Genomic DNA, 57,671 nt, shown 5'->3' with positions numbered 1-57,671 from the left:
AATCACAAAAGGTACAACAGCAGATGTATATTTTACAAAAAATCATCCAGAAATTGATGTATTAAGTTTTGATCATAATTCAGAATCATTTGCTGCTTTAAAAGATGGTAGAGGTGTTGCACTTACTCACGATAATACTTTACTTTTTGCATGGGCAAAGCAAAATGAAGGATTTACAGTAGGAATTGATGCTTTAGGACCACAAGATACTATTGCACCAGCAGTAAAAAAAGGAAATACAATTTTACTAAATTGGATTAATGAAACTTTAGCAAAACTTGGTGAAGAAAAATTTATTGAAAAAGCATATAATGAAACTTTAAAACCTATATATGGTGATTCTGTAAATATTGAATCAGTTATAATCGAAGGTGGAAAAAAATAAGCTAATATGGATATAAATTTTATTATAGAGGTTTCACCTCTATTCCAAAAAGCTTTATTAGTTACTATAAAACTTGCATTTATAGGTATATTCTTTTCCTTAATCATAGGATTAGTCTGTAACTTGATATTGGCTAAAGAGAATGTTTTCTTAAACTCTTTAGTCAATGCTTATATTGAATTATCAAGAAATACCCCTTTACTTATTCAACTATTCTTCTTATATTATGGTTTACCAAAATTTGGAATTAAGCTTGATGAACAAGTTTGTGCAATTATTGGTTTGAGTTTTCTTGGTGGAAGTTATATGAGTGAGGCTTTAAGAGCAGGAATAGAGGCTGTACATAAAAATCAAATAGAATCAGGTTTGAGTTTAGGAATGAACAATGTTCAACTTTTTAGGTTTGTTATATTACCACAAGCACTCAGTGTATCTATCCCTTTAATTGCTGCAAATGCTATTTTCTTAGTAAAAGAAACTTCTGTTGTTGGAATAATAGCTGTAAAAGAGTTAGTGAGTTTGAGTAAAACATTAATTGGTGTTTATTATATGACTTATGAGATTATGTTTATGTTAGTAGTATTTTATTTGATAATTCTTCTACCACTTTCAATAGTTTTATCTTATATAGAAAGGAAGATGCGATATGCAGAGCACGGGAATTGATCTGATATTTGAAGGCAATAATCTACTAAGAATCTTAGAAGGTACTTTAAATACTATTCAAATTGCATTTATTTCTATATTATTAAGTTTAATATTTGGAGTTATTTTTGGAATAATATATACTTCAAGAAACAAGATAGTAAGATTTTTTTGTAGATTTTATTTAGAAGTTTTCAGAATTATTCCTATTTTAGTATTATTATTTGTATTTTATTTTGTAGTTCCCAGCTTATTTGATATTGATATAAGTGGAGAATTTGTAGCTATTTATGTATTTGTTTTATGGGGAATAGCTGAAATTGGTGATATAACAAGAGGGGCTATGGAATCAATTCCTAAACATAATAGTGATGTAGCTTTAGCATTGGGATTTAATAAATTGCAAGTTTATATTTATATTTTAATTCCACTATCATTTAAAAGAGTTATACCTGGAGTTATAAATCTAACAACAAGAATGATAAAAACAACTTCTTTGGTTATAATGATAGGTGTTGTTGATGTTATAAAAGTAGGACAACAAATAATAGAAAGTAATGTTTTAAGAGTACCAGATGCAGCATTTTGGATATATGGATTTATATTTGTTATATATTTTATCATTTGTTATCCAATGTCAAAATTTGCAAAAGTTTTAGAAAATAGATGGAATAAATAGGAAAAGTATGGATAATTTAATTGATATAAAGAACCTTATAAAAAAATATGGCGATAAAACAGTTATAAATGGAATTGATTTATCTATAAAGAAAGGTGAAGTTGTCGTACTTTTAGGACCTTCTGGCTGTGGTAAGAGTACCCTTTTAAGAACAATAAATGGACTTGAAAATATACAAGGTGGAGAAATAATCTTTCAAGGTAAGAATATACATGATAAAAATTCTGATTGGATGAAGATAAGACAAAAAATAGGTATGGTGTTCCAAAATTATGAACTATTTCCACACTTAAATGTAATTGATAATATTTTATTAGCACCTTTAAAAGTTCAAAAAAGAGTTAAAGAAGAAGTGATGCTTCAAGCAGAAGAACTTTTAAAAAAAGTTGGACTAGAAGATAGAAAATTTGCATATCCAAGAGAGTTATCAGGTGGGCAAAAACAAAGAATTGCAATTGTTAGAGCTTTATGTATGAACCCTGAAGTTATGCTTTTTGATGAAGTTACAGCTTCTTTAGACCCTGAAATGGTAAGAGAAGTTTTAGATGTAATTTTGAATTTAGCAAAATCAGGTATGACTATGTTTATAGTTACTCATGAAATGGGATTTGCAAAATCAGTTGCAAATAGAATAGTATTTTTAGATGGTGGAAAAATTTGTGAAGAATCTCACCCAAAAGATTTTTTTACAAATCCAAAAACACAAAGAGCAAAAGAGTTTTTAAATATTTTTCAATTTGAAGATTAAAATTCTTTTTAAAATAAGAGTTGAAGCTCTTGTTTTAAAGAAATTATAGAAATATAGTAAAAAATATTTTACAAACTATTGACAAAAAGTATTTTTAGTAGTATTATTTCACCAATTTAATAGATGATAGATATAAAACTATTTATTCATCTTAGTAGAAAGGATAAAAAATGATGTGCGATATGTGTAGATATTTTAAAAAAGTAAAAATATTTTAATGAGTTATTGGTGAGATTTTAAAAGGATCTTTAATTATCATACATTTAGTGTATATTATTTATAAGAGGAAAAATTTATGAAAAGAATATTTAGAAGTTTTATAACAATAGTTTCAATTATCCCTATATTGGGTTTTGGAGCATCAAAAACTGAACAATTACGAATAGGATATCAAAAATCAGATCCAGGCTTTGTCCTAATAAAAGATTCTGGAAAATTAGAGAAAAGATTAGAAAAAATTGGTGTAAAAGTAACTTGGATAGAATTTCCAGCAGGTCCCCAATTACTCGAAGGATTAAATGTCGGAAGTATAGATTTAGGAACAGTTGGGGAAACTCCTCCAATATTTGCACAAGCTGCAAATGCAAAAATAAAGTATATAGCTTATAAGACAGCTTTCCCAAAATCTGAAGCTATTATAGTACAAGAAAGTTCACCTATTAAAACAGTAGCAGATTTAAAAGGTAAAAAAGTTGCATTAAATAAGGGTTCAAATGTCCACTATTTATTAGTAAAAGCTTTAGAAGAAGCGGGTTTAAAATATAGTGACATAATACCAACATTTTTACCTCCAGCAGATGCAAGAGCAGCTTTTGAAAAAGGTAGTGTTGATGCTTGGGTAATTTGGGATCCATTTTATGCTGCTGCAGAGTTAAAAATTGGCGCTAAAAAGTTAAGAGATGGTGAGGGATTAGTAAACAACTACCAATTTTATTTAGTTGAAGAAAGTTACACTAAGAATAAAGAAGTATTAGATATTGTTTTTGATGAAATAAAAACAGTTGATGATTATTTAACTAAAGAACCTCTTAAAACAGCTGAAATTCTTTCTAAAGTAAATGGATTAGAAGTTGAGGCATTAGAACTATCACATAAAAGAGCAGTATTTCAAACACAATATTTAACACCAAAAGTTATTAATGATCAACAAGATATAGCAGATACTTTTTATGATTTAAAACTTATTCCAAAAAAATTAGATATCAAAAGTGTTGTTTGGATACCTGAGAACAATAAATAAGGAGAAAGAACAATGGCTTTAAATATATTTTGGTTTATACCTACATTTGGAGATAGTCAATATATCGGTGGTAAAACTGGTGCAAGAGCAATAGATTTTAATTACTCAAAACAAATAGCAGTTGCAGCTGATAATTTAGGATTTGATGGAGTTTTAATTCCAACAGGAAGGCTATGTGAAGATCCTTGGGTTATTGCTTCAAGTCTAATAGGTGCTACACAAAATTTGAAATTTTTAGTAGCACTTAGACCTGGACTTTTACAACCAGCTTTAGCAGCAAGAATGACAGCAACTCTTGATAGATTTTCAAATGGAAGAGTAGCTTTAAATCTTGTTGCTGGTGGTGATAAAACAGAACTTGAAGGAGATGGTTTATATCAAAAACCAGAAGAACGATATCAAGCTGCAGCTGAATTTGTTGATTTATGGAGAGATATTTTAAAATCAAGTTATGAAAAGAAAGTTGTTAATTTTAATGGAAAATTTTATAAAACAACAAATGCAAAACTTTTATATCCTCCTGTTCAAAACCCAACTCCACCTTTATTTTTTGGAGGCTCATCAGAAGAAGCAAGAGAATTAGCTGCACAAAAGGTTGATTTATATATAACTTGGGGTGAAAAACCACAAGATGTTAAAGAAAAAATTGAAGACCTTAAAAGAAGAGCTTCAAAGTATGGAAGAACTTTGAGATTTGGCGTAAGGCTTCATGTAATTGTACGAGAAACAGAAGAAGAAGCATGGAGTGTAGCTGATAAATTGATAAGTAAACTTGATGATGAAACAATAGAACAACATCACAAAGTATTAGAGAAAAGAGAGTCTATTGGGCAAAAGAGAATGACTATTTTAACAAATGGTGGAAAATCAAGAACTAGAGAAGAACTTGAAATTAGTCCAAATTTATGGGCTGGGATTGGGCTTGCTAGAGAAGGTTGTGCAACAGCACTTGTTGGAAGTCCTGAAATTATAGTTGAAAGAATAACTGAATATGCAAATATGGGAGTTGATACTTTTGTATTCTCTGGCTATCCTCATCTTGAAGAAGCATATAAATTTGCAGAACTTGTATTTCCATTATTACCAAGTAAAACAAGAGAAAAATTAGTAGGACTTGCAAAGGCTGAAACCTTTGGAGGAGTTTTAAATTATGAAACTCATAAATAGAATAAAAAAAGGTTTGATTGATAATTTTATAGTTTGGTTAATTCCAGTTTTAATTTTAGTTATTTGGCAAATAGTAGTTCAAAGTGGATTACTTTCTTCAAGAGTTATGCCAGCTCCTCTTGATGTTATAAAAGCAGGAGTTGTTCTTACAGCAAATGGTGAGTTAATTCACCATTTTTTAGTTAGTTTACAAAGAGCATTATTAGGATTATTGATTGGTGGAAGTATTGGATTTCTTTTAGGGTTTATTACTGGATTATCAAGATTAGCAGAAGATTTACTTGATTCAACTATTCAAATGATTAGAACTATACCTCTTTTGGCTTTAGTTCCTTTAGTTATTTTATGGTTTGGAATTGGAGAATTTAGTAAGATATTTTTACTAGCATTAGCAGTCTTTTTTCCAATATATTTAAATACTTTTCACGGCTTAAGAAGTGTAGATAAAGATTTAATAGAAATGGGAAGAGTTTATGGATTAACTCCTTATGGATTGTTTAAAAATGTTATATTACCAGGAGCAATGCCATCTATTTTAGTTGGGCTTAGAATGTCGTTAGGTTTTATGTGGCTTTATTTGATTGTAGCAGAAACAATAGCTTCAAATGCTGGAATAGGTTATATGACAATGAATGCAAGAGAATTTTTACAAACAGATGTAATGGTTTTAGGGATTTTATTATATGCATTCTTAGGAAAGATTTCTGATGTTTTAGCTTCTATATTAGAGAAAAAATATTTAAAATGGCATAAAGGATATCAAAAATGAGTGAATTAAGTGGTATAGAAATAAAAACTACTAGATTAACAAAAAGTTTTGGTAATAGAGTAGTTTTGAGTGATTTTGATTTACATATAAATAAAGGTGAATTTATATGTATTGTTGGAAAAAGTGGTTGTGGGAAAAGTACATTTTTAAGATTAGTTGGTGGACTTGAAAAATTAAGTTCAGGAAAGCTTCTTTTAGATGGAGTTGAATCTTTAGGTATAAATTCAAATACAAGAATAATGTTTCAAGATTCAAGATTGTTACCTTGGAAAACAGTTATAGAAAATGTAGCTTTAGGACTGCCAAAAGAGTCTTATCAGCTAGCGCTTGATGCTTTAGATGAGGTTGGGCTTCATGCAAGAGCAAATGATTGGCCAGCAAATTTATCAGGTGGACAAAAACAAAGAGTTGCTTTAGCACGTGCATTGGTACATAAACCAAAGTTATTACTTCTTGATGAGCCTTTGGGAGCTTTAGATGCACTAACAAGAATTGAGATGCAAGCATTAATAGAAAGAATTTGGCAAGAACATGAGTTTACAGTACTACTTGTAACTCATGATGTGAGTGAAGCTGTTATTTTAGGTGATAGAGTTGTTTTAATTGAAGATGGAAAAATTACACTTGATTTAAAAATAGATTTACCAAGACAGCGAGAGCGAGGAACACAAGAATTTGCTAGATTAGAAGCAGATATCTTATCACGAGTTCTTGGTACTATGTACTATATTTAAAAAAGGAAAAAAATGAGTTATAGTGGAGAAATTATAGATTTTAGGAGTAGACCTGCACTTTTAGGTGAATTTTATGGTTCAACACCAAATACAAAAGGTTATGAAACTGCCAAGTGGTTAAATAGAAGAGTTGGTTCAAAAGATGATGAGCATTTTGTAAAATCTTTTACTTTAGATGGTTATATAAAAGAGATTAGAGATAGTGGAATATCAAAAGCAGTAGTAATTGGAAGAGATACTCCTGATTTATCTATATCAAATGATGTTATAAAAGATATAACGGCTCCATACAAAGAACTTATTGGAATTGCATCTGTTGATCCACAAACAAAAGGTATAGCACAAACTTTTGAAGAGATTTATAGAGCAACAAATATATTAGGCTTAAAAGGTATAAATGTTGAACCCACATTTGGTAAACCAGCAGTTTATTTTGATGATAAAGATTTTTTACCAGTATATGATTTGTGTCAAAGTTTGAATATACCTTTATTTATTATGTCAGGACCAACTACTCCAAATCTCGAACATACAAATCCAGCAGCAATTGGAAGAGTTGCAAGAGAGTTTCCAAATTTGAAAATAGTTGTTTGTCATGGTTGTTACCCTTATGTAAATGAGATGATAGGTGTTGCATTTAGATATGAGAATGTTTTTGTAGTACCTGACATGTATTTATTTCAAGCAGGGAGTAAACTTTTTGTAGAAGCAGCAAATGGGTTCTTTAAAGACCAATTATTATTTGGTACTTCATATCCATTTAGACCTATGAAGCAAACAATAGAGGATTTTTTAGAATTAGGTTTTAAAGATGAAATTTTGGATAATTTATTTCATAAAAATGCCAAAAGAGTTTTAAGTTTTTAATATTCATACATTTAGTGTATATTTTATTTTAAGGAGAAGAAATGAAAAATTTAGTTAAAAAAGTTTTAGTGTTATTGGTAATTATCCCTATTTTAGGGTTTAGTTTAGATAAAAAAGAAGATATTTTAAGAATTGGTTTTCAAAAATATGGAACTTTGATTTTATTAAAAGCAAGTGGCAATTTAGAAAAAAGATTAGAACCACTTGGTGTAAAAGTAACTTGGAATGAGTTTGTAGCAGGTCCTCAATTACTTGAGGGATTAAATGTTGGAAGTATTGATTTTGGAACAGTTGGAGAAACACCACCTATTTTTGCACAAGCAGCAAATGCTAAAATTAAATATATAGGATATGAACCTCCTGCTCCAAAAGGTGAAGCTATTATTGTGCCAAAAAATTCAGCTATCAATACAGTTGCAGATTTAAAGGGTAAAAAAGTTGTTTTAAATAAAGGCTCAAATGTACATTATTTATTAGTTAGAGCCTTAGAAAATGCAGGATTAAAATATAGTGATATAGAAACAGTATTTTTAGCTCCTGCAGATGCAAGAGCAGCTTTTGAAAAAGGAAGTGTTGACGCTTGGGTAATTTGGGATCCATTTTATGCAGCAGCTCAAACAACTTTAGATGCAAAACTTGTACAAGATGGAACAAATACAGTAAATAATCATCAATTTTATCTAGCAGAAGAAAGTTATGCAGCAAGAAGACCAGATGTTGTTGCAATTATTTTTGATGAATTAAAAAAAGTAAATGATTGGGCTATTTCAAAACCAAGTGAAGTAGCAGCTGCTTTATCTCCACTTACTGGATTAGATTTACTTACTTTAGAAAAAGCAATAGTAAGAGCTAGTTATGGAATAAATTACTTAAATGATGAGGTTATAAAAGAGCAACAAAAAATTGCAGATACATTTTATGATTTAAAATTAATCCCAAAAAAACTAGATATAAAAAGTGTTGTTTGGATTCCTGAAACTAAAAAAGGAAACTAAAATGGCACTAAATATATTTTGGTTTATACCAACATTTGGAGATAACAGATACTTAGGTTCAAAAGACCAATCAAGAGTATCTGACTTTGATTATGTAAAACAAGTTGCAGTTGCAGCTGATACTTTGGGATATGATGGAGTTTTAATTCCTACAGGAAGGTCTTGTGAAGACCCTTTTGTAGTAGCTTCAAGTTTGATAAGTGTTACACAAAATTTAAAGTTTTTAGTAGCACTTAGACCAGGACTTTTACAACCAGCTTTAGCTGCAAGAATAGCTTCGACATTAGATAGATTTTCAAATGGAAGAGTTGCTTTCAATCTTGTTGCTGGTGGTGATAAAGATGAACTTGAAGGTGATGGATTATTTCAAGATTCAGATGAGAGATACGAAACAGCATCTGAATTTGTAGATTTATGGAAAGAGATTTTAAAAGCAAGTTATGAAAAAGGATTTGTGAATTTTAATGGGAAACATTATAAAACAAAAAATTCAAAACTTTTATATCCACCAGTTCAAAGACCACATCCTCCACTATTTTTTGGTGGAAGTTCACAAAAAGCTCATGAGTTAGCTGCTCAAAAAGTTGATTTATATATAACTTGGGGTGAAACTCTAAAAGCAGTTAAAGCAAAAATTGAAGATGTAAGAGATAAAGCTTCAAAGTATGGAAGAAGTATAAAATTTGGAATTAGACTTCATGTAATAGTAAGAGATACAGAAGAAGAAGCTTGGAATGATGCTGAAAAACTAATAAGTAAACTTGATGATGAACAAATCAATGCTTCCCAAAATGCTTTACAAAAACTAGATTCTGAAGGGCAAAGATTGATGACAGCTTTAACTAATGGTGGAAAAGCAAGAACAAGAGAAGAACTTGAAATTAGCCCAAATTTATGGGCTGGAATTGGTCTAGTTCGTGGTGGTTGTGCAACTGCACTTGTTGGAAGTGCTGAAATTGTAGCTCAAAGAATACAAGAATATGTAGATTTAGGAATAGATACTTTTGTATTTTCTGGTTATCCCCATCTTGAAGAGTCTTTTAGATTTTCTGAACTTGTATTTCCACTATTACCAAATAAAACAAAAGAAAAATTATCTGGACTTGTACAATCTGGACCATTTGGTGGTATAACAAGTGAAGATACACATAAAATAAAAGAAAAATAGTTATTAAAAAGGAAAGAAGAAATGAAAAGAATTAGTAAATTAACATCAATTTTGTTACTTTTGGCTTCAAGTGCATTCGCAGAAGTAAAAGAGGTTGTTATAAGTAAACAATATGGAATATCATATTTACCTTTAATAATTTTAGAAGAACAAAAATTAATTGAAAAACATGCAAAAAAACAAGGTTTAGGTGATGTAAAAGTTAATTGGGCTACTTTTGGAGGAGGATCAGTTGCAAATGATGCTTTATTATCAGGAAATGCTCATTTAGTTGCTGGAGGAAATGGTCCATTTTTAAGACTTTGGGATAAAACAAATGGTAAAGTTAAAGCTCTTTCAGCAATAAATGAATCACCAATAGTATTTGTATCAAATAATCCTGATGTAAAAACTGTAAAAGATTTAACATCAAAAGATAAAATAGCAGTTCCTTCAGTTAAAGTATCTGTACAATCGTTAGTATTACAAATGGCAGTTGCAAAAGAGTTTGGTATAAAAGAGTATGATAAATTTGATAATTTAACAGTTTCATTAAAACATCCAGATGCTTATTTAGCTGTAACTACTGGAAGTACAGAAGTAAATGGGCATATTGGATTAGAGCCTTTTAGTACATTAGAGTTAGAAAATTCAAATGTACACCAAGTTTTTAATTCATTTGATGTTTTAGGTGGAGCTCATACTACAAACTTAATTTGGACAAGTGAAGATTTCTATAAAAACAATCCAAAATTATCAAAAATAATAGTTGAAGCATTAAATGAAGCAAATAAATTTATTAAAGAAAATGAAGATGAGGTTATCAAATTATATTTATCAACAACTAAGTCAAATGAGTCACCAGAGATAATCGCTAAAGTATTAAAAAATACAACAGTTTATGATACAAAACCAAAGGCAAATATTACTCAATTCTCAGATTTTCTTTATGATATAGGTGCAATTAAACAAAAACCAAAAGATTGGAAGGAGTTGTTTTTTGACGCAGTTAAATAAAGAAGACACCTTTTTATCACTAAAAGACGTATCAATCTCTTATGAGATTGATGAGAAAAAGAGTTATAAGGCTATTGAAAATGTTGATTTTGAGATAAAACAGTTTGAAAGATTAGTTCTTTTAGGACCATCTGGTTGTGGAAAGTCTTCTTTATTAAAAGCAATTGGTGGATTTATAAAACCAAGTTATGGAAGTATAAAGTTAGGACAAAAAATTATTTCAAAACCAGGATTAGATAGAGCTTTTGTATTTCAAGAGTTTGATCAGCTTTTGGCTTGGAAAACAGTATTAGAAAATGTTTTATTCGCTTTAAGTGCTACAAAAAAGATAGATAAAAAAGATGCAACTATAAAAGCAAAAGAGTTTTTAAAAAAAGTAAATTTAAGTTCATTTGAAAATAACTATCCTCATCAGCTTTCTGGTGGAATGAAGATGAGAGTTGCTATTGCTAGATGTTTAGCTTTAGGTTCTGAAGTTATTTTGATGGATGAACCTTTTGCTTCTTTAGATGCAATTACTAGAAAAAAAATGCAAGATGATTTACTTGAACTTTGGGAAGATACAAATTTTACAATGCTTTTTGTAACACATTCTATTGATGAAGCTATAAAACTTGGCTCTAAAATTATCATTTTTGGTACAAATCCTAGTCAAATACTAAAACAAATAGATGTAAATGCGTTTACATCAAAAGATGAAATCTCAAGCATAATGCATAAAAATCAAACAGAGTATTTTATTTAAGGAAAGAAGATGAAAATAAGTAAAAAAAGTAAATCAATAATTATTAAAAGTTTTCTTTTCGCAAGTTTAATACTACTTTGGGAAATTTATGCAATAAGACTTGATAATCCTTTAATGTTTCCAACATTTAGTGAAACAATAAAAGGTTTTTTTGAAGTTATTCAAAATGGTGAGTTGGTAAGTAGAATTTTATCATCATTAAAAGTTCAAGTTATGGGGTATGTTATAGGTGGTTTTTTAGCGCTTATTTTAACTATATTTGCAATATCAACTAGATTTGGAGCATATTTATTAGAGTTATTAACTGCAGTTTTTAATCCTTTACCTCCTATTGCTTTATTACCTTTAGCCTTATTATGGTTTGGACTTGGTTATGGAAGTATAGTTTTTGTAATTGTTCATGCTGTTCTTTGGCCAATTGCAATAAATATATATAGTGGATTCCAAGGTGTTAGTAATACTTTAAAAATGGTATCAAAAAACTATGAGTTATCAACTTTTGAATATATCTTTAAAATTGCAATTCCAGCAGCTTTTCCAAGTATATTAACAGGGCTTAGAGTTGGTTGGGCATTTTCTTGGCGTACACTTATTGCTTCAGAGTTAGTTTTTGGTGTAAGTTCAGGAAATGGTGGAATTGGTTGGTTTATTTATGAGAAAAAAAATCAACTAGATATAAATTTAGTTTTTGCAGGTTTATTAACAATTATTCTAATAGGAATTATTACAGATGTAATTTTTGAATATATTGAAAAAAGAACTATAGTTAAATGGGGAATGAAAACAAAATAAAAAGGATATAGTATGTATGTTAGTCACTTAGAATGCCCAAAATGTAATAAAGAATTTAATCATAAAGAGTTAAATCAATTATGCACTTCTTGCAAATCTCCACTTTTAGTGATATATGATTTAAAAGCAGTAAAAGAGAATTTTAAAAAAGAGAGTTTAGCTTCAAGAAATTTTAATTTATGGAGATATAAAGAACTTTTACCAATAGAAGATGAAAAAAATATTATCTCTTTAGGTGAAGTTATAACACCTTTGATAAAATTAGAAAAATTAGAAAAAAAATTAGGTTTAAAAAACTTATATTTAAAAGATGAAGGTTTTAACCCTGGTGGGAGCTTCAAATCAAGAGGTGCAGCAGTTGGGATTTCAAAAGCAAAAGAGCTAAATGTAAAGTCTTTTGCTATGCCTACAAATGGAAATGCTGGTGCAGCTTGGTCTATTTATGCAGCACGTGCAGATATAAAAGCTTATATTGTAATGCCAATAAATGCACCAACTATAACAAGAAATGAATGTATTGTTTCTGGAGCAAATCTATTTTTAGTTGATGGCTTGATTAGTGATGCAGGAAAAATTGTAGCAAAATCAATAGATAAATATAAGTTTATGGATGCTTCAACTCTAAAAGAACCTTATAGAATTGAAGGTAAAAAAACTATGGCTTTTGAAATAGCTGAACAATTTGATTGGGAATTACCTGATATTATTTTATATCCAACTGGTGGTGGAGTAGGATTAATAGGAATTTTTAAAGCATTAAAAGAGTTACAAGAAATAGGTTTTGTAAAAGGGAAACTACCAAGGTTAGTAGCTGTTCAAGCTTCAAATTGTGCACCAATTGTAAAAGCTTATGAGAGAAAGCAACAAGAGTCTATTTTTTGGAAAAATTCAAATACAGTAGCATTTGGAATTAATGTACCAAAAGCAATAGGAGATTTTTTAGTACTTGAAGCTATTTATAAAACAGGTGGTTGCGCAATTGCTATTAAAGATGAAGATATTTTAAAATATCAAGAATTAATAGCGAAAGAAGAGGGATTATTTATTTGTCCAGAAGGTGCATCAACTCTAGCTGCAATAGAAGAATTATACAAAAAAGGTTGGATAAAAGAAGATGAAAAAGTAGTATTATTAAATACTGGAAGTGGATTAAAATATCCAAATACAATAATATCAAATCCAACAATATTAAATCCAAATGATGAGATAAGTATTGAAACTTTTTTTTAGAAAAATATTTTTTAGTAAAGTTAAAATATCTAGAAATAGGAGAAAAAAAGATAAAAAAGTAACCTTTTTTTCTTTACCTATTGATAAAAAGTATGCTTCTATCTATGTTTGAAGAAATTTTTTAAATTTTTTCAAAAAAACTCTTGACAAATAAAAATTTTATTACTATAATTTCACCAGTTTAGTAGGTGATAGATAAAGAGAGATTTAAAATCACCTTAATATGAAGGATTTAAAATGATGTGCGACATGTGTAAGAAAAAATATGGAAAGAGAAAATAGGTGAGATTTTTTTAAATCTCTAAATTATCACACATTTAGTGTGTATTAGATAAAGAGAGAATAAAATGAGAAGAATAAAAGAAAATTTAAGAAATATAGCTTTAGCAACATTGCTAATTTCAACAACAAGTTTTGCAGATGATTATAATTATGAAGCAGAGAAGGCAAAAAAATCTTTAGAGATTTTAAATGTATCGTATGATCCAACAAGAGAGTTTTATGAAGAGTACAATAAGAATTTTGTAAATTATTGGAAAGAAACAACAGGACAAACTGTAAAAATAAAACAATCACATGGTGGAAGTGGTAAACAAGCAAGAGGTGTAATTGATGGATTAAAAGCAGATGTTGTAACTTTAGCATTAGCTTATGATATAGATGCAATTAGTGAAAAAGCAAAATTATTTCCAAAAGATTGGCAAAAAAAACTAGAGTTTAACTCATCTCCTTATACTTCAACTATTGTATTTTTAGTTAGAAAAGGTAATCCAAAAGGTATTAAAGATTGGGATGATTTAGTAAAAGATGGTGTTGAAGTGATAACTCCAAATCCAAAAACATCAGGTGGAGCTAGATGGAACTATCTTGCAGCTTATGCTTATGGTCTAAAACAAGAGTTAGGGAATTTAGAAAAAATAGATTTTAATTCAGATAAATATAAAAAAGCAGAAGAAAAAGCAAAAGAGTATGTTTCAAAACTTTTAAAACATGTTCCTGTTCTTGACTCAGGTGCTAGAGGAGCAACTAATACATTTGTACAAAGAAAGATAGGAGATGTTTTACTTGCATGGGAAAATGAAGCATTTTTAGCAATAAATGAACTTGGAAAAGATGAATTTGAAATAGTTGTACCTTCGGTTTCAATTTTAGCTGAACCACCTGTAACTGTAGTTGAACAAAATGCTAAACAACTAGGAACATTAAATGTTTCAACACAATATTTAAAATATTTATATTCAAAAGAAGGTCAAACATTAGCAGCTAAACATTACTATAGACCAAGTATTCCAGAGCTAGTTGATGCAAAATATTTAGAAACTTTTCCAAAATTAGAGTTATTTAAAATTGATGATGTTTTTGGAAGTTGGGCAATTGCACAAAAAACACATTTTGATGATGGTGGAACATTTGATTTAATTTATAGTAAATAAATTAAAGGTATAGAAAAGTGGCAAATAATACTATTTTAGATCTAGTTGGAAATACGCCACTAATAAAACTAAATTCTTTAACAAAAGATTTAGATGGCATAAGCATTTATGCAAAAGCTGAATATTTAAACCCTAGTGGCTCTGTAAAAGATAGAGCTGCAAAGGGGATTATTTTAGAAGCAATAAATAGTGGAAAACTCACACAAGAAAAAATTATACTAGATAGTACGAGTGGAAATACAGGAATTGCTTATGCAATGCTTGGTGCACATTTGGGTTATAAAGTTAGTGTAACTTTACCTAAAAATGCAAATTTTGAGAGAAAAAGAATTTTAAAAGCTTTTGGTGCAACTATAATTGAAACAGATCCTCTTTTAAGTTCAGATGGAGCTTTAATCAAAGCAAAAGAGTTGGCAAAAGAGTATCCAGAACTTTATTACTATACAAATCAGTATAACAATGAAGAGAACTGGAAAGCTCATTATAATTCAACTGCTTTAGAAATTTGGAAACAAAGTGAAAATAAGGTTACACATTTCGTAGCAGGAATGGGAACTTCTGGAACTTTTGTAGGAACATCAAGAAGATTAAAAGAGTTAAATAAAGAGATTAAAACTATTGCTATGCAACCATCTTCACCATTTCATGGACTTGAAGGTATGAAACATATGGCAACAACAATAGTTCCTGAAATTTATGATAGTTCATTGATTGATGAAACTATTGAAATTGATACAGAGGATGCTAGAAAAATGACATTAGAACTAATTAGAAAAGAGGGACTTTTTGTAGGAATTTCTTCAGGTGCTAATGTATATGCTAGTTTAGAATTAGCAAAAACACTACCAAAAGGAAGTGTTATAGTAACCATTTTATGTGATAGTGGTTTTAAATATTTAAGTGATAGCTTATGGGAAGAAGATTTATGATAGAAATTAGTAAAAATCTTATGGAAAAAATAAATGAACATGCCCAAAATGATTATCCATACGAGTGTTGTGGAATACTTTTAGGTAAGTTTAATGAGGGTAAGAAAACTGTTAGTGAAGTGATAGAAATATCAAATGAAAGAGAAGATGAGAATAAGCATAATAGGTATTTAATACCATCAAAAAAGGTATTAGAAACAGAACTTTATGCTATAAAAAATGGTTTGGATATAGTTGGATTTTACCACTCACATCCAAATCATAGTGCAACACCATCTCAATTTGATATAGACCATGCACTTCCTGTTTATACATATTTGATAGTTTCTGTTTATGATAAAAAAGCGGTTGATTATACCGTTTCAGTACTTTCAAATGATAGATTAAATTTTGAAAAAGAAGAGATAAAAGGAGTTTAAAATGGCAAAAGTTTATATACCAACAGCTTTAAGACTATTTACAAACGGAGAGTTTGAAATAGCTTTAGAAGGTGAAAATATAAAAGATATTGTAGGAAATTTAGTAAATACACATCAAGATTTAAAAAATCATCTATTTTCTACAGATGGAAAATTGAGAAGTTTTGTAAATATATATCTAAATGAAGAAGATATTAGAGGTTTAGATAACTTAGATACAAAAGTTTATGATGATGACAAGATTATTTTAGTTCCATCTATTGCAGGTGGATTATAAAATGGGAAAAGATGATAAGAGTGATAAGCAGGAAAAACTATCTTCAGAGGAAATAAGTAGATATAGTAGACACTTGATTTTACCTGAAGTTGGTCTTGAAGGACAATTAAAAATAAAAAATGCAAAAGTTTTAGTTGTAGGAACTGGTGGGCTTGGAGCTCCTGTTATTTTATATCTTGCAGCTGCTGGAGTTGGTACTATTGGGCTTATAGATTTTGATACAGTTGATGAATCAAATTTGCAAAGGCAAATTATTCATACAACAAAAGATATAGGTAGACCGAAAATATCTTCAGCAACTGATAGAATAAAAGGGATAAATCCAAATGTTAAAGTTATCTCATATAATGATAAATTAACAAGTAAAAACTCTTTAGATATTATTAAGAATTTTGATATTGTTGTAGATGGAACAGATAACTTTCAGACAAGATATTTGATAAATGACTCTAGCGTACTTTTAAATAAACCATTTGTTTATGGTTCTATTTTTAGATTTGAAGGTCAAGTAAGTGTTTTTAATGAAAATAATAAAGCTTGTTATAGATGTCTATATCCAGAACCACCTCCAGTTGGACTAGTTCCTTCTTGTGCTGAAGGTGGAGTTATAGGAGTTTTACCAGGAGTTATTGGAACAATTCAAGCAAATGAGACAATAAAATTAATCTTAGGAATAGGTGAAGTTTTAAGTGGAAGACTTTTGATTTTTGATGCACTAAAAATGCAATTTAAAGAATTAAAAGTGAGAAAAGATAACAATTGCCCAGTTTGTGGGGAAAATCCAACAGTAACAGAACTTATAGATTATGAAGAATTTTGTGGATTAAAAGGTCCTGATGATAGAGTTGAGGTAGAAGAGATCAGTGCAATAGATTTAAAAAATCTAATAAATGAAAAAAGACCTGTTCAACTAATAGATATTAGGCAACCACATGAGTTACAAATAGGAAAGATTGAAGGTTCAAAAGGTATTCCCTTTGGTCAATTAGTTAGAAAAAAAGATGAACTCGATAGTAGTAAAAAAGTAGTAGTAATATGTAAAATAGGGCTTTTAAGTGCTGAAGTGATCAGACAATTAAAAGAAGCTGGATATGAGGGTGAAATCTATAGTCTAAAAGGTGGAATAACTTCTTGGGCAAATGATATAGATTACACAATGGCTAGATATTAATAAAAAAGGGAAATAAAATGGCAGAGGAAAATAAAGTAGTAAGTTTAAGTGCAAAAGCAGCTTATAATTTGGCAGATGTTGTAAAAACAACACCAGTTTTTGATTCATTAACTCCAAGATGGGTTACAAGATTACTTGATTGGAAATCTTTGGATAGTGGTATTTTTAGATTAAATAAAGTAAAAGAGGGAGATACTCCACTTGATACTTTATGTTCACAAAAAATTCATAATAAAATTCCAGAAGGGTTCGTGGATTATGAAGAAAATCCTAGAGAATATCAATTAAACTCAATTCAAACAATTATAAATGTAAATACAAAAGTATCTGATTTATATAGCTCTCCAACACAACAAATTCAAGAGCAACTAAGACTTGCAATTGAGAGTTTAAAAGAGAGACAAGAAAGTGAATTATTTAATAATGATGATTATGGATTATTAAATAATATTGATGATTCTCAAAGAGTTCAAAGCCGAACAGGAAGTCCAACTCCTGATGATTTAGATGAGTTATTAACAAAAGTTTGGAAAGAGCCATCATTTTTTTTAGCACACCCAAAAGCAATAGCTGCATTTGGAAGAGAAGCTACAAGAAGAGGAGTTCCTCCAGCAACTATAAGCTTATTTGGAACATCATTTTTAACTTGGAGAGGAGTTCCTATTATTCCTACAAATAAATTATTTGTTGATGGATTAAAAGAGCCAAAATCAAAAGCTGGAAAAACTAATATTTTATTAGTTAGAACAGGTTATGAAAAACAAGGGGTTGTTGGATTATTCCAAAATAATTTACCAAATGAACAATCACGAGGATTATCTGTAAAATTTAGAGGAATAGATAGTAATGGAGTTGGTTCATACCTTTTATCACTATATTGTTCAGCAGTAATTTTATCAAAAGATGCAATAGCAGTTTTAGAAGATGTAGATGTAGGAAACTACTATGATTACGCACAATAATTTACCAAATTTTGATGAAGAGTTTTATAAAAATCAAATAGAAATTTTGGCAAATCAAGCATTTCCTGAATTTAATAAAAATGGATTTGGCGAAGATTTTGACTATGAAAAAGTGATTCAAACAAATTTTTATGAGAATAAAGATGTGTCAAATTTTGAAACTTTTTCAAATATTCAAATAGTTCCACAAAATAACTCTTATGAGATATTTGATGTAGAAGCTATAAGAAAAGATTTTCCAGTTTTAAATCAAAAAGTAAATGGTGGTTACTCACTAATTTGGTTAGATAATGCTGCAACAACGCAAAAACCAAAAAGTGTAATAGATAGAATTAGTTACTTTTATGAACATGAAAATTCAAATATTCATCGAGGTGCTCACGCATTAGCAGCAAGAGCAACTGACGCTTATGAAGAGGCTAGAAAAAAAGTAGCAAAATTTATAAATGCATCTAGTGAAAATAACATTATTTTTGTAAGAGGTGCAACAGAAGCTATAAATTTGATTGTACATAGTTTTGGTAAATTTAATTTGCAAAAAGATGATGAGATAATAGTTTCAAATTTAGAGCATCATGCAAATATTGTTCCTTGGCAAATATTAAGTCAAGAAGTAGATGCAAAAATCAAGGTAATTCCTGTTGATAATGATGGACAAATTTTACTAAATGAGTTTGAAAGATTAATAACTCCTAGAACAAAAATTGTATCAATTGCTCATGTATCAAATGCTTTAGGAACAATTGTTCCAATAAAACAAGTAGTAGAAATTGCTCACAGATATGGAGTAAAAGTTTTAATAGATGGTGCTCAAGCAATATCACATATAAAAGTTGATGTTCAAGAGCTTGATTGTGATTTTTATATTTTTTCAGGACATAAAGTATTTGCTCCAACAGGAATTGGTGCGATATATGCTAAAAAAGAGCTTTTAGATATTATGCAACCATATCAAAGTGGTGGAAATATGATAGCTGATGTTACTTTTGAAAAGACAGTTTATCAAGCTGCACCAAATAAATTTGAAGCAGGAACTGGAAATATTGCAGATGCTGTAGGATTTGGTGCAGCAATTGATTATGTTAATAAAATTGGAATAGAAAATATTTACAATTATGAACATAAACTTTTAGATTATGCAATAGCTAAAATGAATGAGATTACAGGGCTTAGATTTATAGGAACAGCAAAAGAGAAAACAAGTGTTTTATCATTTGTTATTGATGGATATGATACAACAAAAGTTGGAGAGTATCTTACAAGTAAAGGAATAGCTTTAAGATTTGGACACCATTGTGCACAACCGATTTTAAGAAGATTTGGAGTTGAGACAACTGTTCGTCCATCTATCGCTTTTTACAATACAAAAGAAGAGATAGATTTTTTAGTTAAAACTATTAAAGAGTTTAAAAATAGTTAAGGATTTTTAATGCAAAAGAGTAGAAGTGCAAAATTAAATCTTTTTGATCAAATAAGAGAAGATTTTAATCTTCCAAAAAGTAATGATCCTGCATTACATTCAAAAATAGAAATATTCTTTAATTATCCTGGTGTTTGGGCTATTATTAATTATAGAGTAGCAAATAGATTGTATTTAAAAGGATTTAAAAGATTAGCAAGAGTTTATAGTGGAATTAGCCAATTTTTAACAAATACAGATATTCACCCAGCTGCAACTATTGGGAGAAGGGTATTTATTGACCATGGAATCGGTGTTGTTATTGGTGAAACTACTATTGTTGAAGATGATGTTTTAATTTATCAGGGTGTTACTTTAGGTGGAGTTAGCCTAAACAAAGGTAAAAGACATCCTACTGTTAGAGCTAATAGTGTTATCGGGAGTGGAGCAAAAGTGCTAGGAGATATTACTATTGGTACAAGTAGTAAAATTGGAGCAAATTCAGTTGTAATAAATGATGTTCCAAGTTATTCAACGGCTGTTGGAATACCTGCAAATATCGTAAAAAGGTATGATAAAGAAGGAAAATTTACTCATAGTGATTTACCTGATATAGATAAAGAAGCTTTTAGGTATTTAAATAAAAGAATTGAATTATTGGAAAATATACTTAGAGAAAAAGAGATTTTAAATAATGAGAGTATTCAAGAACTAAATAAAAAATTTGAATTATTGGACGATTATTTAGTTGATGGTGCAGGAATTTAAAATTAAATTAATTAAAAAGGAGAATAGATGAATAGAAGAGATTTACTAAAATTAGGTACTTTAGCAACAGCAGTTACTGCAACATCAGTTTTTGGTTCAAATACTAAAAAAGAAGAGTCAAATATTTCAAAAAATGAAGTAAAAAAGTTAAATAATAGTGATAGAGTAATAATTATTGGTGGTGGATATGCAGGTTTAACAGTCGCAAAAAATATAAGATTATATAACCAAAAAGTAGAAGTTATAGTGATTGAGTCAAAAAATATATTTGCATCTTGCCCTTATAGTAACTTATGGTTTGGTGGAATAAAAGGTGTAGACTATAATGATTTGATTTTTTCTCCATTAAAACCAGCTTCAATTTATGATTATGAAGTGATAAATGACAAAGTTGTATCTATTGATAGAACAAAAAAAGTAGTTAATACTTTAAATGGTAACTATGAATACTCTTTATTAGTTTTAGCAACAGGAATCGAATATGATTATTCAACTTTTGGTTTAGATGAAAAAGATGCAAAAAAAGCTTTTACAAAATTCCCTGCTAGTTATAGTGGAGGTTTTGAACAACTGTCATTAAAAGAAAAAATAGAAAACTTTAAAGGAGGGACTTTTGTTATAACTGTACCAAAAGGTTCTTATAGATGTCCTCCTGCTCCTTATGAAAGAGCTGCTGTAATTGCAGATTATTTTAAATCTAAAAAATTAAATGCAAAAGTTGTGATAATTGACCCAAGAGAAAAACCAACAACAAAAGCTAAAGGATTTTTAAAAGCATTTGATACTTTATATAAAGATTATTTAGAGTATATCCCAAATGCAAATATTAAAAAAATTGATTTAGATAAAAGAACTATATATTTTGAAAAGAATGATTTAAAAGAGATGGAAATTACAAATCAAACTTTAGTTTTTGATGATGCAAATATTATCCCAAGTAATAAAGCTTCAAAACTATTAAAAGATAGTGGATTAGAACTTACAAGTGATGGTTTTGGAAGAGTAAAAACACCAACATTTAGAAGTTACAATGATGATAATATCTATTTAGTTGGAGATGTTGTAGGTGAGTATCCTTTCCCAAAAAGTGCACAAATGGCACACTCTTGTGGAATTATTGTAGGTGAACAAATAGCAAGAAGATTGAATAAAGAAGACCCAAAAGAAGGAAGTGTTTATCCACAAAATGTGTGTTATTCACTTGTAAGTCAAGAGACAGGTATTTATGTAACACATCAAGCATATTTTGATAAAGTGGATGGAAAAGTAAAAGTAAAAACAGAGTTTTTTGAAGATATAGAAAAATCAACTTTTGATGCAACAAAATCTTGGTATGCTGGAATTACTACTAATATCTTTGAATAGAAATTATTAACTGCAATTGTGATATTCTTCTATTCAAATTTGAAATAGGAGCATATGATGTCAAAACAAAATAGACTTTCGCAAGAAGAGATAACTAGATATAGTAGACATCTAATTCTTCCTGAAGTAGGACTTGAAGGACAACTAAAACTAAAAAATGCAAAAGTTTTAGTTGTTGGAACAGGAGCTTTAGGCTCTCCAGTTTTACTATATCTTAGTGCAGCTGGAGTTGGCACAATTGGTTTTATAGACTTTGATACTCTTGATGAATCAAACTTACAAAGACAAATTATCCACTCTACAAAATTTATAGGAAAAAGTAAAGTATCTTCAGCAAATAGTAAAATTGATGAACTAAATCCAAATATAAATGTAATAGCCATAAATGAAAAACTAACTAGTCAAAATGCTTTAGATATCATAAAGGATTTTGATATTGTTGTAGATGGAACAGATAACTTTCAAACAAGATATTTGATAAATGATGCTTGTGTAATACTAGATAAACCTTTTGTTTATGGTGCTATTTTTAGATTTGAAGGACAAACAACAGTATTTAATTCAAATAAAAGTGCTTGTTATAGATGTATATTTCCAACTCCACCAAAAGCTGGACAAGTACCATCTTGTTCAGAAGCTGGAGTTTTAGGAGTATTACCTGGGATTATTGGGACAATTCAAGCAAATGAAACTATAAAGTTAATACTAGGAATTGGAGATAGTTTAAAAAATAGACTTTTATCTTTAAATGCTTTAAAAATGGAATTTAAAGAGTATAAAATACAAAAAGATGAGAATTGTCCTGTTTGTGGGAAAAATCCAACAATAAAAGAACTCATAGATTATGAAGAGTTTTGTGGACTAAAGAATCTTGATGAGAATTTTATTATTGAAGATATAACAATTTTAGATTTAAAAAAATTACTTGATAAAAAGCAAGACATTCAAATAATTGATGTTAGAGAAAAAATCGAAGATGATTTAGCTCTTATTAAAAATGCAAAAAATATACCATTTTCAACTCTAATAGATAGAATTGAAGAACTTGATATTAGTAAAAAAACTGTTATAACTTGTAAGATAGGACTTCTAAGTCTTCAAGCTATTTCAAAACTAAAAAAGGCTGGATATAAAGGTGAACTTTATAGTTTAAAAGGTGGAATCACTTCTTGGGTAAATGATTTGATTTAAGGGGATTTATGGAAGAAAATGAGATTTTATTAGCAAATAGAAAAGAGTTTTTAAAAGATATCGAAAGTAAGATTTTTGATAAGTTAGTTATATTTGATATAAGTGGATTTGGAAATATAAATCACTATTATGGATATAATTTTGGAGAAAAGATTTTAAAACTTATATCTTTAAGATTAGAGGAAAAATTTATATGTAGTAAAATCTATTATTTAGGAGCTGATATTTTTGCAGCAGCTTCTAGTTTTGAATTATCAAAAGATAGATTTATACAATCTATAAAATCAATAATATGGTATTTTGGTTATTCTCCAATAGAATTAGATGAACATAAAGTATATATTCCTCTAAGAGCTGGAGTTGCTATAAATTATGACGAACTTATTTTTAGTGCAGAGTTTGCTTTAAAACAAACAAGAGTTTTAAAACACAATTTAGTAATTTATGATAGTGAACAACATCATATTTGTCATCCAAGATCTTCAATAATAGAACAAGATCTATATTGGGAATCTCAAATTATTCAAGCTGTAAAAAAAGATAAGTTTGAAGTTTTTGCTCAAAGTATAAATAATCAAACAGAAAAAAAATATGAAGTTCTAGTTCGAATGAAAGATGAAAAAGGAAAAATTGTTTCACCATACTTTTTTCTTGATAGATCAAAAAAATTAAATCTATATAGTGAAATTACAAAAAAAATAGTTCAAAAATCTTTCGAATTTTTTGATAATAAAAATATAGAGTTTAGTATTAACTTATCAATTAGTGATATTTTAGAGAAAGATGTGGTAGATTATATTATTCAAAAAATTTATGAATTTGATATAGGACATTTATTGACTATTGAGATAACAGAAAGTGAAGGTATAGATAATCTTGAAGAGGTTGTATCTTTTATAAAAATAGTTAAAAGCTTAGGAGTAAAAATAGCAATAGATGATTTTGGAACAGGTTATTCAAATTTTTCTTATTTAGTTAAACTTCAAGCAGATTTTATTAAATTAGATGGCTCAATAATACAAGATATAAATAAATCACTTAGTGCAAAAGCTGTAGTTGAAGCAATAGTATTTTTTGCACAAAAAGTAGGAATGAAAACTGTTGCAGAATTTGTATCTTCAAAAGAGATTTATGAAAGTTGTAAAGAATTAAATATTGATTATTTTCAAGGGTATTGGTTTGATGAACCAATAAATGTTAAAGATTTAAAATTAAAGTAGCTTAAGCTTTTAATTTTTTCTTGACATAATAAATAGAAAAAGATATAATTCACCAATTTTATAGATGATTAAATTAATCATCTATTTTTTTGTCTATTTTAAACATTCACTAATTTAGTGTATGTTATATGTAAAAGGATTTAAATGAGATTAAATTTTGGAATATTAAAAAGACCAAATTCTCCAATTCCAGGATTTGGTTTGACAATGGGATATACAATATTCTACTTAAGTATCATTGTACTTATCCCACTAATTGCTCTTTTTAGTGAAGCTTTCAGTATGGGATTTGATACTTTTATTAAAGCAACTACAGATTCAAGAGTAATAGCAAGTTATAAATTAACTTTTATAACTTCACTTATTGCTGCATTGGTAAATACAGTTTTTGGACTAATTGTTGCTTGGTGTTTAGTAAGATATACATTTTTTGGAAAAAGAGTTTTTGATGCAATAGTTGATTTGCCTTTTGCTCTTCCAACAGCTGTTTCAGGGATTGCTCTTACAACTTTATATTCAAGCCAAGGATGGTTTGGGCAATATTTAGAGCCTTTAGGTTTAAAAATAGTTTTTACACCAATAGGAATAACTATAGCTTTGATTTTTATAGGTCTTCCTTTTGTAGTAAGAACTGTACAACCAGCACTTGAAGAGATACAAATAGAACAAGAAGAAGCAAGTGCTTCTTTAGGTGCAAGTAGATGGCAAACTTTTTATAAAGTGATACTTCCTACAATATTTCCTGCGCTTTTAACTGGTTTTGCACTTTCATTTGCAAGAGCTTTAGGTGAATATGGTTCTGTTGTTTTTATTGCTGGAAATATGCCATTTAAAACAGAGATTAGTACACTTTTAATTATCACAAAATTAGAGCAGTATGATTATACAGGAGCAACAGCAATAGCAGTAGTTATGCTTTTAATCTCTTTTGTAATGTTACTACTTATTAATATACTTCAAAGATGGAGTTCAAGAAGAAAAGGAATGGAGGCAATATGAAAACTATAAGTAATACAAAAAGTTCACAAAATGAATCAAGATTAGTAAAATATCTTCTGATATTTACTGCACTTGCTTTTTTAATGATAATGCTTGTTGTTCCTTTGATTACAATCTTTGCAGAAGCTTTTAGAAAAGGAGTTGAAGCTTATTTTTTAAGCTTTGAAGATCAATATGTATTAAGTGCTATAAAACTTACATTTATAACTGCAGCTATTGCAGTTCCATTAAATTTAGTTTTTGGTGTTTGTGCTTCATGGGCAATAGCAAAATACTCATTTTTTGGTAAAAGTTTTTTAATAACTTTAATTGACTTACCATTTGCAGTAAGTCCTGTAATTTCGGGATTTGTATATATTTTACTTTTTGGAGCTCAAGGATGGTTTGGTTCTTGGTTAATAGCAAATGATGTACAGATTATTTTTGCAGTTCCTGGAATTGTATTAGCAACAATATTTGTAACTTTTCCATTTGTTGCAAGAGAGTTAATACCTTTAATGCAAGAGATGGGTAATGATGAAGAACAAGCCGCATTACTTTTAGGTGCTAGTGGATTCCAAACATTTTGGAAAGTTACTTTACCAAATATAAAGTGGGGATTACTTTATGGAGTAATTTTATGTAATGCAAGAGCAATGGGTGAATTTGGAGCAGTTTCTGTTGTATCTGGACATATTCAAGGAGTTACAAATACTATGCCATTACAAGTTGAAATTTTATATAACGAATATAACTTTGTTGCAGCTTTTGCTGTTTCAACACTTTTGGCAATTTTAGCACTTTTTACTTTAGTTCTAAAATATCTTTTAGAGTGGAAAGTTCAAAGAAAAATTAAAAAATTAGATAATGAAGAGTAGAAAATGAAAATAGAAGTAAAAAATTTAACAAAATATTTTGGTGATTTTGTTGCCTTAAATAATATAAATCTGGAGATAGTTGAGGGTGAATTACTTGCTCTTTTAGGTCCTTCAGGAAGTGGTAAAACAACTCTTTTAAGAATGATTGCTGGACTTGAAACAGTTGAAAATAGTGATAAAGGAGAGATTCTTTTTAATAATATTGATGTTTCAAAAAAAGATATTGGACAAAGAGATATAGGGTTTGTATTTCAACATTATGCACTTTTTCGTCATATGACAGTTTTTGAAAATATAGCTTTTGGGCTTAGAGTAAAACCTAAAAAAGAGAGACTTTCAAATAAAGATATAAAAGAAAAAGTTACAAAGCTTTTGAAACTTATTCAACTTGATGGTTTTGCTTCAAGATTTCCTTGGCAACTTTCAGGAGGCCAGAGACAAAGAGTTGCGTTAGCAAGAGCTTTAGCTGTTGAGCCAAAAGTGTTACTTTTAGATGAACCTTTTGGAGCTTTGGATGCAAAAGTTAGGTCAGATTTAAGAAGATGGTTAAAAGAACTTCAAGAAGAACTTGGAATTACAACTGTTTTAGTAACTCATGATCAAGAAGAGGCTTTAGAAGTTGCAAATAGAATAGTTGTTATAAATAAAGGTAGAATTGAACAAATTGGTACTCCTGAAGAGGTTTTCCATAATCCTAAAAATGAGTTTGTAATAAACTTTTTAGGAAATGTAAATCTATTCCATGAAAGAAAAGATGATGGAAGTGAAGGTACATTTTTAATTCGTCCTCATGAACTTGAAATAGTTTCAAAAGATGATAATGACTTAATCAAAAAAGCAAAAATAAAATATATACAATTAGCAGGGTCTTTTGTAAAAGTGGAGTTAGCTGATATAAAAGATGAAAAAAGAACAATTTTAGTTGAAATGGCACATTACGATTTTAATGATAAGAAACTAAAAAAAGATGATATTGTAGGTATTCGTGCTAGAAATATGAGAAGTTTTGAAGATGGAGCTGGGATTTAAAAAGGATATAAGTTTAATTTATTATAATCATCAGATTTTTTAAATTTACTTTAGGGGTTATCATAAATGAATTCTGTAATAAAGAAAGTTTCTTTTTTCCAAACTTTGGCTGTTACTATTATATTAATAGTAGCAGTTTTTGCTATAAATGCAATAGTAAAAAACTTTATAACTTTAGATGTTAAGTCAAACTTTCAAGATAGAGCTGTTGATATAAAAGCTACATTTGAAGTTTTAAATGATTCAATAAAAGATTCAGCACTTATTGTCTCAAATGTATTTAAAAGTAATTTTAATAACATAGAAATTGACAATAGTAACAAAATTGAAATTAATGGTGTTCAAACTCCAATATTAAAATCAAATGGTTTAATTTTAAACAATAATAATAGCTTGATTGATGAGTTTACAAAAACAACTGGAGCTGTTGCAACGGTATTTGTAAAACAAAATGATGATTTTTATAGAGTTGCTACATCTTTACAGAAATTAGATGGTTCACGAGCTATAGGAACTTTTTTAACAAAAGATAGTCCAGCTTTTGAAAAAATCATAAATAAAGAGAAATATATTGGAATAGCAAAATTATTTGGTAAAAACTATATGACTGTTTATGAGCCTATTATTGAAAATAAAGAAGTAATAGGTATCTTATTTGTGGCATATAATTTTGATAAGCTTTATAATATTTTGGAGAGTAAATTAGAAAGAATAAAATTTGGAGAACATGGATATCTCTTTGTAATAGATTCAAAAGAAGAAAGTTTAATTTTACATCCTACATTAAAAAATAAAAAAATCAGTGAATTAGATAATAATACAAAAAATGTTTTAAAAAATATGATTAAACAAAAACAAGGAACAGAAATCTATAACTTTATGCAAAATGGTGTAGAACTTAGAAAATTATCAGCTTTTACAACTTTTGAAGATTGGAATATGGTTATTGTTACAAGTGCAAGTTTTGATGAGTTATTAGAACTAAATGATACATTAAGAACGTACTCTATATTTGGTGGAATTCTTCTTTTAATTATTTTATTAGGGATTAGTTATCTAATTATCAAAAAAACTGTAAATGAACCATTATTAGCTATAAATAAAGATTTAGATGAATTTTTTGCTTATTTAAATAGAGAAAAAGAGGATGTTAACTTTGTAAATGTAAATACAAATGATGAATTTGGAAGAATGGCAAAAATATTAAATCAGAATATTGAAAAAACAAGAATAGGTATTGAGGAAGATAGAAGATTAATACAAGAAACAATAACTGTTTTAAGTGAATTTGAAGATGGAGATTTATGTCAAAGAGTAAATATTGAAGTATCAAATCCAGCATTAGTTCAGTTAAAAAATGTTTTAAATAATATGGCAAAAAATTTGGAAGAGAATATTGAAGATGTTCTTGTGGTATTAGAGCAATATACACACTATAATTACTTGAAAAAAGTTCCTACTAAAGATGTAAAAGAGCATTTATTAAGATTGGCAACTGGTGTAAATGAGTTGGGAGAGTCAATTACTAGAATGTTAGTAAGAAATAAAACAAATGGATTAACTTTAGAAAAAAGCTCAAATATCTTATTGAAAAATGTAAATAAATTAAATAGTTCTTCAAACTTAGCAGCAGCTAGTTTAGAAGAAACAGCAGCTGCAATAGAAGAGATTACATCAACAGTTAGAAATACTTCAGAAAATATTACAAAGATGACGATGTTATCAAATAATGTTACCAAATCTGTACAAGAAGGTGAAGAACTAGCAAATCAGACAACACGTGCTATGGAAGAGATAAATGCTCAGGTATTAAATATTAATGAAGCAATAGGAGTTATAGATAATATAGCATTCCAAACAAATATCCTAAGCTTAAATGCAGCAGTAGAAGCAGCAACAGCAGGAGAAGCAGGAAAAGGATTTGCAGTTGTAGCACAAGAAGTAAGAAATCTAGCAGCAAGAAGTGCAGAAGCAGCAAAAGAGATTAAAGAGTTAGTTGAAAAAGCAACATCAAAAGCCAATGAAGGTAAAAATATAGCTACAACAATGATTGATGGTTATAAAGAATTGAATGAAAATGTACATCAAACTATGAATTTAATTGGAGATATTCAGAATTCTTCAAAAGAGCAACTTTTAGGAATAGAACAGATAAATGATGTTGTAAATAATTTGGATAAACAAACACAAGAGAATGCAAATGTTGCTTCACAAACAAATGATATTGCGAAAATTACTGATGAAATAGCAAACCTTGTAGTAAAAGATGCAGATAGTAAAGTTTTTGAAGGTAAAGATAGCGTAAAGGCTAGAGATATAGATTTATAATAGTTGATTCTAATCAATTCAATTTATAAAAAAATAAAATAAAATCTCTTAAAAAAATGGGAGATACAAATGTTATTAAATAAAGATAATTTACCATTAGTTGATATGGATTTTATGAATGAAACACATTTTGAAGATGTAGATTTGTTGAATGAGCTTTTTGCAAAGATTGAAGAATTTGAAAATGATTCTTCAGATAAAAACTTTGAGATATTAAAATTAAAATATAAAGAGTGGGTAAATCATACTGTTAATCACTTTGCAACTGAAGAAGAAGAGATGCAGAAAAAAGGTTTTTTTGCATATCCTTTTCATAAAGGTGAACATGATAATAACTTAGCTGAAATAAGAGCCATTTGGGATAGTTTTGAGCATAGTAAAAATATAGAAGAATTAAAAAACTATATAGAATTTGATGTTATAAATTGGTTGATAAATCATATTCAGTCTATGGATACTGTAACAGCGAGATTTTTCAAAACTGGTATGAGTCCTTGTGCTATGATGTAAATTTTTAGTAAAATTAATACTAAATTAACACTCTTTGAGTATTATTTTAATAAAAAAGGGTGTTTTATGAAAAAAATTATATTTTTACTTTCTCTTGGGACTATGTTTATAAGTGCTTCAGTTATTGATGTAAAAGAACCTTATATAAGAGCAACTTCACCAAATATGAAAAATACAGCAGCTTTTATGACTTTTGAAAATAAAACAGAAAAAGATGTATCTTTAGTAAAAGCTAGTTCAAATGTTGCCAAATTTGTAGAATTGCATACTCACAATATGAAAGATGGTGTTATGACAATGTATGAAGTTGAAAAAATAGATATTCTTGCACATAGTAATACTGTTTTAAAACCATCAGGTTTTCATATTATGTTTATAGACTTGAATAAATCTTTGCAAGAGGGTGAAAAAGTAGATTTGACTTTGGAATTTTCAAATGGTGAAAAACAAAATATACAAGTTGAAGTTAAAAATGTAATGAATGGTATGAAATCTCATCATAATCATCACTAAAAATTAAAAGAGTTAAAATGAATAAAAAGGAAAATAGTCATATAAAAAGTACAATATTATATTTATTGGCTATTTCATTTATTGTTATTGGCTATTTCTCAATAGATTTTAATGCATTTTATCAATCTTTAAAAGGAGAGGTAAAATATATTGTACAAGACGAAATTTGTGATTTAAGAAAAGAGTCTTGTAAAATTGTAATACAAGATGGTACAGAGTTTATTTTAAGTATTGAGCCTAAAGATTTTCCTTTGATGAAGCCTTTAAAATTTTCAATAAAAAGCAATAGAAGTGATTTAGAAAATCTAAGTTTAAATATATACTCAACAACTATGTTTATGGGAGAATTTTATTTAGATATTAAAAATTTAGGTAATGGTAACTATGAAGCAACAGGAACTCTTCCTAGTTGTACAGTTGAAACGATGAAATGGAATGCTGATATAAAAGTAGAGAAAAGCACAGAAACTATTGGTGCAAGATTTTTCTTTGAAACGGAAATATAAATATGAGAAATATTATTGCTATACCGATGGTTCTTGTAATTTCAATAGCTATCATATTTTTCTTAGAGCCTTTAATAGATGATTTAAAAAATGAAAAAAACTATAGTTTTGTTTTAGATACAGCTGATGGAGAAATAACAAAAGATGATTTTAAAGGTAAAGTTATAGCTTTATATTTTGGATATACTTTTTGTCCTGATGTTTGCCCTACATCTTTAAGTTCTTTATCTCAAGCATTAAATAGTTTTGACAATTCTAAAATAGATAATTTTGTAGGTATATTTGTGAGTGTTGACCCACAAAGAGATACTCTTCTTCACTTAAAAGAATATGCAAAATATTTTAATAAAAATTTTATTGGTGCAACTTCAACAAAAGAAAACCTTGATGATATTGTTAAAAGATATGGTTCACACTATGAAATAGTTAATTTAAAAAATTCTGCTATGGACTATTCTGTTGCTCATACTTCATATATTTATATATTTGATCAAAGTGGTAAATTTATAACAAAAATTGATCATTTTTCAAATCCTGAAAAAATAAAAGATATCTTACAAACATTACTTTAGTAGTAATAACTTCTTTTTATCATAATATCTCTTGGTAAGATACCAAAGAATTGGCTAAAAGCAGAACTAAAGTTTTGTTGGTGTTTGTATCCAACAAAATGAGAAATTTCAGAGATAGAAAATTCGCTAGTTTCTAATAAATATTTTGCATAAGTCATTTTTTGTTCTAGTATTAGTTGTCCTATTGTAGTGTTAAACAATTGTTTAAAACCATATTTCAGTTTAAATTCATTTAAAGCCACTTTTCTTGAAAATGTCATCAAATCTGAGAAATCATTTTCTAATAAAATAAAATTTTGCACCTTATGTAGAGCTTCTATATCATCTTGAGTTAATTTAACTGTTTTATATTTTTCATTTTCTTCTTTATTTAACATTTCACTAAATTCATTGTAAATTAGCTCTAAAACTTTACTTTGCAAATATATATTTTGAAGTTCACCTTCAAAAGGTGAATTATACAAATCATTTGCAAGATGAATATTTTTTGAAGTTTGATTTTTTAAAGTTATACTAGGAAGTGAAGCAAAATCTTTTGAGTGAATCTCAAGAAGTTTAGAGAAGTTCTTTTCAAGAAAATCTTTTTTTATCATTATTTCTATTGATTTAGAAGAGTTTTCATTGAAAGTTGAGATTACATTACATTCATCTACATATTTGATATAAGAACTATTTACTCTTACAGTTTCTATCTTTTTTGAATTTTTATTTTGAGATTTTATACTTCCTTGCAATATTACATTTATAAATAAACTATCAAATTTAGAATTGGTTTCAATTGAATATTTTTTATTTAATTTAGAAATAGATTTAAAAAGATAGATATTTTCCGAGATAATATTTTTTTCTGAAAACATATATCCTAAATTATTTGGCAATGAAAATAAGTTTTTTTCAGATGATGAAGAAGATATAAACTCATTCATATTTTCAAATGAAAATCTATTTAGCACTTTTTCCATAAAAACTAATCCTTATATAAGAAACTATTCCTTGAAACAAATAGTGTTTATCATTATAATTCAAACTTATTTAAAATCGAGTGAAAGGAATAAAAATGGAAAGAAAGTTAATACTTGCATCACTATTTGTAAGTTCACTGTTATATGCAAATGAAACTACAAAATTAGATGAGATAACTGTTAGTGCAAATAAAATGGAAGAGAATATTCAAGATATTCCTCAAAGTATCTCTGTAATATCTGAAGAAGATATTGAGCAAAAAGGAATCAATAAAATAGATGATATTATAAAAGAAGTTCCAAATATGATTGTAAATAATCTAAATGGAGACAATGTTAATTTTAGAGGTTTAAATAGCTCATGGTTTAGTAATAATAATCCAGTTGTTGTATATGTAGATGGTGTGCCATACTATGATAGATTTGATTTTAATCCAAGTTTAGCAGATGTTGAGCAAGTTGAAGTTTTAAGAGGACCTCAAGGAACACTATATGGAAAAGATGCAATTGGTGCTGTTATAAATATAGTTACAAAAGCTCCTAAAAATGAGTGGAGTGGAACTCTTGGTGCAGAATATGGAAATGATAATACTTTTAATACAAAATTAAATACAAGTGGAGCTATAGTTGATAATAAACTATTTGCAGGGATAAATGGTTCATTTGATCATAGCGATGGTTGGATAGAAAATAACTATCCTGGTATGGATAAAAATGCTAATAAACACAATGATAGAAAAACTAGTGGATTTTTACTATACAAACCAACAGATGAACTTTCAGCAAAATTGACTGTTACAGATAACTATAAAAAGAAGTATTTTATGGATGTTGTAACAATAACAGACCCAAATATTGATATTTCTAGTATAAAAAGAAAAGATGGGAAAAATGTAAATTTTGATGTTCCAACTTATGAAACAATCAAAGTAAAATCACAAGCTTTAAATCTTTCTTATGAACTTGAAAAAATAAAATTAGAATCAGTAACTACTCATAAAAAAACAAATTTTATTTGAGATTATGATACAGATTATAAAGCCAATAACAATGATGATGGATTAAGACAATATAACTATGCAGACATAGATACTTGGACTCAAGAGTTAAAGCTTTCAAGTAAAAATCAAGATATAAAATGGGTAACTGGATTATATTTTGATAAAGAAGAAAGAGACCAAGGTCCTTATGGTGAAGATAGATTTTATAATTTAAATGATGGAACAGGAACTTATGTACCAGGAATATATCACTCTAATAGCGATTCCCTTACAAATAGTAAAACTTATGCTATCTTTGGACAAACAATGATTCCTTTAGGAGAAAGTTTTGAATTAACTTTAGGTGGAAGATATCAAAAAATAAAAAAAGATATAAGTGCAGATGTAAGACAAACTTTTACAAATACATTACATTATCAATTACCTAATTTTAATTATAGCAATGAAAAAACTTGGAATAGTTTTTTACCAAAAGCTGCACTTTCATATAAAATCAATGACAATCTTACAACTTATGCTTCAATATCAAAATTATATGCCAGGTGGATTTAACTTTTTCCCAAGTTCTACATCAGATGCTGATAATACTTTTGAAGCACAAAAATCAATAAATTATGAAATTGGAGCAAAATATATAGGAGATAATTTTGCAATTAATACTGCAATATTTAGAATGGATATAAAAGATATTCATATTTATAAAATTGACCCTATTACAAATAATTATGCAACAGATAATGCTAAAAAAGCTCACTCGCAAGGTATAGAAATTGATGGAACTTATTTTTTAACTGATAATTGGAGTGTTTCAGGTGCAGTTGGATTAGTACAAGCAAAATATGATGATTATGATGGTGGAGTTAGAAAATATGATGGAGAAAAGGTAGAAAATACTCCAAACTATACTGCTAGTCTAGGAATATCTTATTTAGCTGATAGTGGACTTTATGGAAGAGTTGATTTAAGTGCAAGAGGAACAACATATTATTATGATGCTGTAAAACATGAAATGCTAAAAGATGATGGTGGAATAATATCTAATGCAAAAATTGGCTATAAATTAAAAGATTGGGATATTTATAGTTATATAACAAATATTACAGATGAAGGTTATGTAGCTGGATTTAATGAACCAAGAAGATTTGGTATTGGTGCAATTTATAAATTTTAAAATAAAAAAGGATAAAAAATGAAAAATTTAAAAAAATTAGTGTTTATTAGTACATTATTATCTGTAGGATTAGTAAATCTAAATGCTCATAATTTCTGGGTAAACTCTTTTGAATCATTTTCTCATAAACCAGGTCATATTATAGTTGGTTTGGCTTGGGTCATTCAATGCCGATGGATGATATTTTAAACTCTCCAAATGGTAAAGTGATTGTAGAAGAATTTAAAATAACTTCACCAAATGGTGAAGTTATAAATCTTGATATTCCAAGCAGTGAACATCAAGAAGTAAATAAAAAAGCTAATAATTTTGATATTTTTAATGCAGATATGGGATTGCAAAAAATTGCATTAAAAGAAAATAGTCAAAAAGGTGTTTATAAAATAGAAGCGAAATCACAAGCTACTTTTTATACTCAATATATAGATATCAAAGGTAATACAAGATTAAAATTAACAACTCTAGATAAGATTGATGATATTAAAAAAGTTTTAATGTCTGTTAAATTTGAAGCTTTTGCAAAATCTTATTTGACTATTGATAAATGGGAAGAACAAAAAGCAACAAATAAAGGACTTGAAATCATTCCAAAAACAGATTTATCAAATATCAAAGTTGGTGATTTAGTAGAATTTGAAGTTTTATTTGAAGGAAAACCTTTAAGTATAAGTGCTTCTAGTATAGATTTTATAACTGCTAATAGTAACTCTTTTGGTCAAAATGACGGTTTTTCTTTGATGTCATATATAGAAAATGGAAAAGCACAGTTTAGAGTACAAAGTGCAGGACAATGGAGAGTTTCATGCAACCATAAAGATACTGTAACTAAAGATGGAGTTTTAAAAGATTTGTTTGGCAAAGTAGAGTATCTTTTTAATGGAGCAAGTTTAACTTTTAATGTAAAAGAATAGATATATAATATGAGATTTAAAATCTCATATTAGTTTATGACAATTTTAAAATGGTTATCTCACTACTAGCACCAAGTCGCATTGGTGGTCCCCAAAATCCAGTTCCTTTGTTTACATAAACTTGTGTAAATTCATTGTGTTGATGAAGACCTTTTACATAAGGTTGTTCAAGTTTTACTAGAAAATTAAATGGAAAAATTTGCCCACCGTGAGTATGCCCACAAAGAACTAGATCTATATTTTGAGTAGTTTCTAAATCTTTTAAATATTTTGGTTGATGTGCTAAAAGAATAGTTGGGCTATTTTCGCAATTTTCTAAAGCTTTATTGATATCAGGAATATATGCTTCATATTTAAAACCAAATCTATCGTAAACTCCAGCTAAATAAAATCCTTTACCTTCTTCTCCAATATAAATATTTTCATTTTCTAAAGTTTTAATACCTAAAGAATTTACATAATCAATTATAGGTTTTACTCCATGAAAATATTCATGATTTCCAACTATAAAATAAGTTCCAGATTTTGATTGTAAATTTTTTAGTTCATCTAGAGCAGGGCGTGCAAATTCTAGTTTTGTATCTACTAAATCACCAGTTATTACTATAATATCAGCATTTAAAAGGTTGATTTTTACAACAAGTTGTCTTATAAATTCCTTTGTTATAAGTCCACCAATATGAATGTCACTTATTTGAATTATTGTATAAGGTTTTTTAAGATTCTTTATTTTTACATCTACAACTTCAAGTTCAATATTTCTTGCATTATCCATAGCTTTCAAATTAGTTGCTAAAATCAAAGAAGTTGTTGTAATATCAAGTGATTTTTTAAAGAAATCTCTTCTATTCTTAGTATATTTTGTTTTTTTAATTCCAAAAGAGATGATTTCATGAAATAATGTAATAGTAAATGTTAGAAAAATCATCCCAATTGGTAGGGAAAGGAGAAAATAGAGCCAGTTAGGCACTACGGGAAAGTATCTAGCAAATGGGTACAATAAAGCACCAAAAAATGTTAGATATAATGCAAAGCTAAAATACTTTCTGGTTTTATAATTAAAATCAAGTTTATTTATAAATCTCTTTTTTATAACATAAGTTTGAAAAGAGAAAACTATAAAATAAACAAATAAAAAAATCATAAAACTCATAAAGAAATTATATGAGTTGTTAGTTAATAGTTCCTAAATAAATAATTAATCATTGATATCTATATTATTTCTTATGCTATCAATTAGGTTTTTTATCTCTTCTTTTGTATGTGAATAATGTATAGAAATTCTAAGCCAACCAGGACGATTTGACATATTTACTTTTTTTAAGCCTAGTAAGTCATGTCCATAAGGTCCAGCACAAGAACAACCAGCTCTTGTTTGGAAATTTCCATCTTTTGATATTTGATTACAAAGAGTATATGGGTTTGTACCTTTTATATTAAAAGATATTATACCTATGTTTCTTACCTTTTTATTGCCATAAATAACACAATTTGGGATAGTTTTTAATTCACTTAAAAGATATTCTACAAGTTCATCTTTTTGTTTTTTTATAAAATCAAAACCTATTTCATTTCGTAGTTGATATGATAAACTTGCTCGAATGAGTTGAATAATAGGAGGTGTTCCTGCATCTTCTCTTTCTTTTATCTCTTTTTGATAAATTTGTGTTTCTTTATTTACATATAAAACTGTTCCTCCACCGCTAAATGTAGGTGCAATAGAAGTATCAATTAATGATTTTCGTATAACTAATAATCCACAACTAGCAGGACCTCCCAAAAGTTTATGAGAAGATAAAAACATAACATCAAATAGATTTGATGGGATATTCATATATGGACTGCTTGCTGCTGCATCAAAGCAAATAATTGCATTGTATTTTCTTAAAATTTTAGAGATTTCTTCAAAAGGAGTGATTATCCCTGTAACATTTGAAGCAATACAAAAAGATGCGATAATCTCACTTCTTTTATTTTTTTCTAATATTTTTTTTAGATGTTTTATATCAACTAAACCATCAGATGTAAGTTTTACTCTTTTTATTTTGCATAAAGCTTCTCTAAAAGATACTTCATTTGAATGATGTTCATATGGACCAACAATAACTAAAGGCTTTTTTTTACCTTTGATTGAAAAATCATATCTCTTTTTTGTTGCAGGTGGAATATAAAGCCCCATAAGTTCTTGAAAATGTTTAATTGCAGCAGTTGAACCACAACCACTAGGAAGAACCTCAAAATCATCATTTAATTCTAAATGTTTTTTTAGATTATTTCTAGCTTCTTCATAATAAATTGTTGTAATATCTGCATTTGAAGCCTCTTTAGAGTGAGTATTTGCATAAGTTTCTAGTACATCATGAATTCTATTTTCAATTTGTCTAAAAGCTAGACCAGAAGCTGTATAGTCAAAATACTCTTTTTTGTTTTTTCCTATAGTATTGTATTTGATAAAATTTAATTTATCAACATTATCATTTAAAAATGGTCTGAAAATATCTTTTTGCATAAAACTATCTCTTTAAAATTAGTAAAATTTATATAAGAGATAATTTTATCTTATTGTTGTTTAGTTTCATTTTATAGAGTTAATAAGATTTATCTTATATGAAGTTAATTCTCTTTTTATAATATCATTTATAACTGTTCCTAAAAGTGGTGGAAGCTTTTCTGATACTAAAACACCTTTTAATTTACTTTGTCTTTTGTTTAATAAAGAGTAAAATATTAGTATCCCTGCACCAATTCCTGTTGGATATGATACATAAGTTGAACCAGAATAGTGAGTTTTTATTAAACTTGTGTATTTGTTAAAAGATATTCCTATTGATTCTGTACTTTTTATTTTTTTTGAATTTTGAGGATAAGATATCTCCATTTCTATATCTGCAACAGCTGAAAATTCAGCATATTTAATGATTTTATTTTTTATATACTCTTCTATTGTTTTTGGTGATTTCATTTTTGGAATAACATCTTTGATGATACTATTTATAGAAATTTGTGAATCTTTATATCCATAACAATATTTATTTGATAGAAGATTGAGTTGATATAGATTTTTCATCAATTCTATTTCATTCCCTCCAACAAACATTTTGATATCTGCAATATCACTAAAACTTTGTTTTAAAGAAATTAACTCCTCTTGGAAAACTGGATAAAGTTCTACAAAATTCTTAAAATATGGGAATTTATATGTTTTTGATTTAGAAAAAGGTTCTATCTTCTTTAAACTATTTTTCTTAAAATATAAAGGTGGATATGATATTTCTTCTATTGCAACATTTGGTGACCATGAAAATACTAATTGTTTTGATTGAATTTCTTCTAATAAGTTTATTTCTATTCTTTTTACTTTTGTTTTATATGGTAAATTTGATAAAGAGTATAATCTTTCACCTATTAAAAAGTTTGTAATACCTGGTGAAATCCCCAAATTTATAAGAGCAAAAAGATTGTTTTCTTCAAATTCTTTATTTAAAGTTTGTTGTTCAAATTGTAAAGATGAGATAACCTTATCATTGTAAATATCACTTGCTAAATCAGCATAATTAGCTTTGAATTCTAAAGCTAATTTCATTATAGGAATATTGTATGATGGAATTGAACTATTTATAAAAATTATTGATTTTTTTAGATGTTTTTCATAATTTCTTGAATTTGAAAATATATCTTCAAAATCTTTTAATTCTAAAAAATCTGAATTCTCTAAAAGTTCTTTATTTTTAAAAAAGAAGTCTTTTGCTTTTTCAATATCTCTAACAATAAATAAAAATCTTAAATTTGTATTTGAACTTTTATTATTTAATTCATATATTAACCTTACTATTACACTACAAACTGCACCTACACCAAAAAATACAATTTTCATATGAAACCTCAATAATTATTTAAAATATGATAATATCCTCTATTTTATTTCAAAGGTACTTAATATGCAAAAACAAAAAACTTATTTAGAGAGTTTTCCTGATAATGATGGGTATTTTGGTAAATTTGGTGGTTCTTTTATCCCTCCAGAACTTGAAAAACCATTTTTACAGATAAATGAAGCCTATAATAAACTCTCAAAAGATTTTAATTTTTTAAATGAACTAAAAAGTATAAGAAAACACTATCAAGGAAGACCAACTCCTATATATTTTGCAAAAAATTTATCTTCTAAAATTAATGGAAATATATATCTAAAAAGAGAAGATTTGAATCATACTGGAGCTCATAAACTAAATCATTGTATGGCTGAAGCACTTTTAGCAAAATATTTAGGTAAAAAGAAATTAATAGCTGAAACTGGAGCGGGACAACATGGAGTTGCACTTGCTACTGCAGCTGCATATTTTGGTTTAGAATGTGAAATTCATATGGGAGAAGTTGATATTAAAAAAGAGTATCCAAATGTTACAAGAATGAAAATACTAGGTGCAAAAATAGTTCCTGCAACTCATGGACTAAAAACTTTAAAAGAGGCTGTTGATAGTGCTTTTGAAGCTTATTTAAAAGATACAGAAAATTCATTCTTTGCTATTGGTTCTGTTGTTGGACCACACCCTTTTCCAAAAATGGTTAGAGATTTCCAAAGTGTAATAGGCTTTGAAGCAAAAGAACAGTTTTCTGAAATGACTGGAAAGCTTCCTGATATGGTTACTGCCTGTGTTGGTGGAGGAAGTAATGCTATGGGTATTTTTAGTGCATTTATTGATGAAAGTGTAAAACTATATGCTGTTGAACCAGCAGGAAAAGGGAATAAAATAGGAGAACATAGTGCAAGTTTAACTTATGGAAGAGAAGGAATTATGCATGGATTTAATTCTATTATGTTAAGTGATGAAAATGGTGACCCAGCTCCTGTTCATTCTATTGGTAGTGGAATTGACTATCCATCAGTTGGACCAGAACATGCTTATTTAAACAGCATAGGAAGAACAAAAATTGGACTTTGTAGTGATGATGAAGCTATTTTAGTAAGTTTAAGTGGAAGAGGGGATAAGGATATTGATTTTATGGTAGAAAATTATCCTATAAATTAGAAGATATATAAAGCTTGTTTTCAAGCTTTATATATTTGATTTAAAACCTATCTTTTCTAACTCTTTTGCTAAAATTGAAGCATCTTTTGTAGGAACATCAAGAAAAATAATATTAGATTTATGAGTTATTTTAGCTCTTTTCGCTCCAAAAGTTTCTAAAAGCTTTACTAACTCATCTATAATTTTACTACTTAAGCTTTTATGCTCTATTTTACATCCAATAAATGAAAAATCTTTTATAGTACTCTCATTTATTCCTAATCTTGGTTTTCTTGGATTTGAACTCTTTTCTATTTTATTATTTGATTGTAATTTATAATCACACATTGATTCTAAAATATCACAAAAAGAGTTTAATCCTAAATCTTTTATAAAATATTCAAATGTACTCTTCTTTATATCATCTCTATTTCCATAATCTTTATAGATATTTGCAATTGCCCTTGTTGTGTTTATAATTTGTGAAGAGTTTATAAATCCTATATTTTTACCTAGAATATTTATTGAAAATACTATTTTATCTTTTGAATTTGAAATAGCATTAAAACTTACATCTGGTAAAAAACCTACATCACAGCCTTCTTCATATCCACTTATTGCTATTTGAAGTTTATTTGGTAGATTTGAAAAGTTTCTATTTCCTACAAAAGTTTCATTTAATTTTTTTGCTATATCTTCAACATCAAATATTTGGCTAGGATCAACTCCATTTACAGGACAAGTTAAAACTCTTCTAATTGTATGCCCCGTTTCAAAAAAGCTATTTAATCCTATATCTTTTAATATATTAAAAATATCAGGGAAAGAACTTATTTTTATATTTTTAAACTCTACTTTTTGTTCTTTTGAAAAGTTAAAATTGTCATCACTAAACTTTTTAGATATTAAACTAAGAGCTTTTAATTGTTCAATATTTAATTCTCCTAAAGTAAGAGGAATTCTAAGAGTAAAAAGTTTTTGTTCTTCATCTTGAGCATAAATTCCATACCATTTAAATCGTTCTAAATCTTCAGCTGGAATTAATTCTGAAAAAACAGCATAAAAATAGATATCCCCTAAGATATCTATATTACTTTTCTCTTTTTTTAATTTCTCTAAATTTATATTTGATGACATTTTTTTCCCTTATAAAATCTCTTTACATTCCCAATGAGGAAAATGTTTCCTTACAAGTGCATTGAATTCTATTTCAAAAGCGCTATATTGGCTATCTTTCTTAGTTTGATTAGCTGATTTATTTCTAATCATTCCTGCACCAACAGTATTGTTTGTAACTCTATCAATTATAATAAAGCTACCCATAGTTTTTATTCTATCGTAAGAATCAAAAGCAAGAGTCTGCTCTAAATCAAGTTTCGCTCTTGCTATTTCATTTAGATTTAAAATATTGGCTTCTTGTTTCTCTAAAGTGTTTACATCTGTTTTATAATAAAATTGGCTGATTGTTCCAACCGTTGTTGTTGTAGCTCTTTTTATAAAATATTGTTTTCCTTTTAAAAGTGGTTCTTCATTCATCCATACAATATCAACATCAAAATTATTTGCAATATCTGGTTGCTCATCACTTTTTACAATAATATCACCACGACTAATATCAATTTCATCATTTAAAGTTAAAGTTACAGCTTGATCTGCATAAGCATAATCTAAATTTCCATCATAAGTTACAATTTCTTTTATTGTAGAGCTTTTACCAGAAGGTAAAACAGTTATACTATCACCAACTTTGATGATTCCACTTGCAATAGTTCCACAAAAACCTCTAAAATTAAGATTTGGACGATTTACATATTGAACTGGAAATCTAAAATGAGTTAAATCTCTATCACTATCAATTTGTACAGTTTCTAAGTGCTCCATTAAAGTAATACCTTGATACCAAGGAGATTTAGTGCTTTTTTCTACTACATTATCACCATTTAGTGCAGAAATAGGAATAATTGTTATATTGTTTGTAAGACCTAATTCTTTAGCAAATTTTAGATAATCCGTTTTTATTTTCTCAAATACATCTTCTCTAAAATCCATTAAATCCATTTTATTAACGGCAATTACAATATGGTTTATCCCTAAAAGTTTATTTATAAACGAGTGTCTTCTTGTTTGAGTTTGCACACCATATCTTGCATCAATTAAAATAATTGCTAAATCAGCTGTAGAAGCTCCAGTTGCCATATTTCTTGTATATTGTTCGTGACCTGGAGTATCAGCAATGATAAATTTTCTTTTATCGGTTGTAAAATATCTATATGCAACATCAATAGTTATTCCTTGCTCTCTTTCACTTTGTAGTCCATCAACAAGTAAAGATAAATCAAACTCATTTTCTGTTGTATTTGTTTTTTTACTATCTTTTTTTATAGCGGCTAATTGATCTTCAAAAATCATCTTTGAATCATGTAATAATCTTCCAATTAGAGTTGATTTCCCATCATCTACATTTCCACAAGTTATAAATCTTAATAATTGTTTATTTTCATGCTCTTTTAAATAGCTTTCTATATCTGTTGCAATTTTATTCTCTAAATTTGACATCTTAAAAATACCCTTCTATTTTTTTCTTTTCCATTGATCCTGCACTATCGTTATCTATTACTCTTCCTTGTCTTTCACTTGTTTTTGTTAAAAGCATTTCTTGAATAATTTCAGGTAAAGTTGTAGCTGTTGAATTTACAGCTCCTGTTAATGGATAACAACCTAAAGTTCTAAATCTTACCCATTCTTCTTTTATAACATCATCTTTTTCTATTGGCATTCTTTCATCATCAACCATGATTTTTACACCATCTTTCTCAACAACTGGTCTTTTATTAGCAAAATATAAAGGAACTATTGGAATTTGTTCTAAATATATATATTGCCAAATATCAAGTTCTGTCCAGTTTGAAAGTGGAAAGACTCTAATACTTTCATCTTTATGTACTCTTCCATTGTAGATGTTCCAAAGTTCAGGTCTTTGATTCTTTGGGTCCCATCTATGATTTTTATCTCTAAATGAGTATATTCTCTCTTTTGCTCTTGATTTTTCTTCATCTCTTCTAGCCCCACCAAAAACTGCATCAAATTTATATTTATTTAATGCTTGTTTTAAACCTTGAGTTTTCATAATATCTGTGTGAACTGCACTTCCATGAGTAAAAGGGCTTATATTCATGGCAATACCATCTGGATTTGTATGAACTAATAATTCAAAACCTTCTTCTTTTGCTCTTTTATCTCTAAAAGCTATCATCTCTTTAAATTTCCATAAAGTATCTACATGAAGTAGTGGAAATGGTAATTTTGCAGGAGCAAAAGCTTTTAGTGCTAGATGAAGCATAACTGCTGAATCTTTCCCTACACTGTACATCATAACAGGATTATCGAACTCTGCAACAACTTCTCTTATTATATGAATTGACTCAGCTTCTAGCTGTTTTAAATGTGTTAATTGTTTTGTATCTATTTGCATATTTCTTTCCATCAATTTTTTGACTAATTCAAATTGAAAGTTTGAGTTTGTCTTTAGCTTTTTTGAATTTTATTTTTTATGTAAACCACACTCTTTGTGTTCAGGATTTTCCCACCACCATCGTCCAGCTCTTATATCTTCACCATCCTTAATGGCTCTGGTACAGGGTGCACATCCAATACTTGGAAATCCTTTGTCATGAAGTTTGTTATATGGAACTTTATTTATTTTTATATAGTTCCAAACATCTTCTTCTTTCCAATTTATTAAAGGATTTACTTTTATTACTTTAAAGTTACTATCCCATTCAACTAAAGGCATATCAGCTCTAGTTATACTTTGAGATGATCTAAGTCCAGTTATCCAAACTTCAACACCATCTAAAGCTCTTTTTAAAGGTTCTAATTTTCTTATATTACAGCAATTCTTTCTATTTTCTATACTCTCATAGTGTCCATTTATACCTTGAGTTTGATATAGTTCTTGCACTTTTTCAAACTTTGGGAAAAATACATCAATTTTTATACCATATTTTAGATTTGTAGCATCCATTACATCATATGTTTCAGGGTGCAATCTTCCAGTATCAAGTGTAAAAATAGATACATTTTTATCAATTTTAAGTAAGATATCTGTTAATACTTGGTCTTCTGCTGCTAAGCTTGAACTTAAAGCAGTATTTTTAAAATTTTTTACAAAATATGAAACTATTTCTTCTGTTGACTTATCTTTAATTTCTTTAATAATAGTTCCAACTAAAATTTCTTTACTCATAAATTCACCTAAATTTGGTAATCATTTTCTGTTTGTTTTACTTTTCCAAAAGATAGTTTATTCCAAGCTCTCTCATGAAAATAGTATAAAACCATTTTTGTAATAACTTCAATAGTTCCAATTGAAGCTGCCATTATTAAATTGCCAGTTATAAAATAAGATACGATTATTGTGTCTAACGTACCAACTGTACGCCAAGATATTGCCTTGGCAACTGAACGATAAGGTTTTTCGTGCATTCAAGTTCCTGAAATATGAAAAAGAGTTATTACTCTTCTTCATACTCATATAAACCAGAACTTAAATATCTTTCTCCAGTATCACATAAAATAGTAACTATAGTTTTACCTTTATTCTCTGGTCTTTGAGCAATTTTAGAAGCTGCTAAAGCATTTGCTCCTGATGATACTCCAACTAAAAGTCCTTCTGTTTTTGCTAGTGCTCTAGAGCTTTCTATTGCTTCATCATTTTCAATAGTTATAATCTCATCAAATACTTTTGTATTTAATACATCTGGTACAAATCCTGCTCCAATTCCTTGAATTTTATGTGGTCCAGGGTTTCCTCCACTTAATACAGGAGAAGCTGATGGTTCAACTGCAATAATTTTAATATTTGGATTATGTGCTTTTAATACTTCACCAACACCTGTTAATGTACCACCTGTTCCAACACCAGCTATAAAAATATCAACTTTCCCATCAGTATCTTTTAAAATCTCTTGTGCAGTTGTAATTCTGTGAATTTCAGGGTTTGCACTATTTTGGAATTGTTGTAAAATAATTGAATTTGGAATCTCCGCTTTCAATTCATTTGCTTTTTCAATAGCCCCTTTCATACCTTTTTCTGCTGGAGTAAGAACTAATTTAGCACCTAAAGATTGAAGAAGTCTTCTTCTTTCAATACTCATTGATGCTGGCATTGTAAGAATTAGTTTTATTCCTAAAGCAGCACTAACTGATGCTAAAGCAATTCCTGTATTTCCACTCGTTGGTTCTATAATTGTTGAATCTTTATTGATAAGTCCATCTGCTAAAGCTTTTTTAATCATATTTGTACCAATTCTATCTTTTACAGAGTGGCTTGGGTTCATAAATTCACATTTACCTAAAACTGTTGCTCCACTTGCTTCACTTGCTTTTTGTAATTTTACAAGAGGAGTATTTCCTATTAATTCTGTTATATTATTCGCATATTTCATTGTTTGGTCCTTTTTAATTAAATATTATAATGTAAAAAATCATTATATTTTGATTGATATTCATCTAGTTTAGATAGTTCAATATCAAAGATATTTTTCATACTATTTTTTGATTCCTCAAAAAATAGATTTAAAATCGGGTTTTCAGCTTTTGAATCAACAATCTTTAAATCATCTTCTAAAGCAACTAATATATCTACAACCTTTATATCATCAGGGCTTTTAGCAAGTAAGTAACCACCTCTTGCTCCTCTTATACTTGTAACTAAATTGGCTCTTCTTAATTTACTTAAAAGTTGTTCCAAATAGTTTTGAGGTATAGAAGCGTTTGATGAAATATCCTTTATTTGCATGGGAGTATCATCTTTATGTTTACTTAGCTCATACATTGCAGCCAATCCGTACACCCCCTTTGTTGAAATTAATGGCATTTCTAACTACTTATTTAAAGCTTGTGTTAAATCTTCAATTAAGTCTATTGTATTTTCCAATCCAATAGAAAGCCTTACTGTTGTTGAATTTACTCCAGCTTTTGTTAACTCTTCTTCATTTAATTGAGAGTGAGTTGTTGAAGCTGGATGTGTAATTAAAGATTTACTATCTCCAATATTTACAACAATACTAAATAATTTTACGCTATCTATCACCTTTTTAGCTTCTTCAAAACTACTTACTTCAAATGAAATAAGTCCAGATGCTTTTCCATCTTTGAAATATTTTTGTGCTTTATCGTAATATTTATCACCTTTTAATCCAGGGTAACTTACTTTTTTTACTTTTGGATGTGATTCTAAAAACTTAGCAACTTCCAATGCATTATCAGAGTGTTTATCCACTCTTAAACTTAATGTTTCTAAAGATTGAATAAGTAACCATGAATTATGTGGTGATGGAACAGCTCCTATATCTCTAGCAAGAGATAATCTAACTCTTAAACAAAAGTTTGGAAGAGGAACTTCTGTATATACTAAACCATGATATGAAGCATCAGGAGTAGAAAAATGTGGATATCTATCTTTATTTTGTTTGAAAAACTCTGCTAAATTATCTCTTTCAACGATAACTCCACCTAAAGCTGTACCATTACCACTTGTATATTTACTTGTAGAGTGAACTACAACATCAACTCCAAATTTTATTGGATTAAACAAGCTTGCTGTTGCAACAGTATTGTCACAAATAGTAATAATTCCATATTTTTGTGCAACTTGTACTATTTTCTCTATATTTGGAATTGCAATTTGTGGGTTTGATAATGATTCAAAAAATATAGCTTTTGTTTTATCGTCAACTAAACTTTCTAAATCAGAAGCTTCATCATTATCAAATACTTTTACACTAATACCTAATCTTTTTAATGTGAAATGAAATAGTGTAACACTACCACCATAAAGTTTATCAGCAATTAAGATATTATCTCCTGCTTCAGCTACATTTATAATTGAATAAAATATTGCAGCAGCTCCACTTGAAGTAGCAATTGCAGCAGCTCCATTCTCAAGTTGTGCATATCTTTGTTCAAAAATATCTGTTGTTGGATTATTTAGTCTAGTGTAAATAGCTCCTAACTCTTTTAGTGCAAATAAATTTGCTGCATGAGTACTATCTCTAAAAGCATAAGCTGTTGTTTGCGAAATCGGAACTGCCATTTCCCCATTTGCACTTTTTTTATCATATCCTGTGTGAATTGCAATTGTTTCTTTTTGCATTTTGGAATCCTTTTTAAATTAATCAAGTTTAAATATATTGGAATTATAAACTATTTTTTTTACAATGTCAAGTCTTTTAATCAAATTTATGTAAATATAGAATAAGTAAGGCTTTTGGATAAAGTTGATTTAATTAATCAACTTTATAAAACTTGTTAAGATATATTTTGATAAAATACCAAAAAATCAATATTTAAGAAGATGACTTGATAGAAAAATATAATATTTTTGATGAAATTACAATTAATAAGAATGAAGAACTTTTTTCTGAAATTTTTAAAGATGATAAAATAAAAATAGAAAAAATTGTATCAAATGGACAAAAATCACCTGAAAATTTTTGGTATCAGCAAGAGCAAAATGAGTATATTTTACTTCTTGAAGGTTTTGCAATACTTGAATTTGAAGATTTTGAAGTAAAATTACAAAAAGGGGATTGTCTAAATATAAAATCTATGCAAAAACATAGAGTAAAATTTACAAGCCTTGATGAACCAACTATTTGGTTTGCAGTTTTTTATTAAGGAAAATTTTGAAAATAGCAATAATTGGAGCAGGAGCTTCTGGGATAATGGCTGCAATTACAGCTAAAAGATTGAATAGAAACTTAGAGATTGATGTTTTTGATGCAAATAAAAGTATAGGTAAAAAGATATTAGCTTCTGGAAATGGAAGATGTAATATCTCAAATACTTCAATTTCTAGTAAAAATTATATAGGTGAAAATCCAGAATTTGTAAATTTTGCTTTAAAAGAGTTTGATTTTAGAGCTTTTGAAAAATTTTGTAAAAGCATAGGATTACTTCTTGATATAAAAGAAAATGGCAAAGTTTATCCACTTTCAAATGAAGCAAAATCGGTAACTAATCTTTTATTCTTAGCTTTAGAAGAGTTGGGCATAAATATATTTTGTGAACATTTTGTACAAGATTTGGAAAAAATAGAAGATAAATTTGTAGTAAAAACAGCTGAACTTGAATATAAAAGCTATGATAAAGTTGTTATAACTTCTGGTCTTGGAGCAGCTCCTCAATTAAATTCAAGTGAAATAGGGCTTGATTTTGCTACAAAATTCGGACATTCTATAAATCCGACTTATCCATCTTTAGTAGGACTTCAAACACAAAATAGCTACAAGGGGAAACTTCAAGGTGTAAAAAAAGAGTGTAATGTAAGTTTGTATGTAAATGGTAGTTTTGAACAAGAGATTTTTGGAGATGTTTTATTTACTTCTTATGGTGTTTCTGGTTTTGCTATTTTAGATATTTCTCAAAGAGCAGTTTTATCTCTAAGTCAATTTTTTGATGTAGAGTTACGAATAAATTTTTTTCCAAAAGTTAATGCAAATGATTTAGCAAACCAAATACAAACTCTGTTTAAAAATTTGGAAAATCAAAAAGCAGTAGATATTTTAACTGGTCTTGTATCAAATAAAATAGCACCAGTTTTATTAGATATTTGTAAAATTCCACTTGAAACAAAAGCTTATGATTTAAATACAAAACAGATAAAAGCTTTAGCATATCAGCTTAACTCTTGGAAACTAAAAGTTATAGATACACAAGGTTTTTCCCATGCAGAAGCAAGTGGTGGAGGTGTGAGAACTATTGAAATAGATAATAAAACTTATGAAAGTAAATTATGTAAAAACTTATATTTTGCTGGTGAAGTTTTAGATATAGTTGGAAATAGGGGAGGATATAACCTTCATTTTGCTTGGGCTAGTGGGTATTTGGTTGGGAAGAATTTGGTATAGCAAATAGTAAAATTAATTATAATTAATATTAAGATATAATAAATATAATAATTTATTTAATAAATAAAACAAGGAGAAAAATGAAAAGATTAATTATGCAATCAGCTTTTTTTGCTGGATTGATTATGTTGGTAAGTGGATGTGCAGTTGTAAATTATACAGCAGAAGCATTAAATCCAAGAATTGGTACAACTGAAGTAGATGGAGTTTATATTCCAAGAGAAGCTGTACTTGAACAAAATAAGAATACAAAAGTTTACTATGAAGATGCAAACTCTGAAATAGTAAAAGATAATTTAAAGAATATAGTTACATATTTAAACAATAATAATCAAACTTTTGTACCTAAAGTATGGTGTGTAGTTGAAAATCCAGAAGCTACTATCAAAGATATGAAATCAAAATGTACTAAAAATACTTCAAATAATAAAATTGAAGGAATTACATTTAAAGTTGATGAAAAATCAAACTATATAGTAGCTGATAAATCTTATAGTTCTTCATTAGAAGCATATAAAGATTTTATAAATATTAGAGAATATATCTATGGTATATTAAATGATAATCCAAACCTAAGAGATGATTTCGGAATGTCAGCTATTGTTTATATTAATGATGAAGCACTTGAAAATAAACAACTATCTTTTACAACATCAAGAGAGAAAGCTAGAGAATTACTTGAAGATAGAATAAAGAGACAAGTTGCAGCAGGTGGATGGATAATGGTTGATAATCCAAAAGATGCAGATAAAACTATTACTTTCTCATTTTCAAGAGGATTTTCTGGAGCAGAATTGGAAAAATTAAAAAAAGAAGATAAAAATATAAAACAAGATATTTTTATCTCTATAAATAATAAAAAAGAATTTACTTTCTCAGTAAATGATATTAAGGATTTTTATAGTGATTCAATCAAAAATGTAAATACTCAAGGAAATGTCCACTCTAGTGGAGCAGGTGTTGCAGCAGGAGGAGCATTTATTTTAATGGATATATTAGCTTCTTCAGATAAAAGAAAAAGAACTATATCAAATGAGGAATATCTTTTTCCTGCAATAGTACTAAGTGAAAATAATAAAAATAATCTTATAATCTATGGCTTTGGTATGATATTTGATTCTAAAGAAGGAATTTCTAGTTTACTTAAAAGAATTTCTTCTCATATTAATCAATGGCCAGAATCTAAATGGTCTGAAATTTATTTAAATTAATAAAAACTCATGAGTTTTTAAAACAATCATTTTAAAAAATGATTGTTTTTTTATTTTTATTAAAGTTATAAATTATATATTTAGAACACATCTTCTACTCCAAATTCCCACCCAAAGTTTTAAATAGTTCATTTCTATTTTCTAACTCTTCAAGATAGATTTTTACTAGGTTTTTTTGTGCATTTATATAAGCTCTTTGAGAAATAAGCATATTTAGATAAGTTCCATATCCTATTTTATAAGAGTTCAAAGCTATATTGTAAGTATCAAATAAAGATTTAACAAGCTCTTTTTGATTTTCAACTCTTTGAGTTATATTTTTTCTAGTTGCTAATGCATCATTTACTTCTTTAAAAGCATTTTGGATAGCTTTTTGATACTCTTTTAAAGCAATCTCTTTTTGAGTATTACTCAAATCAAGTTTTGCCATATTTTCTCCACCACTAAAAATAGGCAAATTTATACTTGGACTAAATTGCCAAATATTTGTACCACTAAAAAGATTTGACAAACTAGAACTTGCATATCCTGTTGATGCTGTTAAACTAATACTTGGGAAAAATGCTGCTCTTGCTACTCCAATATTTGCATTTTTAGATCTCAAATTATATTCAGCTTCAAAAATATCAGGTCTATTAAAAAGTACATTTGAAGATATACCAGTAGATATTAATTTTAGATATTTTTCATTTATAAAATCATCATTTATAGATTCTAAATCTATCCTTGAAGATGTTAAAAATTCTAAAGAATTTAAATCTTTTTGTATTTGTGTTTCAAAATTTAAAATATCATTTTGACTATCTTTTAATGTAGAATATGAACTTAAAACATCTTCTTTATTTGTTATCCCTATATCATATTTTTTTTGTGTTAAAGAATAAACATCTTCAAGATTTTTTAAAATATCTTTTGATAGTTTTAAATTATAGATATTTGATACAAGGCTTAAATAAGAGTTTATTGTTTGTGAAATAAGTGATAATTTTGTAGTTTGGCTTGCATATTTTGTAGCTAGAAAATTGTTTTTTGCTACATCATTTAAGCTTTTGATTCTTCCAAATAAGTCAAGTTCAAAAGAAGTACCTAAATTTGCTTTATAGTTGTTTGATATTGCTGAATCTGTTTTTTGTCTTATAAAGTTCCCACTTGCATCAAGTGTTGGAAAATATTGAGATTCTTCTATTCTATATAATGCTTTTGAAGCTTCTATATTTAAAAGTGCTATTTGTATATCTTTGTTATTTTTTAAGGCAAGATTTACAATTCTTTTTAAGCTTTCATCTTCTATAAAATTATCTAGAGTTATTTGTGAATATTCAGATAAATCTTCATTATTTTTTAATTCATTTGGAACTATATCTTCTTTATTTATTTCTAATTTTGGAGCTAAAGATATACAAGAAGAAAAAAATAAAGTTATAAATGATAGAGATATTATTCTTTTAATCATTTTTTGCTCCTTTATTAAATATTTTTGTAATTAATATAAAAAATATTGGTACAAAAACTATAGCTAGTATAGTAGCACTTACTGTTCCACCAATTATCCCTGTACCTATTGCAATTCTACTATTTGCTCCTGCTCCAGTTGATATAGCAAGTGGAATAATACCAGCAATAAATGCTAAAGAAGTCATTATAATTGGTCTTAATCTTAAAGTGGCACCTTTAATAGTTGCTTCAAAGAGGTTCATACCATTCTTATATGCACTATTTATAAATTCTACTATTAATATTGCATTTTTACTAGCTAATCCCATAACAGCTAAAAGTGCGACTTGAAAATATACATCATTACTTAAATCTCTAAAATATACAGCTAGTACAGTTCCAAAAACTCCTAGAGGAACTACAAGTAAAACTGAAAATGGAATACTCCAACTTTCATAAAGTGCAGCAAGACATAAGAAAATTACTAGAAGAGAAATCGAGTATAATAAAATTGATTGGTTACTTGCTGTTCTTTCTTCATAAGAAACTCCACTATAAGTATGCATTGTTCCATTTGCATTATTATCAGCTATTTTATCCATCTCATCCATTGCAACTCCAGAACTAACTTTGTTTGCTGCATTTCCTTCTATCATATAAGACATAAAACCATTAAATCTAGTAAGCTCTTCTGGACCATATTCCCAAGCAAATCTTGAGAATTCACTAAATGGAGTCATTGTTCCAGAACTATTTCTAACTTTCCATTTATATAAATCTTCAGGAGCACTTCTATAAGGTGCATCTCCTTGAATATATACTCTTTTTACTCTAGTTTTATCTATATAATCATTTACATATATTCCACCCCAAGCAGCGCTTAAAGTATTGTCAATATCTCTTAGATTAAGTCCTAAAGCTAGAGCTTTTTGAGTATCATAGTATATTTTTAATTGAGGTGATTCTTCTGTTCCATCTGCTCTAACAGATGATACAAGAGGATTAGTATCTGCTTCTTCAATAATAGATTCTTTTACTTGTGCTAACTCTTCTCTTGTAATATTTGCACTTGCTTGAAGTTGGAATTCAAATCCATCACTTGAACCTAAACCTTGTATAACACTAGGATTTATTGTAATAACTCTTGCATCTCTTATAAAATATGGAGAACTTGGATCATTAAAAGCTGTTTTTGCACGAGAACTTATACTATCAACATGATTTTCTTGACCTTTTCTAACATTCCAGTCTTTTAAAGATACAAATGCCATACCAGTATTTTGTCCACTACTTCTACTACTAAATCCTGCTATTGTAAATACAGTATTTAAGTTGTCTTTCTCTTCATTTAAAAAATAGTCTCTTACAATATCAGCAGCTTCAACAGTTCTTGTAGCAACTGCTCCAACTGGAAGTGTAATTTGCACCATTAAACTTCCTTGATCTTCTTTGGGTAAAAAACTAGTTGGAAGCTTTATAAAAATATATGTAGTACTTATAATTATTAGAAGATACAAAAACATCCATCTTTTTGGTACAAAAATAACCTTTTTTATCAAATTTGTATATTTATTAGTAAAGTTAGAGAACTTTTTATCAAACCAAGCTATAAAACCTTTTTCATGTTTTTTATTTGGCTCATGAGCTTTTAAAATAGTTGCACAAAGGGCAGGTGTTAAAGTTAAAGCTACAATTACGGATAAAACCATAGCAGATATTATTGTAACAGAAAATTGTCTATAAATAACTCCTGTTGAACCACTAAAAAATGCCATAGGTAAAAATACAACTGATAAAACAGTTGTGATTCCTATTAAAGCACTTGTTACTTCATTCATAGAAATGATAGTAGCTTCTTTTGCGTCTAAACCTTTTTCAACCATATTTCTTTCAACGTTTTCAACAACAACAATTGCATCATCAACTAAAAGTCCAATGGCAAGAACTAAAGCAAACATTGTTAAAGTATTTATTGTAAAACCTAATATATTTAAAACAGCAAAAGTTCCTAATATTACTACAGGAACAGCAATTGCTGGAATAATAGTTGATCTAATATTTTTTAAGAATAAAAACATTACTAAAACAACTAAAATAATAGCTTCTATTAAAGTTTTCACGACTTCATTTATTGAAGCTTTAATAAAAGATGTTGTATCTCGTGGATAAGCTATATCATAACCTTGAGGTAATATTGTTCTTGCTTGTTCTAAAAATTCTTTTACTCTATTTGAAGTTGCTACTGCATTTGCTCCACTTGCTAGTTGAATTGAAATTCCAGAAGCAGGAAAACCATTTAAAGCTGTAACGTTATTATAAACTTGAGCTCCTATTTCAACTCTTGCTACATCTTTTATTTTTACATTACTTCCATCTAAATTTGATTTTAAAATAATATTCTCAAATTCATCTACAGTTTTAAATTTACTTCTTGCAGTTACAGTTATAGCTAATTGTTGTTCATCTAATGTAGGCATAGCCCCAATTCTTCCTGCACTAGCTTGTGAATTTTGAGTATTTATTGCAGTTTGTACATCTGATGGCATAAGAGCATATTTTTCAAGTTTGTATGGGTCTAACCAAATTCTCATTGCATATTGTCCACCATAAACAGCAACTTCTCCAACTCCATCAATTCTTGATATACTATCTTGAAGATTACTTACTAAAAAATCTGAAATATCAGTTTTATCTGCTTGTCCTGTAGAATCATAAATAGAAGCCAACATTAAAAAATCAGTTTGTGATTTTGTAACTCTTACTCCTTGTCTTTGTACATCTTCTGGAAGTCTTGATAGTATTTGTTCAACTTTATTTTGAACTTGAACTTGTGCAATATCAGGATTTGTTCCTTGTTTAAAAGTTATTCTTATTCTTGAACTTCCAGATGAACTTGAACTCGAAGAAAAATACATCATTCCATCAAGTCCTGTTAGTTGTTGTTCAATTATTTGTGTTACACTATTTTCAACAGTTTGTGCTGAAGCTCCTGTATAAGTAGAAGATATATTTATTTGTGGTGGAGCAATATCTGGATATTGTTCAACTGCTAGAGTAAATAAACTTACAACTCCACTAATCATAATAATTAGCGAAATTACCCAAGCAAAAATAGGACGAAATATAAAAAATTTAGCAATCACTTATTAATCCTTATACTTATCTGTCAAGTCTTTAGGGATTACTTTACTTTTATCATTAATTTTATTTAATCCTTCTATAATGATTTTATCATTCTCATTTACTCCTGAAGTTACTAGCCATTTATTTCCTATTGCTCTTTGAATTTCAATAATTTTTGTTTTTATACCATCATCTTTGTCTAATATTGTTATTATAGGATTTGCTTTTTGATCTCTTAGAACAGCTTGTTGAGGAACTAAAAATGAATCAACTTTTGATGAGGTTTCAATGATTGCTTTTACATACATTCCTGAAAGTAAAATATTGTCTTCATTTTCAAATTCTGCTCTTAAAGTAACAGTTCCTGTATTTTCATCTACTGCTAGCTCTTTACTTTCTAAAATTCCTTTTTTAGAGTAAATAGTATTATCATCTAAAATTAAAGTTACAAAAGTATTTCTAAAGTCATTTGTAGGAAGAACTTTTTTTAATTTTAAAATATCATTATATGATTGATTTAAATCTACAAATACTTTTGAACTATCTTTTATTGTTGTTAAATAATCACTTTGATTTGCTAAAACTAAAGCTCCACTTGTAATAGTCGATATCCCTATATATCCACTTATTGGTGCTTTTATTTCACATCTTTGTAAATTTATTTTTGTATTCTCAAAATTTGCAAGTTTTTCTTCAACTAAAGCTTTTGCTTGTAAATATGAAGCTTTCGTATCATCAAGTTCTTGTTTTGAAGCTCCATCAAACTTTATAAGTTCTTCAACTCTTTTTAGTTTTGCTTCAATACTTATTAGATTTGCTTTTGCACTATTTAAACTAGCTTGTGCTTGATTGAACTCCATTTGATAAGTTGATTTATCAATTTTATATAAGATATCACCTTTTTTTACAAAGCTTCCTTCTTTAAATAGTTGTTCTTGAACAATTCCTGTAATTTGGGGACGAACTTCAGAGATAAATTTTGGTTTTACTCTTCCACTTAACTCTTGCTCTAAAGCAAACTGAACTTTATCTAAAGTAATAAAACCTACTTCAACTGGTTTTGGTATAAATTTTTTATTGTCTTTATTTTCACATGCACTAAAAAGTATTAAAATTATTGCTATAAAAATAGTAAATTTTGATTTTTCAAACATAATTGTCCTAGAAATTAGAATTTTGGATTTTACAATATTTATATTAATTAAATATTAATATCAATACTCAAGAATATGCTTTACAAGTAGTATTGTAGTTAAAAATTGTTAATATTACGCATTGAATTTTTATATAAGGAATTTTTATGAGTTTAATAATTGATGACTTAGTACAATCAGAATACAATTATAATGTAGCTTTTTATATACATTTAAAAGAGTTTAATATAAATGTTAGAGATGAATTAGAAAAAAGGATTAGTGAAGTTTTTTTCTTTTCAAAAGGTGTAAATTGGAAATTTGATAGTTTTGGTATAGAAAAAGCTGGTGAAAGAAAAACAGAAATACTAGGATATTTTATTTTTAGAAGTGCAGAAGTTGAGAAATTAAAAAAACTATTTTTAGATGAGTTTAAAGATTATAAGAATGCATTAAAAATTAGCTGTTCAGTAGCAAAATATGAGAAAGTTAGTGAAGAGTTTTTTGAGTTAGAAGTATAAAATTAATAATAAAAGCTTAAATATTTAAGCTTTTATCTACTCTACTTATATTCCACCACCACTTTCAAAATTTATTAAATCTTTTCCAATGAATTCATTTTTATCAGCATATTCAACTATTATCTTTGATATTTCACCAGTTGATACTGCTATATGATGCGCTTGTGATGCTACCATTGCATTTTGTTGAGTTTGTCTATCTAGTTCATTTACAGCATCATTTATTTGTTCAATTCCACTTAATTGTTCTTTTGATGCAACTTGAATATTATCTATTAAACTAATTGTTTCTAAGATATTTGAGTTTAGCTCCTTATATCCTATAATCATATTTGTTGCTATATTTTTTCCTTCATTTGCTTTTTTTGTAGCATTTTCAACAATATCTTTTATCTCTTTTGCTGCTTCTGCACTTCTTGTTGCTAAATTTCTAACTTCTCCTGCTACAACAGCGAACCCTTTCCCTGCTTCTCCAGCTGTTGCTGCTTCTACTGCTGCATTTAAACTTAGAATATTTGTTTGGAATGCTATATTATCTATAACTCCTATTGCTTCATTTATTAGATTTACTTGTATATTTATCTCATCCATTGCAGATGATGTTTGATTTGCTAATGTTTCTCCTTGATTTGCAGAAAGCGTAACATTATGTGATAATATAGCCATCTTTCCAAT

60 protein-coding genes (2 of these 60 running past the window's edge) are annotated in these 57,671 nt (G+C 28.0%); 44 read left to right on the top strand and 16 right to left on the bottom strand.

The features are described from left to right. From ALANTH_RS11265 to ALANTH_RS11100, 34 genes are all read left to right on the top strand, one after another. On the top strand, window positions 1-385 hold the 3' end of the coding sequence (locus tag ALANTH_RS11265; RefSeq protein ID WP_026802805.1) for a cysteine ABC transporter substrate-binding protein. It extends 458 nt beyond the left edge of the window; only the last 385 of its 843 coding nucleotides appear in the window; its start codon lies beyond the left edge, outside the window; its stop codon occupies window positions 383-385. Between the two features lie 6 nt (window positions 386-391). After that, entirely contained in the window at window positions 392-1,051 is a 660-nt protein-coding gene (locus tag ALANTH_RS11260) for an amino acid ABC transporter permease (RefSeq protein ID WP_026802804.1), read from the top strand. Beyond that, complete coding sequence (locus ALANTH_RS11255) at window positions 1,032-1,709, top strand: amino acid ABC transporter permease (protein WP_026807076.1); 678 nt, start codon at window positions 1,032-1,034, stop codon at window positions 1,707-1,709. The genes ALANTH_RS11260 and ALANTH_RS11255 overlap by 20 nt, the downstream gene beginning before the upstream one ends. A 7-nt stretch (window positions 1,710-1,716) precedes the next feature. Next, window positions 1,717-2,457, top strand: coding sequence for an amino acid ABC transporter ATP-binding protein (locus tag ALANTH_RS11250; protein WP_172658518.1), 741 nt, complete (start codon window positions 1,717-1,719; stop codon window positions 2,455-2,457). A 295-nt stretch (window positions 2,458-2,752) separates the two neighbouring features. Then, the gene (locus ALANTH_RS11245; RefSeq protein ID WP_051583550.1) at window positions 2,753-3,697 is read left to right on the top strand and encodes a sulfonate ABC transporter substrate-binding protein; all 945 of its coding nucleotides are present in this window, start codon (window positions 2,753-2,755) and stop codon (window positions 3,695-3,697) included. A gap of 12 nt (window positions 3,698-3,709) precedes the next feature. After that, entirely contained in the window at window positions 3,710-4,864 is a 1,155-nt protein-coding gene (gene ssuD / locus ALANTH_RS11240; RefSeq protein ID WP_026802800.1) for an FMNH2-dependent alkanesulfonate monooxygenase, read from the top strand. After that, window positions 4,848-5,633 carry an ABC transporter permease subunit gene (locus ALANTH_RS11235; protein WP_029888425.1) on the top strand — a complete coding sequence of 262 codons (786 nt, stop codon included), beginning with the start codon at window positions 4,848-4,850 and terminating at the stop codon, window positions 5,631-5,633. The genes ssuD (ALANTH_RS11240) and ALANTH_RS11235 overlap by 17 nt, the downstream gene beginning before the upstream one ends. After that, a complete protein-coding gene (locus tag ALANTH_RS11230; RefSeq protein ID WP_026802798.1) occupies window positions 5,630-6,367 on the top strand; it encodes an ATP-binding cassette domain-containing protein in 738 nt (245 codons plus the stop codon). Before ALANTH_RS11235 ends, ALANTH_RS11230 begins: the two co-directional genes overlap by 4 nt. A 12-nt stretch (window positions 6,368-6,379) precedes the next feature. After that, window positions 6,380-7,234, top strand: a complete 855-nt coding sequence (locus ALANTH_RS11225; RefSeq protein ID WP_026807073.1) for an amidohydrolase family protein — start codon at window positions 6,380-6,382, stop codon at window positions 7,232-7,234. A gap of 41 nt (window positions 7,235-7,275) precedes the next feature. Continuing rightward, window positions 7,276-8,229: a sulfonate ABC transporter substrate-binding protein gene (locus ALANTH_RS11220; protein ID WP_026807072.1), complete on the top strand. Its 954-nt coding sequence runs from the start codon at window positions 7,276-7,278 to the stop codon at window positions 8,227-8,229. Between the two features lies 1 nt (window position 8,230). Continuing rightward, window positions 8,231-9,397, top strand: coding sequence for an FMNH2-dependent alkanesulfonate monooxygenase (gene ssuD / locus ALANTH_RS11215; RefSeq protein ID WP_026807071.1), 1,167 nt, complete (start codon window positions 8,231-8,233; stop codon window positions 9,395-9,397). Between the two features lie 21 nt (window positions 9,398-9,418). After that, the gene (locus ALANTH_RS11210) at window positions 9,419-10,393 is read left to right on the top strand and encodes an ABC transporter substrate-binding protein (RefSeq protein WP_026807070.1); all 975 of its coding nucleotides are present in this window, start codon (window positions 9,419-9,421) and stop codon (window positions 10,391-10,393) included. Beyond that, window positions 10,377-11,138 carry an ABC transporter ATP-binding protein gene (locus ALANTH_RS11205; RefSeq protein ID WP_026807069.1) on the top strand — a complete coding sequence of 254 codons (762 nt, stop codon included), beginning with the start codon at window positions 10,377-10,379 and terminating at the stop codon, window positions 11,136-11,138. Before ALANTH_RS11210 ends, ALANTH_RS11205 begins: the two co-directional genes overlap by 17 nt. 9 nt (window positions 11,139-11,147) lie before the next feature. Beyond that, window positions 11,148-11,930 carry an ABC transporter permease gene (locus ALANTH_RS11200; protein ID WP_026807068.1) on the top strand — a complete coding sequence of 261 codons (783 nt, stop codon included), beginning with the start codon at window positions 11,148-11,150 and terminating at the stop codon, window positions 11,928-11,930. 12 nt (window positions 11,931-11,942) lie between these two features. Next, window positions 11,943-13,160, top strand: a complete 1,218-nt coding sequence (locus tag ALANTH_RS11195; protein ID WP_026807067.1) for a threonine synthase — start codon at window positions 11,943-11,945, stop codon at window positions 13,158-13,160. A gap of 347 nt (window positions 13,161-13,507) precedes the next feature. Beyond that, on the top strand, window positions 13,508-14,593 hold the full coding sequence (locus ALANTH_RS11190) for a sulfate ABC transporter substrate-binding protein (protein WP_063265981.1): 1,086 nt from the start codon (window positions 13,508-13,510) through the stop codon (window positions 14,591-14,593). Window positions 14,594-14,610: 17 nt separating this feature from the next. Next, window positions 14,611-15,522: a PLP-dependent cysteine synthase family protein gene (locus ALANTH_RS11185; RefSeq protein WP_026807065.1), complete on the top strand. Its 912-nt coding sequence runs from the start codon at window positions 14,611-14,613 to the stop codon at window positions 15,520-15,522. Next, window positions 15,519-15,941, top strand: coding sequence for a M67 family metallopeptidase (locus tag ALANTH_RS11180; protein ID WP_026802793.1), 423 nt, complete (start codon window positions 15,519-15,521; stop codon window positions 15,939-15,941). Before ALANTH_RS11185 ends, ALANTH_RS11180 begins: the two co-directional genes overlap by 4 nt. Window position 15,942: 1 nt before the next feature. Beyond that, complete coding sequence (locus ALANTH_RS11175) at window positions 15,943-16,218, top strand: MoaD/ThiS family protein (RefSeq protein ID WP_026802792.1); 276 nt, start codon at window positions 15,943-15,945, stop codon at window positions 16,216-16,218. 1 nt (window position 16,219) lies between these two features. Beyond that, the gene (gene moeB, locus ALANTH_RS11170; protein WP_026807064.1) at window positions 16,220-17,389 is read left to right on the top strand and encodes a molybdopterin-synthase adenylyltransferase MoeB; all 1,170 of its coding nucleotides are present in this window, start codon (window positions 16,220-16,222) and stop codon (window positions 17,387-17,389) included. Between the two features lie 17 nt (window positions 17,390-17,406). Continuing rightward, window positions 17,407-18,351: a family 2A encapsulin nanocompartment shell protein gene (locus tag ALANTH_RS11165; protein WP_026807063.1), complete on the top strand. Its 945-nt coding sequence runs from the start codon at window positions 17,407-17,409 to the stop codon at window positions 18,349-18,351. Further along, window positions 18,335-19,771, top strand: coding sequence for a family 2A encapsulin nanocompartment cargo protein cysteine desulfurase (locus tag ALANTH_RS11160; protein WP_051583549.1), 1,437 nt, complete (start codon window positions 18,335-18,337; stop codon window positions 19,769-19,771). The genes ALANTH_RS11165 and ALANTH_RS11160 overlap by 17 nt, the downstream gene beginning before the upstream one ends. 9 nt (window positions 19,772-19,780) lie before the next feature. Next, window positions 19,781-20,518, top strand: coding sequence for a serine O-acetyltransferase (cysE, locus tag ALANTH_RS11155; protein WP_026802789.1), 738 nt, complete (start codon window positions 19,781-19,783; stop codon window positions 20,516-20,518). Window positions 20,519-20,545: 27 nt separating this feature from the next. Then, window positions 20,546-21,883: an NAD(P)/FAD-dependent oxidoreductase gene (locus ALANTH_RS11150; RefSeq protein WP_051583548.1), complete on the top strand. Its 1,338-nt coding sequence runs from the start codon at window positions 20,546-20,548 to the stop codon at window positions 21,881-21,883. A 57-nt stretch (window positions 21,884-21,940) separates the two neighbouring features. Next, a complete protein-coding gene (gene moeB / locus ALANTH_RS11145; protein WP_026807062.1) occupies window positions 21,941-23,074 on the top strand; it encodes a molybdopterin-synthase adenylyltransferase MoeB in 1,134 nt (377 codons plus the stop codon). 8 nt (window positions 23,075-23,082) lie between these two features. Then, window positions 23,083-24,294, top strand: a complete 1,212-nt coding sequence (locus ALANTH_RS11140) for an EAL domain-containing protein (protein ID WP_026802787.1) — start codon at window positions 23,083-23,085, stop codon at window positions 24,292-24,294. A gap of 144 nt (window positions 24,295-24,438) precedes the next feature. Beyond that, the gene (cysT, locus tag ALANTH_RS11135) at window positions 24,439-25,293 is read left to right on the top strand and encodes a sulfate ABC transporter permease subunit CysT (protein WP_026802786.1); all 855 of its coding nucleotides are present in this window, start codon (window positions 24,439-24,441) and stop codon (window positions 25,291-25,293) included. Next, on the top strand, window positions 25,290-26,150 hold the full coding sequence (cysW, locus tag ALANTH_RS11130; protein ID WP_026802785.1) for a sulfate ABC transporter permease subunit CysW: 861 nt from the start codon (window positions 25,290-25,292) through the stop codon (window positions 26,148-26,150). The genes cysT and cysW overlap by 4 nt, the downstream gene beginning before the upstream one ends. A gap of 3 nt (window positions 26,151-26,153) precedes the next feature. Beyond that, window positions 26,154-27,179: a sulfate/molybdate ABC transporter ATP-binding protein gene (locus ALANTH_RS11125; RefSeq protein ID WP_026802784.1), complete on the top strand. Its 1,026-nt coding sequence runs from the start codon at window positions 26,154-26,156 to the stop codon at window positions 27,177-27,179. Between the two features lie 66 nt (window positions 27,180-27,245). After that, window positions 27,246-29,507, top strand: a complete 2,262-nt coding sequence (locus ALANTH_RS11120; RefSeq protein ID WP_026807061.1) for a methyl-accepting chemotaxis protein — start codon at window positions 27,246-27,248, stop codon at window positions 29,505-29,507. 69 nt (window positions 29,508-29,576) lie between these two features. Further along, window positions 29,577-30,017, top strand: coding sequence for a hemerythrin family protein (locus tag ALANTH_RS11115; RefSeq protein ID WP_026807060.1), 441 nt, complete (start codon window positions 29,577-29,579; stop codon window positions 30,015-30,017). Window positions 30,018-30,083: 66 nt separating this feature from the next. Continuing rightward, complete coding sequence (locus ALANTH_RS11110; protein ID WP_026807059.1) at window positions 30,084-30,530, top strand: copper chaperone PCu(A)C; 447 nt, start codon at window positions 30,084-30,086, stop codon at window positions 30,528-30,530. A gap of 17 nt (window positions 30,531-30,547) precedes the next feature. Then, window positions 30,548-31,036 carry a hypothetical protein gene (locus tag ALANTH_RS11105; RefSeq protein ID WP_026807058.1) on the top strand — a complete coding sequence of 163 codons (489 nt, stop codon included), beginning with the start codon at window positions 30,548-30,550 and terminating at the stop codon, window positions 31,034-31,036. A 2-nt stretch (window positions 31,037-31,038) separates the two neighbouring features. Further along, entirely contained in the window at window positions 31,039-31,608 is a 570-nt protein-coding gene (locus tag ALANTH_RS11100; RefSeq protein WP_026807057.1) for an SCO family protein, read from the top strand. On the opposite strand, the gene ALANTH_RS11095 is transcribed toward ALANTH_RS11100, so the two are convergent. Continuing rightward, on the bottom strand, window positions 31,605-32,570 hold the full coding sequence (locus ALANTH_RS11095; RefSeq protein ID WP_228133172.1) for a helix-turn-helix transcriptional regulator: 966 nt from the start codon (window positions 32,568-32,570) through the stop codon (window positions 31,605-31,607). The two genes, ALANTH_RS11100 and ALANTH_RS11095, sit on opposite strands and share 4 nt — an antisense overlap. 95 nt (window positions 32,571-32,665) lie before the next feature. Between ALANTH_RS11095 and ALANTH_RS11450 the strand changes: the two genes are divergently transcribed. From ALANTH_RS11450 to ALANTH_RS11085, 5 genes are all read left to right on the top strand, one after another. Beyond that, window positions 32,666-33,589: a TonB-dependent receptor gene (locus ALANTH_RS11450; RefSeq protein ID WP_228133171.1), complete on the top strand. Its 924-nt coding sequence runs from the start codon at window positions 32,666-32,668 to the stop codon at window positions 33,587-33,589. A 66-nt stretch (window positions 33,590-33,655) separates the two neighbouring features. After that, window positions 33,656-34,123: a TonB-dependent receptor domain-containing protein gene (locus ALANTH_RS11510; protein WP_257119473.1), complete on the top strand. Its 468-nt coding sequence runs from the start codon at window positions 33,656-33,658 to the stop codon at window positions 34,121-34,123. Continuing rightward, complete coding sequence (locus tag ALANTH_RS11505) at window positions 34,068-34,742, top strand: TonB-dependent receptor domain-containing protein (RefSeq protein WP_257119472.1); 675 nt, start codon at window positions 34,068-34,070, stop codon at window positions 34,740-34,742. Before ALANTH_RS11510 ends, ALANTH_RS11505 begins: the two co-directional genes overlap by 56 nt. 18 nt (window positions 34,743-34,760) lie before the next feature. Then, entirely contained in the window at window positions 34,761-34,931 is a 171-nt protein-coding gene (locus ALANTH_RS11440) for a hypothetical protein (protein WP_228133170.1), read from the top strand. Continuing rightward, complete coding sequence (locus ALANTH_RS11085) at window positions 34,916-35,653, top strand: DUF4198 domain-containing protein (RefSeq protein WP_257119471.1); 738 nt, start codon at window positions 34,916-34,918, stop codon at window positions 35,651-35,653. The genes ALANTH_RS11440 and ALANTH_RS11085 overlap by 16 nt, the downstream gene beginning before the upstream one ends. A 34-nt stretch (window positions 35,654-35,687) precedes the next feature. On the opposite strand, the gene ALANTH_RS11080 is transcribed toward ALANTH_RS11085, so the two are convergent. The 3 genes from ALANTH_RS11080 to ALANTH_RS11070 form a co-directional block, all read right to left on the bottom strand. Continuing rightward, window positions 35,688-36,581, bottom strand: a complete 894-nt coding sequence (locus ALANTH_RS11080) for a metallophosphoesterase (RefSeq protein ID WP_228133168.1) — start codon at window positions 36,579-36,581, stop codon at window positions 35,688-35,690. Window positions 36,582-36,851: 270 nt separating this feature from the next. Beyond that, window positions 36,852-38,162: an aminotransferase class V-fold PLP-dependent enzyme gene (locus ALANTH_RS11075; protein WP_026802775.1), complete on the bottom strand. Its 1,311-nt coding sequence runs from the start codon at window positions 38,160-38,162 to the stop codon at window positions 36,852-36,854. A gap of 66 nt (window positions 38,163-38,228) precedes the next feature. Further along, the gene (locus tag ALANTH_RS11070; RefSeq protein ID WP_026807054.1) at window positions 38,229-39,527 is read right to left on the bottom strand and encodes a saccharopine dehydrogenase C-terminal domain-containing protein; all 1,299 of its coding nucleotides are present in this window, start codon (window positions 39,525-39,527) and stop codon (window positions 38,229-38,231) included. 64 nt (window positions 39,528-39,591) lie between these two features. Here ALANTH_RS11070 and trpB point away from each other — a divergent pair, with 64 nt between their 5' ends. Continuing rightward, on the top strand, window positions 39,592-40,683 hold the full coding sequence (trpB, locus tag ALANTH_RS11065) for a tryptophan synthase subunit beta (RefSeq protein ID WP_026807053.1): 1,092 nt from the start codon (window positions 39,592-39,594) through the stop codon (window positions 40,681-40,683). Between the two features lie 27 nt (window positions 40,684-40,710). On the opposite strand, the gene ALANTH_RS11060 is transcribed toward trpB, so the two are convergent. Genes ALANTH_RS11060 through ALANTH_RS11025 form a run of 8 tightly spaced genes read right to left on the bottom strand, consistent with a single transcriptional unit; the run spans window position 40,711 to window position 47,818 of the window. Further along, complete coding sequence (locus ALANTH_RS11060; RefSeq protein ID WP_026807052.1) at window positions 40,711-41,799, bottom strand: sulfite reductase; 1,089 nt, start codon at window positions 41,797-41,799, stop codon at window positions 40,711-40,713. A gap of 9 nt (window positions 41,800-41,808) precedes the next feature. Then, entirely contained in the window at window positions 41,809-43,218 is a 1,410-nt protein-coding gene (gene cysN / locus ALANTH_RS11055) for a sulfate adenylyltransferase subunit CysN (protein WP_026802771.1), read from the bottom strand. Between the two features lies 1 nt (window position 43,219). Continuing rightward, the gene (gene cysD / locus ALANTH_RS11050) at window positions 43,220-44,146 is read right to left on the bottom strand and encodes a sulfate adenylyltransferase subunit CysD (protein WP_026802770.1); all 927 of its coding nucleotides are present in this window, start codon (window positions 44,144-44,146) and stop codon (window positions 43,220-43,222) included. Window positions 44,147-44,203: 57 nt separating this feature from the next. Continuing rightward, the gene (locus ALANTH_RS11045; protein WP_026807051.1) at window positions 44,204-44,908 is read right to left on the bottom strand and encodes a phosphoadenylyl-sulfate reductase; all 705 of its coding nucleotides are present in this window, start codon (window positions 44,906-44,908) and stop codon (window positions 44,204-44,206) included. 8 nt (window positions 44,909-44,916) lie between these two features. Then, window positions 44,917-45,147, bottom strand: coding sequence for a DUF2061 domain-containing protein (locus tag ALANTH_RS11040; protein ID WP_026802768.1), 231 nt, complete (start codon window positions 45,145-45,147; stop codon window positions 44,917-44,919). A gap of 29 nt (window positions 45,148-45,176) precedes the next feature. Beyond that, window positions 45,177-46,109, bottom strand: a complete 933-nt coding sequence (cysK, locus tag ALANTH_RS11035) for a cysteine synthase A (protein ID WP_026802767.1) — start codon at window positions 46,107-46,109, stop codon at window positions 45,177-45,179. A gap of 17 nt (window positions 46,110-46,126) precedes the next feature. Further along, complete coding sequence (locus ALANTH_RS11030) at window positions 46,127-46,540, bottom strand: RrF2 family transcriptional regulator (protein WP_026802766.1); 414 nt, start codon at window positions 46,538-46,540, stop codon at window positions 46,127-46,129. A gap of 6 nt (window positions 46,541-46,546) precedes the next feature. Beyond that, window positions 46,547-47,818: an O-acetylhomoserine aminocarboxypropyltransferase/cysteine synthase family protein gene (locus ALANTH_RS11025; protein WP_026807050.1), complete on the bottom strand. Its 1,272-nt coding sequence runs from the start codon at window positions 47,816-47,818 to the stop codon at window positions 46,547-46,549. Between the two features lie 206 nt (window positions 47,819-48,024). On the opposite strand from ALANTH_RS11025, the gene ALANTH_RS11020 reads away from it, so the two are divergent. The 3 genes from ALANTH_RS11020 to ALANTH_RS11010 all read left to right on the top strand — a co-directional run bounded on the left by ALANTH_RS11020 (window position 48,025) and on the right by ALANTH_RS11010 (window position 50,785). Further along, window positions 48,025-48,342 (top strand): cupin domain-containing protein, encoded by a 318-nt coding sequence (locus ALANTH_RS11020; protein WP_026807049.1) that lies wholly within the window; start codon window positions 48,025-48,027, stop codon window positions 48,340-48,342. 8 nt (window positions 48,343-48,350) lie between these two features. Continuing rightward, the gene (locus tag ALANTH_RS11015; RefSeq protein WP_026807048.1) at window positions 48,351-49,574 is read left to right on the top strand and encodes a BaiN/RdsA family NAD(P)/FAD-dependent oxidoreductase; all 1,224 of its coding nucleotides are present in this window, start codon (window positions 48,351-48,353) and stop codon (window positions 49,572-49,574) included. 80 nt (window positions 49,575-49,654) lie between these two features. Then, the gene (locus ALANTH_RS11010) at window positions 49,655-50,785 is read left to right on the top strand and encodes a hypothetical protein (RefSeq protein WP_026807047.1); all 1,131 of its coding nucleotides are present in this window, start codon (window positions 49,655-49,657) and stop codon (window positions 50,783-50,785) included. Between the two features lie 94 nt (window positions 50,786-50,879). Here ALANTH_RS11010 and ALANTH_RS11005 read toward each other — a convergent pair whose 3' ends face one another. From ALANTH_RS11005 to ALANTH_RS10995, 3 genes are read right to left on the bottom strand one after another with little or no spacing between them, the layout of a single operon-like run. Beyond that, complete coding sequence (locus ALANTH_RS11005) at window positions 50,880-52,238, bottom strand: efflux transporter outer membrane subunit (protein ID WP_026807046.1); 1,359 nt, start codon at window positions 52,236-52,238, stop codon at window positions 50,880-50,882. Beyond that, window positions 52,231-55,362, bottom strand: a complete 3,132-nt coding sequence (locus ALANTH_RS11000; RefSeq protein WP_026807045.1) for an efflux RND transporter permease subunit — start codon at window positions 55,360-55,362, stop codon at window positions 52,231-52,233. Before ALANTH_RS11000 ends, ALANTH_RS11005 begins: the two co-directional genes overlap by 8 nt. Window positions 55,363-55,365: 3 nt before the next feature. Further along, window positions 55,366-56,496 (bottom strand): efflux RND transporter periplasmic adaptor subunit, encoded by a 1,131-nt coding sequence (locus tag ALANTH_RS10995; protein WP_026807044.1) that lies wholly within the window; start codon window positions 56,494-56,496, stop codon window positions 55,366-55,368. Between the two features lie 146 nt (window positions 56,497-56,642). Between ALANTH_RS10995 and ALANTH_RS10990 the strand changes: the two genes are divergently transcribed. Then, window positions 56,643-56,996 carry a hypothetical protein gene (locus ALANTH_RS10990; protein ID WP_029888422.1) on the top strand — a complete coding sequence of 118 codons (354 nt, stop codon included), beginning with the start codon at window positions 56,643-56,645 and terminating at the stop codon, window positions 56,994-56,996. 45 nt (window positions 56,997-57,041) lie between these two features. Here the strand turns inward: ALANTH_RS10990 and ALANTH_RS10985 are convergent, their stop codons facing one another. Continuing rightward, window positions 57,042-57,671, bottom strand: the final stretch of a protein-coding gene (locus tag ALANTH_RS10985; protein WP_034236614.1) for a methyl-accepting chemotaxis protein. It continues 1,227 nt past the right edge of the window; 630 of the gene's 1,857 nt are visible here — the last part of the coding sequence; its start codon lies off the right edge, out of view; the stop codon is at window positions 57,042-57,044.

It is taken from the genome of Aliarcobacter lanthieri, from assembly GCF_013201625.1.
Taxonomy (GTDB): domain Bacteria; phylum Campylobacterota; class Campylobacteria; order Campylobacterales; family Arcobacteraceae; genus Aliarcobacter; species Aliarcobacter lanthieri.
Note: the sequence above shows the minus strand (reverse complement) of the source record. Positions and strands in the feature narration are given on the sequence as shown.

What these genes read in the sequence shown, in the direction of transcription:
- ALANTH_RS11260 (WP_026802804.1), top strand. Translation starts at nt 392, where the DNA reads ATGGATATAAATTTTATTATAGAGGTTTCACCTCTATTCCAAAAAGCT.
- ALANTH_RS11255 (WP_026807076.1), top strand. Translation starts at nt 1,032, where the DNA reads ATGCAGAGCACGGGAATTGATCTGATATTTGAAGGCAATAATCTACTA.
- ALANTH_RS11250 (WP_172658518.1), top strand. Translation starts at nt 1,717, where the DNA reads ATGGATAATTTAATTGATATAAAGAACCTTATAAAAAAATATGGCGAT.
- ALANTH_RS11245 (WP_051583550.1), top strand. Translation starts at nt 2,753, where the DNA reads ATGAAAAGAATATTTAGAAGTTTTATAACAATAGTTTCAATTATCCCT.
- ssuD (WP_026802800.1), top strand. Translation starts at nt 3,710, where the DNA reads ATGGCTTTAAATATATTTTGGTTTATACCTACATTTGGAGATAGTCAA.
- ALANTH_RS11235 (WP_029888425.1), top strand. Translation starts at nt 4,848, where the DNA reads ATGAAACTCATAAATAGAATAAAAAAAGGTTTGATTGATAATTTTATA.
- ALANTH_RS11230 (WP_026802798.1), top strand. Translation starts at nt 5,630, where the DNA reads ATGAGTGAATTAAGTGGTATAGAAATAAAAACTACTAGATTAACAAAA.
- ALANTH_RS11225 (WP_026807073.1), top strand. Translation starts at nt 6,380, where the DNA reads ATGAGTTATAGTGGAGAAATTATAGATTTTAGGAGTAGACCTGCACTT.
- ALANTH_RS11220 (WP_026807072.1), top strand. Translation starts at nt 7,276, where the DNA reads ATGAAAAATTTAGTTAAAAAAGTTTTAGTGTTATTGGTAATTATCCCT.
- ssuD (WP_026807071.1), top strand. Translation starts at nt 8,231, where the DNA reads ATGGCACTAAATATATTTTGGTTTATACCAACATTTGGAGATAACAGA.
- ALANTH_RS11210 (WP_026807070.1), top strand. Translation starts at nt 9,419, where the DNA reads ATGAAAAGAATTAGTAAATTAACATCAATTTTGTTACTTTTGGCTTCA.
- ALANTH_RS11200 (WP_026807068.1), top strand. Translation starts at nt 11,148, where the DNA reads ATGAAAATAAGTAAAAAAAGTAAATCAATAATTATTAAAAGTTTTCTT.
- ALANTH_RS11195 (WP_026807067.1), top strand. Translation starts at nt 11,943, where the DNA reads ATGTATGTTAGTCACTTAGAATGCCCAAAATGTAATAAAGAATTTAAT.
- ALANTH_RS11190 (WP_063265981.1), top strand. Translation starts at nt 13,508, where the DNA reads ATGAGAAGAATAAAAGAAAATTTAAGAAATATAGCTTTAGCAACATTG.
- ALANTH_RS11180 (WP_026802793.1), top strand. Translation starts at nt 15,519, where the DNA reads ATGATAGAAATTAGTAAAAATCTTATGGAAAAAATAAATGAACATGCC.
- ALANTH_RS11175 (WP_026802792.1), top strand. Translation starts at nt 15,943, where the DNA reads ATGGCAAAAGTTTATATACCAACAGCTTTAAGACTATTTACAAACGGA.
- moeB (WP_026807064.1), top strand. Translation starts at nt 16,220, where the DNA reads ATGGGAAAAGATGATAAGAGTGATAAGCAGGAAAAACTATCTTCAGAG.
- ALANTH_RS11165 (WP_026807063.1), top strand. Translation starts at nt 17,407, where the DNA reads ATGGCAGAGGAAAATAAAGTAGTAAGTTTAAGTGCAAAAGCAGCTTAT.
- ALANTH_RS11160 (WP_051583549.1), top strand. Translation starts at nt 18,335, where the DNA reads ATGATTACGCACAATAATTTACCAAATTTTGATGAAGAGTTTTATAAA.
- cysE (WP_026802789.1), top strand. Translation starts at nt 19,781, where the DNA reads ATGCAAAAGAGTAGAAGTGCAAAATTAAATCTTTTTGATCAAATAAGA.
- ALANTH_RS11150 (WP_051583548.1), top strand. Translation starts at nt 20,546, where the DNA reads ATGAATAGAAGAGATTTACTAAAATTAGGTACTTTAGCAACAGCAGTT.
- moeB (WP_026807062.1), top strand. Translation starts at nt 21,941, where the DNA reads ATGTCAAAACAAAATAGACTTTCGCAAGAAGAGATAACTAGATATAGT.
- ALANTH_RS11140 (WP_026802787.1), top strand. Translation starts at nt 23,083, where the DNA reads ATGGAAGAAAATGAGATTTTATTAGCAAATAGAAAAGAGTTTTTAAAA.
- cysT (WP_026802786.1), top strand. Translation starts at nt 24,439, where the DNA reads ATGAGATTAAATTTTGGAATATTAAAAAGACCAAATTCTCCAATTCCA.
- cysW (WP_026802785.1), top strand. Translation starts at nt 25,290, where the DNA reads ATGAAAACTATAAGTAATACAAAAAGTTCACAAAATGAATCAAGATTA.
- ALANTH_RS11125 (WP_026802784.1), top strand. Translation starts at nt 26,154, where the DNA reads ATGAAAATAGAAGTAAAAAATTTAACAAAATATTTTGGTGATTTTGTT.
- ALANTH_RS11120 (WP_026807061.1), top strand. Translation starts at nt 27,246, where the DNA reads ATGAATTCTGTAATAAAGAAAGTTTCTTTTTTCCAAACTTTGGCTGTT.
- ALANTH_RS11115 (WP_026807060.1), top strand. Translation starts at nt 29,577, where the DNA reads ATGTTATTAAATAAAGATAATTTACCATTAGTTGATATGGATTTTATG.
- ALANTH_RS11110 (WP_026807059.1), top strand. Translation starts at nt 30,084, where the DNA reads ATGAAAAAAATTATATTTTTACTTTCTCTTGGGACTATGTTTATAAGT.
- ALANTH_RS11105 (WP_026807058.1), top strand. Translation starts at nt 30,548, where the DNA reads ATGAATAAAAAGGAAAATAGTCATATAAAAAGTACAATATTATATTTA.
- ALANTH_RS11100 (WP_026807057.1), top strand. Translation starts at nt 31,039, where the DNA reads ATGAGAAATATTATTGCTATACCGATGGTTCTTGTAATTTCAATAGCT.
- ALANTH_RS11095 (WP_228133172.1), bottom strand. Translation starts at nt 32,570, where the DNA reads ATGGAAAAAGTGCTAAATAGATTTTCATTTGAAAATATGAATGAGTTT.
- ALANTH_RS11450 (WP_228133171.1), top strand. Translation starts at nt 32,666, where the DNA reads ATGGAAAGAAAGTTAATACTTGCATCACTATTTGTAAGTTCACTGTTA.
- ALANTH_RS11505 (WP_257119472.1), top strand. Translation starts at nt 34,068, where the DNA reads ATGACAATCTTACAACTTATGCTTCAATATCAAAATTATATGCCAGGT.
- ALANTH_RS11440 (WP_228133170.1), top strand. Translation starts at nt 34,761, where the DNA reads ATGAAAAATTTAAAAAAATTAGTGTTTATTAGTACATTATTATCTGTA.
- ALANTH_RS11085 (WP_257119471.1), top strand. Translation starts at nt 34,916, where the DNA reads ATGGATGATATTTTAAACTCTCCAAATGGTAAAGTGATTGTAGAAGAA.
- ALANTH_RS11080 (WP_228133168.1), bottom strand. Translation starts at nt 36,581, where the DNA reads ATGATTTTTCTAACATTTACTATTACATTATTTCATGAAATCATCTCT.
- ALANTH_RS11075 (WP_026802775.1), bottom strand. Translation starts at nt 38,162, where the DNA reads ATGCAAAAAGATATTTTCAGACCATTTTTAAATGATAATGTTGATAAA.
- ALANTH_RS11070 (WP_026807054.1), bottom strand. Translation starts at nt 39,527, where the DNA reads ATGAAAATTGTATTTTTTGGTGTAGGTGCAGTTTGTAGTGTAATAGTA.
- trpB (WP_026807053.1), top strand. Translation starts at nt 39,592, where the DNA reads ATGCAAAAACAAAAAACTTATTTAGAGAGTTTTCCTGATAATGATGGG.
- ALANTH_RS11060 (WP_026807052.1), bottom strand. Translation starts at nt 41,799, where the DNA reads ATGTCATCAAATATAAATTTAGAGAAATTAAAAAAAGAGAAAAGTAAT.
- cysN (WP_026802771.1), bottom strand. Translation starts at nt 43,218, where the DNA reads ATGTCAAATTTAGAGAATAAAATTGCAACAGATATAGAAAGCTATTTA.
- cysD (WP_026802770.1), bottom strand. Translation starts at nt 44,146, where the DNA reads ATGGAAAGAAATATGCAAATAGATACAAAACAATTAACACATTTAAAA.
- ALANTH_RS11045 (WP_026807051.1), bottom strand. Translation starts at nt 44,908, where the DNA reads ATGAGTAAAGAAATTTTAGTTGGAACTATTATTAAAGAAATTAAAGAT.
- ALANTH_RS11040 (WP_026802768.1), bottom strand. Translation starts at nt 45,147, where the DNA reads ATGCACGAAAAACCTTATCGTTCAGTTGCCAAGGCAATATCTTGGCGT.
- cysK (WP_026802767.1), bottom strand. Translation starts at nt 46,109, where the DNA reads ATGAAATATGCGAATAATATAACAGAATTAATAGGAAATACTCCTCTT.
- ALANTH_RS11030 (WP_026802766.1), bottom strand. Translation starts at nt 46,540, where the DNA reads ATGCCATTAATTTCAACAAAGGGGGTGTACGGATTGGCTGCAATGTAT.
- ALANTH_RS11025 (WP_026807050.1), bottom strand. Translation starts at nt 47,818, where the DNA reads ATGCAAAAAGAAACAATTGCAATTCACACAGGATATGATAAAAAAAGT.
- ALANTH_RS11010 (WP_026807047.1), top strand. Translation starts at nt 49,655, where the DNA reads ATGAAAAGATTAATTATGCAATCAGCTTTTTTTGCTGGATTGATTATG.
- ALANTH_RS11005 (WP_026807046.1), bottom strand. Translation starts at nt 52,238, where the DNA reads ATGATTAAAAGAATAATATCTCTATCATTTATAACTTTATTTTTTTCT.
- ALANTH_RS10995 (WP_026807044.1), bottom strand. Translation starts at nt 56,496, where the DNA reads ATGTTTGAAAAATCAAAATTTACTATTTTTATAGCAATAATTTTAATA.
- ALANTH_RS10990 (WP_029888422.1), top strand. Translation starts at nt 56,643, where the DNA reads ATGAGTTTAATAATTGATGACTTAGTACAATCAGAATACAATTATAAT.